We start from the raw sequence: 57,671 nt of genomic DNA on the forward strand, positions 1-57,671 counted from the left end.
GTTTAAAACCCTCTCCACCGTTCCTTTTTTATTTCCTCGCACTGCCGTCGCTGCCATGCGGGCATTATTTTCTCCAGCTCCTTCAGCTTCCATCCTTTCATGAAGCGTATCTCGTCCTTTTCCTGTCCGGTGCACAGGCTGATGCGCAGCAGTTCGGGGTAGAGCACCTGTACATGGAAGAGCTTGGCCCTCCACAGCAGCATGGACATCTGCCAGGGGGTGAGGGCATGGATGCGGTCCAGGGTGAGCAGCATTTCCAGATAATGACGGTAGAAAGTTTTGTCCACGGTCATGAGTTGATTGATCAGATAGTTCATTTTCATTCTTTTTTTTTAATTGAGTGTCAAATATTCCTTCACAGCATCAAAACAAGGGCACGGCTTCATGGGATTCAGGTCATGATGGCCCACGATCAGCGCTTGGGGGAACAGGAGGTGCAGCTCGCGCAGCAGTGCCAGCATGCTTCCTTTCTGCATCAGTGTGCGGGTGTCGGCAGGGGTGCCGTCCGCCGAGAGTCCGCCTTCATAGCAGATGCCTACAGAGTGGCGGTTATGGTTCTTGCAGTGCGCTCCCATTTTCTCCAGGGGGCGTCCGCGGTAGATCTCTCCGTCGCGGGTGATGTAGAAATGGTATCCTATGTCCGTGAAACCACGGTGGCGGATGTGATCCTGCCGGCAGGTCTCAAAATCCAGGCTCCGCCCCTCGGGGGTGGCGGAGCAGTGGATGATAATCAGGGTGATGGTTCTCATGGTCATCCTATACAGGCGTTCAGTCCCAGCGCGCCGGCAAGGGCGGTGGCTACGGTGATGATCACTTTCAGAATCAGTGTCCAGGTAGTTTTCTTTGTTCTTTCGTTCATAGATTTTTCTTTGGTTTTAGTAAGTTGATAATAAATGAATTGCGAAGGGTATTCAAGGAAATGTGCCCGAATGAGAACGGTGGGTCATAGGGGCACATTCATCCTTTTAGCGTTGTGTTTCAGTCTTCGGTTCTGTTTCAGTCCTCGGTTCCGTTTCAGTCCTCGGTTCCGTTTCAGTCCTTGGTTTCATCTCAGACCTTGGTCCCGTCTCAGGCCTGTTCTCCGTTTTCCGGTTCTTTTTCCTCTCCGGTAAGATCCACATTGGTCTTGCCGGCTTTCAGTGCCTTCACCACCAGACGGGCTGCCTTGCGTGTGGCCACCAGATTGAACACGGCGTCCTCCAGCAGGTTCCGGAAGCGTGGTCCGGCACTCCAGTTCACGTTCAGTTTTCTGACGTGGACAACGGGGTTGTACTCGGCAGCGGATTCCGCACCCAGACTGTTGATGCCCACGGAGAAGTCGCCCAAGTCGCCCAGCTGTATCTTCTGTCCTGCCAGAAGCTGCTCGCGCATGCAGTCCACTGCCATGGTGAGGATGGCCACGATGTCCGCACGTTTGTACACACAGCCGTGGCTGGCGATGTGCTCGGCAAAGCGGTTGATGTCCATCACTTCCGAATACTGTGCACTGGCGTATGCCTTCTTGGCGGCGTCCGCATCCATCGGATTGCCACGCATAACGATACTGTAATTTACCATAGTTTTTAAAAATTAAAAGTTGATCATTGAAAATTTAAAAAATCACTGTTGCCGGAAGATGAAGCCACTTGACTGCTAACCCTGCTGACCGTTACTACTAACCGCTAACCACTAACCGTTAACCACTAACCGTTAACCACTCAAAAAGATTTATATCTTTCACGTGTAAGATGCTATATCTTACGGCTGTAAGATTATAAATCTTTCGCCTTCATCGTTCCGACATTACAAAGATACGATGGGTGGATTCAGGAAAGTTGATTGTGGTTGATTGTAGTTGATTGTAGTTGATAACAGTTGATTCTAGTTGATTATTGTTGGAAAAACATTCTTTCCTCTCGTCCGTTTTTTGTACTTTTATGGAAGTAAATGAAACGTATGAAAAGTATGGAGAATTTTGAGATACGCACGTATGGCCGCACCGAGCTGGCCCTGTGTTATTTCCCGGATTTGAATCCGCAGGTAGCTTACCGTAAGTTGCAGTATTGGATTGACTATTATCCTCACCTCAGGGAGGATCTGGAGGCGATGGGCAGTGGTTTGAGGTGCCGTACGTATATGCCGGCACAGGTGTTGCTCATTGTGGGGGCGATAGGGGAGCCGTGAGGCACCAATCTTCTTGATTGAGCAAAGAGTCTGGCTACTTTTTTCGAGTAGTTCTTTAACTCGAATACAAAGGTACGAAAGTTTTTAGAGTAGCAAAATAAATGTTGCTACTCCCTTTCTGAATCTGTATTTTCTTCAATAGAATTAATCTCTTGAATTAGTAATGCTTGAAGTTCGTCTTTAGGTAACAGTAGTTGATATTCAGCTACCCCGATAGGCTTGTTTATATCTTGCAAAGCGATTTCTACATCTAAATGATCCTTGTCGGCGCAAAGAATGATACCAATTGATGGGTTTTCATTCTCTCCTTTTTCCAATCGGTCAAGCAACGAAAGGTAGAGATTCATTTTGCCAACATATTCTGCCTTAAAAGCACCGATCTTCAATTCGATAGCAACGAGCGAGCGCAAGCCCCTATGAAAGAAGAGCATATCCACCGCATATTCCTTGTTGTTATACTCCAGACGGTATTGGTTACCAATAAAAGAAAATCCCTTGCCTAATTCTTATGCCAACAAATTTATTATGCAAAGTGACTTAAACTAAATCGCAGCTACAAAAGTAATTATAAAAATATAATCATTTATTTCTTTACATAAGAATTTCATTAATTTAAGTGCGGTGATATTGCCACAACTTAAATTAATGACGTATGAATGATCACTCAACAACTTTTGAAGCAGTCACATCCTCTATGCTGAAAATCTTAAAAGAGGATTTTTCTCGTACAGATAGTACATTGGAAGGCTATGCATGGAAATGGAATCAATTAAGGCAGTTCATGGAGAACAATGATTTGCATTCCCTCACCCCTAAAGTCTGCGATGATTTTTTATCTTCTCTTTATGGTTCTAAAGATTTAACTTCATTAAAATCTGGTGACAAGAAATTTTTATCCGCTATCTTACTCCTGAAAAATTACCTCATTACAGGCCAAGTTATTCCAAGAAAAGTTCCGGTAGAATTGAAAGGAGAGATTGGCAGTTTGATGATGCAATATATATTATCTCGAAGTCAAGAACGCTTGTCCGGACACACTATCTACAATCACAAACAAATATTCCATCGTTTCCTTGATTTTCTAACATCTGCAAAAGTAGCCTCCATAGAACAAGTTGAGATTACCCACATCATTAAATATCTTAATACCATTGGTACTAAATATAAATCTGTAGCAAGTATATCCATCCATATTCTACGTAACTTTTTCCGATATCTATATGAACACAAAATTATAGATATGGATTTAGCGGCATTTATTCCAAAAGATAATTATAAGAAACAGCCTAAGCTACCGTCAGCTTACACTTCTGAAGAAATAAAAAAGATAGTGTCTTCTGTGGATAGAAGTACGACTACAGGAAAACGTAATTACTCAATTATTCTATTAGCCACAATGCTTGGTTTGAGGGCTTCTGATATAGCAAATTTAAAGTTTGAAAATATATTGTGGGAGGATAATGCCATACGTTTAATCCAGCATAAAACAAATAAGGAATTAGAACTGCCACTTCTACCGGAAATAGGCAATGCTATTATTGAATATCTACGGTATGGACGTCCAAAGTCCCAGTCATCATATATATTTCTCTTGGCACGTTCTCCCTATACTCACATAAACCAACCGGTCATATCCCAGATAGCCAAGAAATATTTTCTTAAAGCCAACGTAAATATAAAGAACAAGCATCATGGCGCACATGCCCTTCGACATTCCTTAGCGACACTTCTTTTAGAAGAGCAGGTAAAGCTCCCTGTTATAAGCGAAGTTTTAGGGCATGAGAACACGGAATCAACAAGTTATTATCTAAGAATAGATATCCAATCACTGAAAAAATGCTCCCTTGATGTATCACCTGTATGTGAAAACTTTTATACCCAGAAAGGAGGCTATTTTTATGAATAGAAATTTTAAAGGCATTTACGCCTCATTGATAAGAGAGTTTGTGAGCTTGAAGCGCAGTATGGGATTTAAGTATATTGGGGGAGAGTTTGTCCTGACTTTATTTGATAGATTTACTATTGAAAGAAATGAGACTGCAATAGGTATTACCAAGGAGTTGTCAGATGCATGGTGCAAGGAACGTGACAATGAATCCAATAGTTACCATTATCGTAGGTGCTATATTTTAGGTGCTTTCTCTTCGTTTCTTAACAAAAAAGGAATCCGCTCATATATACCAAGAACCCCGTCATTGAGAAATACCTTTATCCCTCATATCTTTTCATCAAAAGAGATAGAACGAATTTTTACGACATGTGATAATATGCAAAGTGGAAATAATGATATGAGATCCTCTTTTTTTATAATGCCTTCACTGCTTCGCATGTTATACGGAACAGGAATACGCATAGGTGAAGCCTTGTCTCTGCTCAATGAAGATATTAATCTTGAGGAAGAATACTTCATTTTACGAGATACAAAAAACGGCAAAGACAGGATTGTCCCATTTTCCACTTCTTTAGCAGAGGTTCTTAAAGATTATGTTGTACATAGAAACAGATTACCCGTAAAGATATCAGATACTACTCCCTTTTTTATCACACTTAAAGGAAGGGCTTGTGACAGGGATAGCATATATCGTCGATTTTGCAAAATACTCATTCAAGCAAACATTCCCAAAGACCGCATACGTCTGCATGACTTGAGACATACATTTGCCGTTCACTCTCTTGCTAAAATGGCTGAAGAAGGTATGGATTTATATTGTTCTTTGCCGATCCTATCAACTTACCTTGGACATCAATCTTTGCGGGCGACGAATAACTATGTTCGGCTTACGTCAGAGATGTATCCCGAATTAATTAGAAAAATAGATATCATTGGTTTTGATATTTTCCCTAAAATGTGACATTTATGAAACCTACAAATTTTTCAAAATATCTAACAGACTTCCTTCTCCGGTATTTGCCCCATGAAAGAGGAGCAAGTACTAATACGATCCATTCATACAGGGACACATTTACCTTATATCTGGTATACATGGAAAGTAAAGGTGTAAAAGCTGAAAAACTGACAATGGAAAGTATAACAAAAGAGAATATCTTGTCCTTCCTTGATTGGTTGGAAACAAAAAGAAGTTGCTGTACATCAACACGTAATCTTCGCCTTGCTGCCATACAATCATTTTTTAAGTACCTCCAATATCAGAGTTCAGACCATCTATACGAATATCAAGAAATAATGGCTATAAATAATAAAAAGAGTGTCAAGCCTATTATGAACTATCTAACGGTAGAAGAGATGAAGATTCTTCTGCAACAACCAGATACGACCAAACCTAAAGGTCGTAGGGATCTGGCGTTATTGTCACTTATGTATGATACAGCGTGTAGAGTGTCAGAAGTAATAAGCCTAACTCCGCAATGTGTTCGATTAGATGAACCATATACTGTAATAATCACGGGAAAAGGGAATAAAAATAGAGTTGTACCAATGCTTGAAGAACAGTTGGATATACTGAAAATATATATGAAAGAGAATGGATTGTTGAGATCAGAATGTCTACAACATCCGCTATTTACAAACTGTTGGGGCGAAAAGCTGACAAGAGCAGGGGTGGCGAATATACTGGATAGATACATCAAAAAGGCAAAGCTACTTCATCCCACGTTAATGAAGGGGAAAATAAGCTGTCATAGTCTTAGGCATAGTAAGGCAATGCATCTGTTACAAGCTGGGGTTAACTTAGTTTATATTAGAGATATTTTGGGGCACGTGAATGTGCAAACTACAGAAATTTATGCAAGAGCGGACTCAAAAGTGAAACGGGAGGCTATAGAAAAAGCTTATATTAAAGTTGTTCAGGAGGTGGATACTAAACCTATGTGGCAAGGAAATGAAAAGTTAATGGATTTTTTAAAGTCTTTCTGATGAAAATATTATGCAAAGTGATGGAGATAAATCTTTTTATAATTACTTTTGTAGCTGTGATTTAGTTTAAGTCACTTTGCATAATAAATTTGTTGGCATAAGAAATGTTATGCAAACCTTTACATAATAGTTCCAGTATAAACGATCTGATTTTAGCAACCAACCGCTTCTCCAATTCCAATTCTTTAACAGGTTCTGTTATTCCAAGAAATCCTAAGTTATATGAGCTTTTAAAGACCTCATTCGCATAGTTGGCTTGTGCCACAGGTAAGACTAAATCAAAATTATTCGTTTTGATTTGTGTCTGACGAGCTGCATAGGTATTCATCTTTATTGCATTGAGCAGCATATCTCTCGACCAACCTTTTTGTAAGCACTCTTCAGCGTAGAATAAGGCTTCATTAGCTGACAATGACTTATCCAACAGTAGTAAATTATGTCCCCAAGGTAAAACTGCTACAGCTTGTAGCAGTTTTGTATCTTCTTGATAATAACGCTCGTATAGTCGTTTCATATTCCAAAGGTTACGAGGAGACAATCCCATATCCGGAAACTGTTCTTTCAAGTCCACTGACAATCGCTTAACCACGCCACTACCATATCCACTCTCTAAATTTCTATCAAAGAGCAACTTCCCAATATTCCAATATACAGAATTGACGGTAGTGTTTACTTGCCTGGCAACGGTAGTGCGAGCAGTCTGAATCTCAGAAACCGCCTGCTGCAATATTTGAGCGTACTCGCTATCATTTATTCTTATTTCTTTTGTCATATCATGAATCCTTTCTCAGTAAATAACATCGGTAATGGAACACTTGCATATCGGACATTCTCACGCCTCGACACCCTTTGGGTACGGTGCAAGTGTCCGAGTGCAGTGTATGCAATCCGACGAGCGTAAAATTACAACAATTTAAACCTATCTCCAAATTTTATCGCCAGTTGTTGTGCAATGGCTCCCCAATTAGCCAGTGGCATGGTCCATTTCTTACGTATATTGCGGTAAGCGAGGTAAACCGGTTTTTCAAGGGCGGTGTCTCTTGGCTTTTCATTGGCATTTGATGGCTCTGCAACATCTTGGCTAACATTGTTAAATCGCTAACAGACAACATTCTTTCCTCGTTTCGCACTCACTTTCGTTTCTTTGTTGTATCTTTGCGGCAACTTGGAAAAAAGAGTTATAGAGACAATTTTAATGTTGATACTATGTTTGGAAAAAAGAAAGACACATTGGAGGGTTCCGTTGCGGTATCCGAACCCCTGAAGCTGACCACCATAGCTGTTGGAACCGTATTGAAGGGAACTGTCGAGGTAGACGGAAGTCTGCGGGTAGACGGAACGATAGAGGGAGAGGTGACTTGCCATAAGACCATGGTGCTGGGACCTCAAGGGCTGATTAAAGGGAATGTGAATTCCCATTCGGCCATTTTGCAAGGCACATTGAAAGGGGACATACACATCAAGGACGAACTGGTATTGAAAGCCGGATGCGACATGCAGGGTGATATTTATACCGGCAAGCTGGAGGTGGAACCTAAAGCCCGGTTCAACGGCACGTGTAACACGGTAGTGGAAGAGAGCAACCCCCAGCCCAAACCGGCGGCACAGCCGCAGCAGCCTCAGAATAAGGGGAAATGAGGGGAACAGGGGCAACCCCTATTCCCGTATCTCCCCCTTATGCACCAGCATTTTCACCAGCGCCCGTTTGGAACTGTGCGTGTCCGAAACCCATAACACAGAGTCGTTTTGCGCATAGATGCGGGCAGGCTGGGAAAAGGCGTACCCTTTTATGGACTTTATTTGCTTGCTCCATTCGTTGGGCTGGCGTTCGTATATGTTGATGGCGTCATTGTCGCCGGTGGCATACCAGCGTTCGCCACACAACGCCAGTGTCTTGGGCTTGAAGCCGGGCGACAGGGAAAGGTCGTCCAGGTCGATGGAAGCGTCGTTCGCCAGATCATCGTTCACCAAGGCCGGATCGAGCACCCGTATTTTCTTTCCTTCATAATCCGTGAGCAGCAGATGCCCTTCCGCGTCGGGCTGCATAAAGTGGCAGGCAAAGCTGTTGTTGCCCGGACTGCCGTTGCCGGACGCCCGGCGGTAGCGGTTCACCTTCTGGTAGTTTTCCGGGGTGGCGTCCTCCTCTTTATAAATGCTGACCATTCCGTTCTTGTCGCGTGCGAAAATCAGTCCGTCCTTTACCGTCATGGCCTGTGCCTGGAACACGGGGCCGCTCCATTGCCCGTTGCCTATGCAGGTGAGGTAGGACAGTTCCGGCAACCGGAATACATGGATGCGCGACTGGCGTTCGGCCACATACAGCCGGTTGCCCGACGGAACGATGGCCTCTATCGGACTTCCGAAACTCTTCTCCCCGCCGTCGTGCTGCCAGGTCTGCAAGGTGCCCAGCCGTTCACCTTTCTTTATACTGAACAGCAGCAGGCTGTTGCCTGCATTTCCGATGTTGGCGATGAAAAGAGTATCTCCCAGATGGGCGACGGTGTAAGGGGTGAAATCCTCGGCTGTTTCCATGCCCAGGGTTTGCGCGTCAATCAGTTGCGCCGCCTCATACGAGTAATACCAGTAACTGTTATAATCTCCGTTGTTTTCTCCGCCGGGAGCGGAGGGGTGGCCGCAGATTTCTTCCAGGGTGACTTTGCTGCATTGTGCCGTCAGGACTCCGGACAGCACTATCAGGATATAAACGTATATTTTCATGTGATTCTTTCTATATTATAATAAGGTATATATTTATTTCAGTTCGCTCATGGGGATGGCGTAGACGCATGCTCCGTTTTTCACGCGGTCGGTGATGAACAGCGTGTGGCGGCGGATGCAGAACTTCTCGGGTGCCTGCAGGGTGATGCCGCCGAGGGTGGTGTGATCTTTGATGATCTCTCCCGTCCGGGGGTTGACCTCGCAGAACTTCTCGGTGCCGTTGGAGCTTACAAACATCCTTCCTTCGTAGAAATCCAGGGCGTAGGGTACATTTTTATAAGCCAGTTGCCCGGTGCGTTTGGGGGAGACTCCTTCCCGTATCCCGTCGGGGGCGAACAGGTCTATGCGTTTGGCGGGGTGGGTGGAGTAGAGCAGGCCGGTCTGCTCGTCCACCGCCATGCCGTAGGTGCCGTTTGTCTCGCCCAGATGTTCGGAACGTACATAAATCCGCGGAGTCACTCCGGACTGTATAGCCTGTTCTTCTACAAAGTTGACGTAGCGTTTGTCGTGTATCATGACCAGTCCTTTGTAGAGCAGTACGTCGAAGGCATGTACGGTCTGCGAGGGGCCCGTTCCCCAGCTTCCATTGCCTATGCAGGTAATGAACTGATGGCTCTTCGCATCAAAAATCTCGGTACGGCTGCCTTCGTGGGTGACATAGATCTTGTCGTTGGCACGGGTGACGCCGTTCGGGCGTCCGCCGAAATTCTCGGTCACGTCTCCGTGTTTCCATTCCTTGATACTTCCCAAATGCTTCTTGCCGCCGCCGGCAAGGCCGAACACCTCTACGCTGTACTGGTTGTCCGCATCGTTCACGGCATACAAGGTGTCTCCGTACACATATACATCCTTGGGGCGGAAGGTGGTTTCCGTAGCGCCGGGCAGGTCGGTATAGTCCAGCTTGAACGCCACCGGCTCCCCGTCGTCTCCTCCCCGGTCGGTTTCTCCGTGCAGGGGGGACAGGCCGCCGTCCAGCGCATCGAGTTCCGGGTCTTCGATAATGTGTTTCGAAGCCACGTATATGTCATCGAAATAGCGGTTCTTGCTCCAGCGGGTGTGCAGGAAGCGGCGGGAGTAGACGGGCAGCTCCTTGTCCAGCGACAGGGCCACGTATACGTTGTTGCACAGGGTGACCCATCCCGGTCCCGTCTGTTCGTAGGTCATGTTTCCCGCATGGCCGTAGCCCACACAGTGGGCAAACTCGTGGAAGATGGTTTCGGTGATGCTTTTGTCGTCGGCATAGTGTTCCAGATAGCACACCTCATGCATGCCGAAGGTGGTTCCTCCGCCCAGTCCCATCACGCCTGTGGTGTAGCCGAAAAGCAGTCCGCGGTGGTTGAGCACTCTGGTGAGCAGGGCGGTCTTGTCTATTTCCGTCTTGTCGTTGTTGCTGTGCAGCGGGCCGAATTCGTGCAGGGCGGTCTTGAACCGTTCCGACGAGAACATATACGCCATGTTCAGCGCGATGGCCACCGCCTCACGCGTGTGCGAAGCTTTCATCTTATACTTCCAGCTTGCCTGGGTGTCGCTGTATCTGCCGAAGGCGATGTACCATTTGCAACGGATGGATTGCAGCCTTGCCCAGTAGGGGTCGTCGCACTCTACGGTGAAGGTCAGGTTTTCCTTCATCAGGTAGGGGTTTGCCATGATCCGTATTTTCTTTCCGCTACGGGTGTAGGCGGTCAGGTCCTGGGTGGCGAACGGCAGGTGTACCCGGAGTTGCTGGAAAGGCAGGATCTTTTCCAGTGTCATGAACTTGAATTCTTCTTCGTAACCGTCTATCCTGGCCCAGAAAGTCACGTTTTTCAGGGCTCTGGGACTATAGAAACGGAGCTGGAAAAAGTGCTCGTCGTCCATGCCGAACTGTAGGGGCTGGCTGACGTAGAAGCTGCGCTGGCCGGAGTCGAAATAAACATCCTGGGATTCATTGTCGTTCAGCAGATAATACGTGTTGTCCGGGTTATAATCCGTTTCGGCCAGCCGGACGGGCAATTCATGGCTTGCTGTGCCATTCTCTCCGGGAAGCGGGAGTTCGTCTTCTTTGCAGCCGGTCAGTAGCAAAAGTGTACTTGCTAAAATCAACAGGCTGGTAGAAAAATGTTTTTTCATCGTCTGTCTTTATTAGAATTGCAATTCTGTTTTTACTCATCGCTCTTTTGAAAAAAGCGTGCAAAAATAAATGTTTTGGATCAGATGAACAAAGAACCGTCTCAAAAAAATAACTCCTATATTGTTGCCCCATGTTTTGTTCATCGGAAAATATGCTGTATTTTTGTTATCCGAAATAAAGATGAAGATATGGCACAACCTTTAGCAGAACGTTTGCGTCCGAAGACATTGGACGATTATATAGGTCAGAAACACCTGGTGGGGCCGGGGGCTGTCTTGCGCAAGATGATTGACGCGGGACGCATCTCCTCCTTTATCCTCTGGGGGCCTCCGGGGGTGGGGAAGACCACGCTGGCGCAGATCATAGCCAACAAGCTGGAAACTCCTTTTTATACACTGAGCGCGGTCACTTCCGGTGTGAAGGATGTGCGCGAGGTGATAGAGAAGGCGAGAAGCAACCGTTTTTTCTCGCAGGCCAGCCCCATCCTGTTCATTGATGAAATCCACCGGTTCAGCAAGTCCCAGCAGGATTCCCTGTTGGGGGCGGTGGAGACGGGAGTGGTGACCCTGATAGGCGCTACCACCGAGAATCCCTCGTTTGAGGTGATCCGTCCCTTGCTCTCCCGCTGCCAGCTGTATGTGTTGAAATCATTGGAGAAGGAGGATTTGCTGGAACTGCTGCATAATGCCATCGCAAAGGATGTGGTACTGAAGGAGAAACAGATAGAGCTGAAGGAGACGGATGCCATGCTCCGCTTTTCGGGAGGCGATGCCCGCAAGTTGCTGAACATACTGGAACTGGTGGTGGAGGCGGATGCGGATGCCGGCCCCGTGGTGATTACGGATGAGAAGGTGACCGAGCGTTTGCAGCAGAATCCGTTGGCGTACGACAAGGATGGCGAGATGCATTATGATATCATTTCCGCCTTTATCAAGTCCATCCGCGGAAGTGATCCGGACGGGGCGCTCTACTGGCTGGCGCGTATGGTGGAGGCCGGAGAGGACCCGGCTTTCATAGCCCGCAGGCTGGTCATCTCGGCAGCCGAGGATATCGGTCTGGCCAATCCCAACGCATTGCTTCTGGCGAATGCCGCTTTTGACGCCGTGATGAAGATAGGATGGCCCGAAGGGCGTATCCCGCTGGCGGAAGCTACGGTGTATCTGGCCACCAGCCCTAAGAGCAACTCGGCATACGAGGGGATCAACAGCGCCCTGGAACTGGTGCGGCAGACGGGCAACCTGCCTGTTCCCCTGCATCTGCGCAACGCACCCACCAAGCTGATGAAACAGTTGGGCTATGGCAAGGATTACAAGTATGCACATGCCTATCAGGGCAATTTCGTGCAGCAGCAGTTCCTGCCGGACGAGGTGAAGAACAGCCGCATCTGGCATCCGCAGCACAATGCGCAGGAGGCGAAGATAAAGGAACGGATGCAGAGCCTCTGGGGGGAACGGTTCAAGGAATGAAAAGATGAAATTTAATTTTTGAGTATATGAAAATAGTAGTTTTAGATGGTTACGGACTGAATCCCGGAGATTTGTCATGGGAGGAGATGCAGGCATTGGGCGAGCTGACGGTGTACGACCGCACGGCCCCTGCCGAGTTGTTGGAGCGTGCTGCCGGAGCGGAAGTGCTGATTACAAATAAAACGGTGATTGCGGCGGAGGATATGGCCGCTCTGCCCGCCTTGAAATACATCGGTGTGCTGGCTACAGGATATAACATTGTGGACATACAGGCGGCAAAAGCGCGGGGCGTCATTGTCACCAACATACCTGCCTACAGCACCGCCTCCGTTGCCCAGATGGTCTTTGCGCATCTCTTGAACATCACCCAGCGGGTAGGCCATTACGCCTACGCCAACCGTCACGGGCGATGGGCGGACAATCCCGACTTCTGCTATTGGGATACCGACCTGGTGGAACTGGACGGGAAGAAGATCGGAATCATCGGCTTGGGAAACACCGGACAGGCGACGGCGCGCATCGCTGCCGCTTTCGGAATGCAGGTATGCGCCTATACTTCCAAGCCGCAGGCGCAGCTTCCCGAAGGAATCCGGAAAATGGAGCTGGAGGAGCTGTTCCGCGAATGTGATGTGGTGAGCCTGCACTGCCCCCTTACCCCCGATACCCGGGAACTGGTCAATGCCGCGCGCCTGGCCCTCATGAAACCGACGGCCGTTCTGATAAATACCGGCCGCGGTCCCTTGGTGAACGAGCAAGACCTGGCCGACGCACTGAACAAGGGGGTGATAGCGGCTGCCGGACTGGACGTGCTCTCTTCCGAGCCTCCCCACTATACCAACCCCCTGCTGACGGCGAAGAACTGCTTCATTACGCCGCATATCGCCTGGGCCACGAAAGAAGCCCGTGTCCGGCTGATGCGGATTGCGGTGGGGAACTTGAAAGGATTTATCGAGGGTGAGATTGTAAATAATGTGGCGGAATGAGAACAAAGGAAAAAGACAGGAAGAAAAGAAGGAGGTAAGAAAAATGGAGGAAGACAAGAATACGTTGGATTTGCATCCGGAAGTGATGGCGGAAGACAGGGTGGCAAGGGCCGTGGCCTTGTTCCGGGAAGGATATAACTGCTCCCAGTCCGTAGTGACGGCTTTTGCCGATCTGTATGGTTTCACCCGTGAACAGGCCCTGCACATGTCCGCCTCTTTCGGCGGCGGCATAGGGCGGATGCGTGAGACCTGCGGTGCCGCCTGCGGCATGTTCCTGCTGGCCGGGCTGGAGAAGTGCGCCATTGAGGGGAAAGACCGTGAGAGCAAGGCGGCGAATTATGCTCTGGTGCAGGAACTGGCCGGGGAGTTCAAGAAGCGGAACGGCGCCCTGCGGTGTGCCGATTTGCTGGGATTGTCCAAAAAAGAGCCGGTAGTATCCACGCCGGAAGCACGGACGGAGCAGTATTATGCCAAGCGTCCTTGTGCAAGAATGGTGGAGGAAGCGGCCCGAATCTGGAGCGAACACCTCGAAAAAACAAAAAAATAGGTTGAAAAATCGCTTTTTCTTATAGAAATACAAACTTTCTTGGTGCAAAAGTGTTGAATAACATAATTTTGTGTATCTTTGCAAGCGATAAGAAACACAAACATTCACATGGAAGTGTGTGGATGCGGTTAACGTTTAACTAAAAGCAAATTGAAAATGTTGAAAGAAAAAGCAGGTGCTTTGGCCGGACAGATCTGGGAAGCATTGAATGGAACTGAAGGTTTGACACAAAAACAAATCAAGAAAGCAGCCAAATTGAAAGCTGACAAGGATTTCTTCCTGGGCTTGGGCTGGTTGCTGAGAGAAGATAAGGTCGCTACTTCTGAAGTGGAAGGCGAACTCTTTGTAAAATTAGTGTAAGAAGAAGATTCTAAACTCATAAAAAAATGCGTTGGCACATCATTTTGTATGTGGTCAACGCATTTTTTTGTATATTTGCGCGAAATTTAAATGACGAAGATGAAGAATATCCGTAACTTTTGTATTATAGCACATATAGACCACGGGAAATCGACCTTGGCCGACCGTTTGTTGGAGTTTACAAAAACCATCCAGGTAACCGAAGGGCAGATGCTTGACGATATGGACCTGGAAAAGGAGAGAGGTATTACGATCAAGAGCCATGCCATCCAGATGGAGTACGAGTATGGAGGAGAGAAGTATGTACTGAATCTGATTGACACTCCGGGACACGTGGACTTTTCATACGAGGTATCCCGCTCCATCGCCGCCTGTGAAGGGGCGCTGCTCATTGTGGACGCTTCGCAGGGAGTGCAGGCGCAGACCATCTCGAATCTGTACATGGCGTTGGAGCATGACCTGGAGATTATTCCCGTGATGAACAAATGTGACATGGCGAGCGCCATGCCCGATGAGGTGGAAGATGAAATCATCGACCTGCTGGGCTGCAAACGTGAGGATATTATCCGTGCCTCGGGCAAGACCGGAATGGGTGTGGAGGAGATATTGAAGGCGGTGGTGGAACGCATCCCTCACCCGACGGGTGACGAGAAGGCACCGCTGCAAGCTTTGATTTTCGACTCGGTATTCAATTCCTTCCGCGGAATCATCGCTTATTTTAAAATAGAGAACGGCGTGATCCGCAAAGGGGACAAAGTGAAATTCTTCAATACCGGCAAGGAGTACGATGCAGATGAGATCGGTGTGCTGAAGATGGACATGATTCCCCGCACGGAACTGCGCACCGGAGACGTGGGGTATATCATTTCGGGTATCAAGACCTCGCGCGAGGTGAAGGTGGGGGATACCATCACCCACATCGCCCGTCCGTGTGACAAGGCGATTGCCGGATTCGAGGAAGTGAAGCCGATGGTGTTTGCCGGGGTCTATCCCATCGAGGCGGAAGATTACGAGAACCTCCGCGCCTCGCTGGAGAAACTTCAGCTGAATGACGCCTCGCTGACTTTCCAGCCGGAGTCCTCGCTGGCTCTGGGTTTCGGATTCCGTTGCGGTTTCCTGGGATTGCTCCACATGGAAATCGTTCAGGAACGTCTGGACCGCGAGTTTGATATGAATGTGATTACGACCGTGCCCAACGTGTCGTACATGGTGTATGACAAACAGGGACATGCCAACGAGGTGCATAATCCCGGCGGTATGCCCGATCCGACGCTGATTGACCACATCGAGGAACCTTTCATTGACGCCACGATCATTACCGCCACCGATTACATCGGCCCCATCATGACACTGTGTCTGGGCAAGCGCGGCGAACTGGTGCGGCAGAATTATGTGTCGGGCAACCGGGTGGAGATTCACTACAAGATGCCGCTGGGTGAAATCGTGATTGATTTTTATGACAAACTGAAGAGTATCTCGAAAGGATACGCTTCCTTTGACTACCATCAGTCGGGTTTCCGTCCTTCCAAACTGATCAAGCTGGATATCTTGTTGAACGGTGAGCCGGTGGATGCGCTTTCTACTTTGACGCATGTGGACAATGCCTATAACCTGGGCAAGCGTATGTGCGAGAAACTGAAAGAGCTGATTCCGCGCCAGCAGTTCGATATTGCCATCCAGGCGGCTATCGGCGCCAAGATTATCTCGAGGGAAACCATCAAGGCGGTGCGCAAGGATGTGACCGCGAAGTGTTATGGCGGTGACGTGAGCCGTAAGCGCAAATTGTTGGAAAAACAAAAGAGGGGTAAGAAACGAATGAAACAGATCGGTAACGTGGAAGTGCCGCAAAAGGCGTTCCTGGCTGTTCTGAAGCTGGATTAATAAAAAAGAGAGGAATGATTGTCGTCAGTCTGCAGAACTTCCAAGGCAGTCATTCCGTTCATAAAAAAAGAAAAAATAAATGAGAAAAGTTCTGTCTTTTTCGGTCTTCTTGATGATAGGCCTGTTGGTATCCCAGTTCCTTCCAGGAGTGGTGGGCGACGGATACGTTGCCATAAAAAGTGTGTCGAACGTGTTCCTTTACATTTGTCTGGGATTCATCATGATTAATGTGGGGCGTGAGTTTGAAGTGGACAAGACCCGGTGGCGCAGTTATGCGGAGGATTATTTTATAGCGATGGCTACTGCCGCCATGCCGTGGTTTCTGATTGCAATCTATTATGTGTTCGTGTTGTTGCCGCCCGAGTTCTGGAACAGTTGGGAGGCGTGGAAGGAGAATCTGCTGCTGAGCCGTTTCGCGGCTCCTACTTCGGCGGGTATCCTGTTCACCATGCTGGCGGCCATCGGGCTGAAGTCCAGTTGGATTTACAAGAAAATCCAGGTGCTGGCCATCTTTGACGATTTGGATACCATCCTGCTGATGATTCCTTTGCAGATTATGATGGTGGGCCTTCGCTGGCAGTTGATCATCATTGTCCTTGTGGTGTTTCTGATGCTGATGTTCGGATGGAGACAGTTGGGCAGGTATCATTGGCGGCAGGATTGGAAAGCGATCATCCTGTATTCCATGCTTGTTTTCGGAATAACCCAGTTGGTTTATGTGGTGAGCAAGAGCCTGTATGGCGAGGCGGGGAGCATACATATAGAGGTGCTGCTGCCGGCGTTTGTCGTGGGCATGGTGATGAAGCATAAGGAAATAGACACGCCGGTGGAGCATAAGGTGTCTACGGGGGTATCTTTCTTTTTTATGTTGCTGGTGGGGATGAGTATGCCTCAGTTTGTCGGGGTTGATTTCTCGGAGTCGCATGCGGGAACTCATTCCGTGACCGGGTCGCAGGAGATGATGTCGTGGGGGATGATTTTCTTTCATGTGCTGATGGTCTCCCTGTTGTCGAATATAGGAAAATTGTTCCCTCTGTTTTTCTACAGAGACCGTATGGTGAGCGAGCGGCTGGCATTGTCCGTGGGCATGTTCACCCGTGGAGAAGTGGGGGCGGGAGTCATATTTATAGCCTTGGGCTATAATCTGGGAGGCCCTGCCTTGTTGATTTCCGTGCTGACCATAGTGCTGAATTTGATATTAACCAGTATCTTTGTGCTGTGGGTGAAGAATCTGGCGTTACGCAGTTACGGCAGGTAGCGGGCAGCCGTGAATGAATGCCCCTGTTGATGAAAATTGAGACAGCCCCTTCAGACGGGCGTTGAAAATATAAACAATAAACGAGTCCTTTCTGTTAGTTGGAAGTAAAACGTCAATAACAGGAAGGGCTTGTGTTTTTATGGCAATTTATCACAAACCCTTAAATTTCGAATAATATGGAAAAACTGAAAATTCTGAACATGAACTTTTCCTTCCAGCGGGCGGCACACTATCACATCAATGGAGGGATGTTGCTGATGGGGGTAGTCTTGCTGGCCATGCTCCTGGCCAATTCCCCGTGGGGCGATGCGTATGCTTCCTTTTGGAACTACGAAGTCCATCTTCAGATAGGAGAGTTTAATTTTTTCAGTCACAACGGGCATCACATGACTTTGATGACCTTTATCAACGATGCCCTGATGGCTGTCTTTTTCTTCAGTGTGGGGCTGGAGATCAAGCGTGAGATACTGGTGGGCGAGTTGTCCAGTTTCCGGCAGGCGCTTTTGCCCATCGTGGCGGCGTGCGGCGGTATGCTGGCTCCGGTGCTGATCTATTATTTCATGACGGCGGGAACTCCGGCACAAAGCGGTCTGGCCATACCGATGGCTACGGATATAGCCTTCTCGCTGGGAGTGCTCAGCCTGTTCGGCAAGCGGGTTCCGCTGAGCTTGAAAGTCTTTCTGACTGCTTTTGCCGTGGTCGATGATATCGGCGGCATTCTGGTCATTGCTCTTTTTTATTCCTCCCATCTGGCGGTGGACTATCTGATTGTTTCGGTGGGTATCCTGCTGATACTCTGCGGGGGGAATTTCTTCCAGGTGCGCAATCGTTGGTTTTATATTTTCTGGGGAGTGATTCTGTGGTATCTGTTTTTGCAGAGCGGCATCCATGCTACCATTGCGGGAGTTGTCGCGGCCTTCACAGTTCCTGCCACTCCTCATTATAAGATAGGTAAGTACATCAACCGCATCCGGGAGAACATTGCGGTTTTTCCTGCCAGTGACAAGGAAAGCATTGTTTTAAGCAAGATGCAGATCAATGTGCTGAAAAGCATCGAGTCTTCCTCGGATCGTGTCATATCTCCCTTGCAGTCATTGGAGGACAGTCTGCACGGAATGGTGAATTATATTATTCTTCCCTTGTTCGCCTTTGCCAATGCGGGTATCTCGCTGACGGCGGATCACGGCGGTATAGAGGTGGGCGCTCCTACCTGGGCAGTGATGACGGGCTTGCTGGTGGGCAAGTTTGCCGGCATTTATTTTTTTACCTGGCTGGTGATAAAGACGGGATTCGCCGGGCTGCTGAAAGGCATGACTTGGGTGAATCTGACAGGTATCTGCCTTTTGGGCGGTATCGGCTTTACGGTTTCCTTGTTTATAGCCAACCTGTCTTTCGGGGACTCGCCGGTGTTGCTGACGCAGGCAAAGATGGGGGTCATACTGGGAACGGTGCTGGCGGGCACACTGGCGTATCTGGTCTTGCAGTTCGCATTGCCCAAAGAGCCTGTACAGGAATAAGGCCACAGGCGGGGCGGTACGCTGGTGAAACGGCCGCCTTGGTTTATCTGGGATTTCATTGTGATGCTTTTACAGGAGAATGGTCGGAAGAGGAAGGAAAGTATGACCGGAATTTCCGGAGAGACCGGATCGGAGGAAAACAACAATTCCGGTTTCTTGAAAAACGTGAGGAGGGTTTTTCAAGAAACCGGAATTGCCTGTATAAAAGATGTGGGTCCGGTATAAGAAATGCCTTGTTTTACAAGGGCTTCTGTCCGTGTTCCATTTCGTCCGTTTCCTTATGCTGCTCCGGGGCCGGGGTCTGTGCCGTTGTGGCCTGTACTTCCCAGTGGAACGGTTCGAATTGCGTGTTCTTGTCTACCCATGACGGCTTGCGCGATGCATAGATCATGAACGGAGCTGCGACTACCACGATGCAGCCGATAATCAAAACGGCAAACCATACGGTGTTACTGCCTACCGCAATCTGGCTGGGCGGGATGAAGCTGAGTACGAATGCCAGCAGCGAACCGCAGAAGCCGAGACCGCCGATGAGCCACATCAGTCCGTTGCCTTTGCTGCCGATGCGGAACGGGCGCGGAACCTTTTTCATGTTGTAACGCAGATAGATGGCACCGCTGAACATCAGCAGATACATGATGAGGTAAAGCAATACGGTGAGCTGTGACAGGATTTGGTAGAAACTCTGCACGGAAGGCATCACAACGAACAGCAGGCTGAGCAAGGTTACGGCAAGCCCCTGGACCAGCAGGATATTTTTCTGTACGCCGTTGGCATTGGTCTTCTGGAAGAAGGGAGGCAGATAACCTGCTTTGCCCACTGCGAAGATACCTTTTGACGGACCTGCCACCCAGGTCAATACGCCTGCCAGCACACCGAATGCCAAAGCCACGGCGATAACAGGTGACAACCAGGAAGCGTGAACGTATTTGAAGTAATTATCAAAGCCTACCAGCAGGCTCTGGGTCAGGTTGATATCCTTCTCGGGAATGATGATCCCCAGTGCGAAGGTGCCGAGCACGAAGATGATCACGGTGATAGCTGCACCGATGAATACGGCTTTCGGATAGTTCTTGGCAGGATTTTCCATGTCTTTTACATGGATACCGCCCATTTCCATACCGGCATAGAACAGGAAGATGCTGGAAGCCAGCACCAGATTGTCGAAGTTGCTGAAGTCGGGGAAGAAGCTGCCGTCAAAGTTCATCTGGCTCTGCCCGCCGGAAGCAAGGTAGATCACGGCCAATACCATCAGCAGGCCGGCCGGAATAATCGTACCTATCATACCGCCTGCTTTGGCCACTTTGCCTACCCAGCCCATGCCTTTCAGAGAAATGAAGGTGGCCAGCCAGTAGATAAGCAGTACCACTGCCAGTGAGTAATAACGGTTGGATGCCAAAGCCATATCATGGGCGTCACTCGTGCCGGTAAATGCCAGTGCCACGGCTCCGAAGGTCAGGACGGTGGGATACCAGATGGTGCTTTCCACCCATTGCAGGAAGATGGCGAGGAAGCCGAACTTCTTTCCGTAGGCTTCACCCACCCATCGGAATACACCGCCTTGCTTGTCCTGGAACATGGCCGCCAGTTCCGCCGCTACCAGCGAGGTAGGTATCAGGAAGACGATGGCCGCGAATAAATAATAAAATGCCGAACTCAGTCCGTATTCGGCTTCGGCAGGCAGTCCGCGCAGGGATACTACCGCAGTCACGTTCATAATAGCGAGGGTGAAGACCCCTAGCTTGACTGATTTACTAATGTTTGCCATAAAGTTTAGGTTTTAAAAAATGTATGTTTTTTGTTTACGGAGTCTATAACAACTCCTTAGAAATGATGTTTGTCCGTTTAGGTTTATTAACCCGGAAGGTATCCGGAATGAAACATTTATACCCGGAAGGGTGTTTCTGGGAAAAAGAATATAATCAGTATCGTTTATGAAGCAACAATCGGAGCCGGCGGATACTAAATAATAGCTTGAACTTCGTCAAAAATAAGAAAAAAGTCTTATCTTCGTAGCCAATAACAAATTGCTAACCTAAATAAACAACAAGATGAAATTATTGGCTTTGTGTGCGGCGGGGATAGGCTTGATGCTGTGTGCCTCGTGTACAAACAACAAACATTTAATCAGTGATGAGGCTGAACGCGCCGCTGTTCAGCAGGATTTTGAGGCACGGCGTGACACGCTGGCCCAAGGCGGCCTCTTCCAGGTATTCGAACAACCCATGAGCGATGAACAGAAGGAGGCGATGACTTTTCTTTACGCCTATATGCCCTTGGCGGATATTGCGGATCATCCCGGTGAATTCTATCTGGAAAACGTGGACTACGCTTTCAAGGCGCGTGAGGAGATGCCGTGGGGAAAAGTGGTTCCCGAACGCGAGTTCCGCCACTTTGTACTGCCCATCCGCGTAAACAATGAAAATCTGGACAACAGCCGTCAGGTATTTTACGAGGAACTGAAGGATAGAGTGAAAAACCTGTCTCTATATGATGCGGTGCTGGAAGTAAACCACTGGTGTCATGAGAAGGTGGTTTATACGCCGTCGGATGCCCGTACCAGTAGTCCGCTGGCTTCCGTAAAGACAGCCTACGGACGTTGTGGCGAGGAGTCCACGTTTACGGTAGCCGCCTTGCGTTCGGTCGGCATCCCTGCCCGCCAGGTATATACGCCGCGTTGGGCGCATACCGATGATAATCATGCCTGGGTGGAAGCCTGGGTGGATGGCAAGTGGTATTTCCTGGGTGCCTGCGAACCCGAACCGGTACTGAATCTGGGTTGGTTCAACGCTCCTGCTTCGCGGGGTATGCTGATGCACACCAAGGTGTTCGGACGTTATAACGGACCGGAAGAAGTGATGTACCGTACTCCCCGTTATACGGAAATCAATGTGATTGACAATTATGCTCCGACGGCAAAAGCCGATGTGACCATCGTGGATGCGGACGGCAAACCGGTGGCTGATGCCAAAGTGGAATTCAAGGTGTATAACTATGCCGAATTTTATACCGTAGCTTCCAAACAGACGGATGCGGACGGTAAGACGTTCCTGACTGCCGGAAAAGGGGATATGCTGGTATGGGCTTCCAAAGATGGACAATTCGGTTACTCCAAACTGTCTTTCGGAAAAGACAATGCCTTGACCGTGAAACTGGACAAGACTGCCGGCGAGGCTTATACACTGGACATGGATATCATTCCTCCGGTGGAAGGTGCCAATATGCCTGAGGTGACTCCCGGACAACGTGCGGAGAACAACCGCCGCATGGCCTTGGAGGACTCTATCCGCAATGCATACGTGGCTACATTCATGACGGATGAATCGGCCCGTCATTTCGCTAAAGAGTATCAGTTGGACGAGGATGCCGTTGCCAAATTGCTGGTGGCATCACGTGGTAATCACGAAACCATCCGTGACTTTATGGCCCGTCTCCGTTCGGACAAGTCAAAGAAGGGTGGCATTGACCTGCTTCAGCGGATCTCCGCCAAAGACCTTCGCGATGTAAGTTCTGAAGTGTTGATAGACCACATGATGAATTCACATCTGTGTGCCAATGCCGATTATTTCCGCAGATTTGTGCGTAATCCGCGTGTGAGCAACGAAATGATTACTCCGTACAAGGGATTCTTTGAGAAGGCAGTGCCCGAACAAGACCGTGAGGCTTACCTTGCCGATCCGATGAAGCTGGTTGCATGGGTTGCCGAAAATATCCGTGTGGACAAGGATTGCAACCTGGGCGGCTCTCCGATTTCTCCGGAAGGGGTGTGGAAGGCCCGTACAGCCGATGCGCACAGCCGTGACATCTTCTTTGTTTCCATGGCACGCAGCATGGGTATTCCTGCCCGTATAGACGAAGTGACCGGAAAAGTGCAGCTGATAGGTGATGAGGGGGCTGTTGATGTGAACTTTGAGGCGATGGAACAGGCCAGTGCGCCTACCGGCAAGTTTATTGCCAGATATACGCCGGTCAAGTCTTTGGCCGATCCGAAGTATTATGCTCATTTCTCTATTTCCAGACTGACTCCTGCCGGAACCTTGAAATTGCTGAATTATGATGAAGGTGATATTGATATGGGTGGCGGTGCAACTTGGGCTAACTTGCTGAAGAACGGAACGGCACTGGATGCCGGTAACTATGTGATGGTGACCGGTACCCGTCTGGCCAACGGCGGCGTATTGTCACAGTTGACTTTCTTTACCATCAAGCCGGGAGAAACTACTACGGTGGACTTGGTGATGCGTGAAGCGAAGGATGACATTCAGGTAATCGGTAACTTTAACTCGGAATCTACTTATAAACCGATTGATAGCAATGAGCTGAAGTCCATTCTTGCCACTACAGGGCGCGGGTATTACATTGTGGCCGTACTGGGCGTCGGACAAGAACCTACGAACCATGCCTTGCGTGATATCGCGGCATTGGGTAAGGAGTTTGATGAATGGGGCAGAGGAATCGTGCTGTTGTTCCCCAACGAGGAGCAGTACAAGAAGTTCCGTCCGCAGGAGTTCCCCGGATTACCGGCTACCATAACTTATGGTATTGATGTGGACGGTTCCATCCAGAAGCAGATTGCAGAAGGCATGAAGTTGCCCAACAAGACTATCCTGCCTATGTTTATCATTGGAGATACCTTTAACCGGGTGGTATTCGTGTCGCAAGGATATACCATCGGGCTGGGTGAACAGTTGATGAAGGTGATACATAAGCTGTAGGATTCAATAAACAAAAAGTAACGCGGATATTCAAGTTTGCAAACTGAATATCCGCGTTAAATATGATAGCGTTTATGCTTACTTATTTATTTGTCTCCTCTTTATTTGTCATCTTCCAAGTCATCGTCCTCATCGTCCCAATCATCCTCTTTCTTTGATCTCTTGGGGTTAAGGCTTTTGTTTTTCTTTTCCAGCGCTTTGTCGTTTTCATCTTTCAATGCCAGTTCGGCCAAGGCGGCTTTTACTTTGTCCGGATCGGTGACGTCCTTCAGGTATTCTTCTATTTTTACAGTGCCTCCCATGGATACCTTTGAGTTGCGATAAATCATGCCGCTGTCCACGCTGCTCCGTCCGGAGAAATGAAATTCCGAAGTTCCGGTTTCCTCGGCAATCTTACGGATATTACCGGCATTTATGCCACATCCCGGCATGATGATGATCCGTCCGTCGGCTTGTTCCACCAATTCTTTCAGAAGAGGGATTCCCTTTTCGGCGGTAGTTTCCTGTCCGGAAGTAAGAACCCGGTCGATGCCCAGTCCGATAATCTGTTCCAAGGCTTCTTTGGGATTGCTGCACATATCAAAAGCGCGGTGGAAGGTGACACTCATCTCGCCTACAGCATTCATCAGTTTCTGCATCAGAGGCACATCAACATAACCTTCTGCGGTAAGACATCCGAATACCACACCGTCCGCACCCAGCTGACGTGCCACTTTGATATCATGCAGCATGATTTCTTGTTCAATGGGAGAATATAGGAAATCTCCGCCACGGGGACGGATGATGACATGCAGTTTTGTTTGGTTCAATAATTGGCGTGCCATACGGATTTCGCCAAAAGACGGGGTAGTTCCGCCTTCCGGAATACCTGCACATAGTTCTACACGATAAGCACCGGCTTGTTGTGCCTTCACAGCACTTTCCACGGAGTTGGCGCAAATCTCGATTTTTGATTTGTTACTCATAAAGTTATTTAATAGTTAATTCAATTCCATAATCAATGTCATCGGGCGCTTTGGGCTGTTTCGGCATTTTTCTTTCAATTTCTCTGCCAGGAGGACCTTAAATGGTTTCTTTGCATGAGTTTATCCATTGGCTCAGTTCTTTACGGATGACTTTGTTCTTCATAATATTATGTCTGTGCAAAGATAGACATAATGTAAGAGTGTGAGAAATTTTAGCGGAGTTTTTTTTTAGTTAAAAAGCCGGTATTTCTCTCGGAGTGAGAGAAATATCAGCTTTTCTATGGGAACGAAATGGATTATTGCACGTGGATGCGATGACCATTGAATACGTTCATGCCCAGTTTGTTCATTATATATTGGATGGCAAGCTGTGCTTTCACGGAGTTGCCGGCGTCATCCAGAGGAGGCGCGAAGGCCGCAATTCCCATGACACCCGGCATTACGCCCATGACACCGCCTCCTACGCCTGTCTTGGCAGGAATCCCCGAGGTGTAAAGCCAGTCGCCTGTGTGCTGATAGAAACCTACGGTGGCTATCATGGAGGTGATTTTCGGGGAGAGGGATTTGTCGAACACTTGTTTGCCGGTGTTCGGGTTCAAGCCTTCGTTGGCGATGGTGGCTCCGCAGATGGACAACTGTTCCGCAGTGATGCCCATGGAGCACTGACGGGTGTAGAGGTCGAGCGACATATCGGGGTCATCATAGATACGGTTATAATTTTTCAATAACCAGGCGATGGAACGGTTGTTGAAATTTGTCGCCGACTCTGACTGGTACAGTTCGTCAATCAGTTGCGGGGTGCTTCCGCATAGTTCGGTCATATTGTCTACAATGGCTTTCCACTTGGCATCGCTGTTTCCTACGGGCTGGACCATACTGTTGGCCGAGATGGCGCCGGCGTTTACCAACGGGGTGGACGGATGGTCGTTTTCCAACAAGATGGCCATGATGGAGTTGAACGGCAGTCCGGTAGCATCGGCGCCAATCATTTCGAGTACCTTGGGAGCACCGTACTGGCGGAGTACCAGAATGGCGGTCAGCACCTTGGAAACAGACTCGATACCGAAACGGTATTGAGAGTCGCCCAACTGGATGATTTCTCCGCTCATCAGACAGATACTGATCCCGAACAGTTTGGGGTCAATATTTGCCAGATAAGGGATGTAGTCAGCGTTCTTGCCGTCTGTATTGTCCTTGTACAGGTGGTAGGCCTCCTGGGCGACATCCTTTATTTGCTGGGTAGTTATAGTTCTTTCCATAAATTAATTTGATTGAAGTAACCATCCACCTTAATGGCGGATGGTTGCATTATTGTTATCTATGCTTATTTTTTAGCGGCGTTGCTATGGGCATTGTGAGTAAACACAGTACCCTTTACAGGAATGTTCTTGTCTTGGGCGATGCGGGTAGGAGTGGGATATTCCAGTTTCTCGAACTCGCTGATGGCATTCTTGATATCGTTCAGCAACATATCCGCCATGTCACGGCTGAATCCCTGACGTACTACAACACGCATCACTATGTAATTCTGAATGTTCTCCGGCAGAGTATATGCAGGAACCATCCAGCCGCTTTGCTGCAATTTAGCCTGCAAATCGTACAGAGTCCATTTGGCGTTCTTTGCATATTCGGGCTTCATGTACCAGATGAACAATGGATTCACCACCTTGTCGCTGTAATTTACGAACGGAGCCATCTTGGCTATTTCGCTGTGAATGTACTTGGTGATTTCCATGGAATTGTATTGGATGGCTTTGTATCCTTGGAATCCCAGACGGATAAATTGGTAGTACTGCCCTAAAATCTGTGCGGCGGGACGGCTGAAGTTCAAGCCAACCTGCGTAATGTTGGCACCTAAATAATTTACACTGAACGACATGGCATCCGGAAGGTATTTCTTGTCTTTCCATACTACCCATCCCAGACCCGGATAAACCAGTCCGAACTTGTGACCGGAAGTGCTGATAGAAAGAACCCATTTCAAGCGGAAATCCCATTTCGTGTCGGGATTGAGGAACGGCAGGATGAAACCACCGGTCGCCGCATCTACATGGATAGGAATATCATAGCCGGTCTTGGCGTTGTAGGCGTCCAGTGCTTTGTCCAAGGCTTCCACGTCATCGTTCAAACCTGTCCATGTCACCCCTTGGATGGGGACGATGCAGATGGTGTTCTCGTCACACATCTTCAGCGCTTCTTCGGGGTCCAGAGTGGTTTTGTCCAAGGTGAGAGGCACTTGGCGCATTTCAATCTGCCAAAGTTGGGCGAATTTCTCCCAAACAACCTGGAAACCGCTTGAAATGACAAAGTTAGGCTTGTCGGTCGGCTTTCCCTGGGCTTTACGTCTGTCTTTCCAGCGTAACCAGGCGGCTACTCCTCCCAGCATACAAGCCTCACTGGATCCGATAGCCAGTGCTCCGGTTTTCCATTTTGCCTGTTCGGGTGAATTCCACAAATTAGCCATGATATTGATACATTTGGCATTCATCACTGCGATACGAGGATATTCTGTCTCATCAATATAGTTGATGCTGATGGCTTCGTTCATCAGTTTAGTGGCATAGTCGTCCATGTAGGTGGTAACGAAAGTGGCCAGGTTAAGGCGGGGCTGGGTTTGGGCGAATGTTTCGTCTTTAACCATTTGATAAGCAATTTGTGGGGTGGTAGGTTCCATAGGGATGGTATCTGCCGGGGCGGGTTGTAGCATTTCGTTTGAACCAAACACGGCTGTCTTTGCGTCACCGTCTCTCAAATCACAATTACATTCTTTCATTTTACTTAAAGTTTAGGTTAATAATACAATGAAAAATGGGAGTTTCCCATGTTTGTCTCCCTCAACAGGAGGCTCGGGGAAAAGTTTCTTGATTTTATGTTTTTTAATTGATGGCTGATAATGTGCTAATGGGGCAATACGCCAATATGCCATGCGGAACATAACGCAGCCGGTTGGTGCATTAGCATATATCCAACTGTTTGTATTGAGTCGTGTTATCGGCCGCGGCATGGCGAAATCGGGACGTATCTATGTGGTGACTTTGGATTTGATAGACAAACCGGGGCAGTTGTTGGGGGGCAGCAAAATTGTCGCAGAGCAGGGAGGGAATGTGATTTCTGTACATCACGAGCGAAATAGTGAGAGTGCGGATGTCACCGGATGTGCCCTTCGTATCGTTATGGAAACCAGAAACGAGGAACATATAGCATCTATTCGCCAAAAACTGTTGGATGCGGGCTATGTGATAATGAAATAAATTATATACTTTACAAGTGGAAAGGAAGAAATTCAGAATTTCCCTCTCTTTCTTGCTTCTGATTTTAATTTCTCTACACAAAAAATCGATTTTTATAGTGAAAATATCATTTTATACTTCTTAGAATCCAATTAAAGTCGTACATTTGCTGCAGTTTTGTAATGTAGAGTTTGCAAAAATGACCGATATAATCAAACATCGTGGTATTGTGGAAAACATTGAAGGTTCTCACGTGCAAGTGAGAATCGTACAAACTTCTGCCTGTTCGGCTTGCAGTGTGAAAGGACATTGCAATGCATCTGAAAGCAAAGAGAAACTGATTGATGTTTTTGACATGAAGGCATCTTCTTACCGCATAGGTGAGGAGGTGATGATTTATGGTACTACTTCTATGGGGATGCAAGCCGTGTGGTTGGCTTTTGGTATCCCTTTTTTGGTATTGCTGATTACTTTATTTATTTCTATGCGTCTTACGGGGGGGGATGAGTTAAGGTCGGCGCTTGTTGCCTTGTCAGCCTTGCTCCCTTATTACCTTATTATATATGTATGCAGGAATAAGTTGAGCAAGAAGTTTTCATTTACGCTTGAACCAATAAAAAATAATTAATAAATAACTAACTAAAATTTATGGATTTAATTCTGGTTGCAGTAATTTCGTTGGGAGCGATTGGCTTGATTGCCGCGGTGATCTTGTATGCCGCTTCTAAGAAGTTTGCTGTGTATGAAGACCCGCGGATTGCCAAGGTGAGCGAAGTGCTTCCTCAGGCAAATTGCGGTGGATGTGGTTATCCCGGTTGCTCCGGTTTTGCCGGTGCCTGTGTGAAGGCTGCCGATGCTGGTTCGCTGGAGGGTAAGTTATGTCCGGTTGGTGGTGCTCCGGTAATGGAAAAAGTAGCTGCCATTTTGGGATTGGAGGCCGTTGCTGCTGAACCGAAAGTTGCGGTGGTAAGATGTAACGGTAGTTGTGAAAATCGCCCTCGTACTGCACAGTATGACGGAGCCAAGTCGTGTGCTATCGCTCATGCTACTTCAGGTGGTGAGACGGGTTGTACATTTGGTTGTCTGGGTTGCGGTGATTGTGTGGAAGTGTGTCAGTTTGATGCTATTCACATGAATCCTGAGACCGGTCTTCCGGAAGTGGACGAAGAAAAATGTACGGCTTGTGGGGCTTGTAGCAAAGCTTGTCCGCGCAAGATCATTGAAATTCGTCCGAAAGGAAAGAACAACCGCCGCGTTGTGGTGATGTGTGTGAACAAGGATAAGGGAGCTGTTGCCAATAAGGCTTGTAAGGCTAGTTGTATCGGTTGCGGCAAGTGTGTGAAAGTTTGTCCGTTCGAAGCCATCACGTTGGAGAACAATCTGGCATACATTGATCCGGCCAAGTGTAAGTCTTGCCGCAAGTGTGAATCGGAATGCCCGAAAGGAGCTATCCAGGCTATCAATTTCCCGCCACGCAAACCGAAAGTGGAAGCGCCGGCTGGTGAGGCTGCTGCAAAACCTGCTGCAAAAGCAGAGGCTTCAAAGGTGGAAACTCCGAAAGTGGAAGCGGTGAAAACTGAGACTCCGAAGGCAGAAGCATAATCAAAATTCAAAGTAAGTAAAAATTAAAAAGATATAACAGTGAAGACATTTAGAATTGGTGGAGTACATCCAGCAGAAAATAAATTGTCAGCAGGCAAAGCCATTGAACCCCTTGCACTTCCTAAGCAGGCGGTATTTCCTTTGTCACAGCATATTGGTGCTCCTGCTACTGCCATCGTGAAAAAAGGCGATGTGGTGAAGGTAGGTACGAAGATTGCTGAGGCGGGTGGCTTTGTTTCAGCAGCCATCTTCTCGTCTGTATCCGGTAAAGTGAACAAGGTGGATGCCGTGATCGATGCAAGCGGTTACCGCAAGCCGGCTATCTTTATCGATGTGGATGGTGACGAATGGGAAGAATCAATAGACCGCAGTTCGACATTGGTGAAAGAGTGTGCTCTCACTCCCGAAGAAATCGTTGCAAAAGTGAAAAATGCAGGTGTAGTAGGTATGGGCGGTGCTTGTTTCCCTACTCATGTGAAACTTTCTCCTCCTCCGGGCTGCAAGGCGGAATGTGTCATCATCAACGCCGTGGAGTGTGAACCTTACCTCACAGCCGACCATCGTTTGATGTTGGAAAAGGCGGACGAAGTGCTGGTGGGGGTGAGCATCCTGATGAAGGCTGCAAAAGTAACTAAGGGATACATCGGTATTGAGAATAACAAGCCGGATGCTATCAAGCTGATGACTGAGAAGGCGTCTCAATATCCCGGTATCGAAGTGGTTCCTTTGCAAGTGAAATATCCGCAAGGTGGTGAAAAGCAACTGATTGATGCTGTAATCAGCCGTCAGGTTCCTGCTCCTCCCGCCATTCCTATCAATGTAGGTGCGGTGGTTCAGAATGTGGGTACTGCATTTGCCGTTTATGAAGCCGTGCAGAAAAACAAGCCTTTGTTTGAGCGCATCGTGACAGTTACCGGTAAGTCTGTCAAGAACCCGTCCAACTTCCTCACCCGTATGGGTACTCCGATGAGCCAGCTGATTGATGCGGCAGGCGGTTTGCCCGAAGATACCGGAAAGGTGATCGGCGGTGGTCCGATGATGGGTAAGGCGCTGGTTAATACAGAAGTCCCTATTTGTAAAGGTAGTTCGGGTGTGCTGATTATGAATGATAAGGAAGCTGCCCGTGCCGAAGCCCAGCCCTGTATCCGCTGTGCCAAGTGCGTCAGCGTGTGTCCTATGGGACTGGAACCTTTCTTATTGGCGACACTTTCGGCTCACAAGGACTGGGAGAGAGTAGAAAAAGAAGATGTAATGTCGTGCATCGAGTGCGGTTCGTGTCAGTTTACATGTCCGTCTCATCGTTATTTGCTGGACTATATCCGTTTGGGTAAGGGCACAGTAGGCGGTATCATCCGTGCACGTAATGCTAAAAAATAATTCGACAAAGTAGTATGGCTAATAAATTAATAGTATCATTATCGCCCCACGTCCATAGCGGTGACAGCGTACAGAAAAATATGTACGGTGTGCTCATCGCGTTGATACCTGCGTTGCTGGTATCATTTTATATGTTCGGACTGGGCGCTGTGGTGGTGACCCTGACCTCGGTTGCCGCCTGTGTATTCTTCGAATGGGCGATTACCAAGTTTATTCTGAAGAGAGAACGCTCTACCATCTGTGATGGTTCGGCTGTTATAACCGGTGTGTTGCTGGCATTCAATCTGCCTTCCAACTTGCCGCTTTGGATTATTATCATCGGTGCGTTGGTGGCAATCGGTGTGGGTAAGATGACTTTCGGCGGACTGGGGTGTAATCCCTTCAATCCTGCGTTGGTAGGTCGTATCTTCCTGCTGATTTCTTTCCCTGTGCAGATGACTTCATGGCCTGTTGTTCAGCAGTGGGCCAGCTATACCGATGCTGAAACCGGTGCTACTCCGCTGGCTTTGATGAAGATGGCGGTAAAGGGTGATGCGAATGCTTTGGCTCAGCTGCCCGATACATTAAGCCTGTTTCTGGGTAATAATCCGGGTTCACTGGGTGAGGTGAGTGCATTGGCACTGTTGCTTGGTTTAGGCTATATGCTGTGGAAGAAGATTATTTCCTGGCATATTCCTGTATCTATCCTGGTGACTGTATTTGTATGTGCCGGACTGATGCATCTGGTTGACCCGGTTGCTTACGCATCTCCGTTGGCTCATTTGTTTACAGGTGGTTTGATGCTGGGTGCTATTTTCATGGCAACTGACTATGTTACTTCGCCGATGACTCATAAAGGTATGATCATATACGGTGTGGCTATCGGTTTCCTGACTGTGGTAATCCGTTTGTTCGGTGCATATCCCGAAGGTATGTCTTTCGCTATATTCATCATGAACGCATTCACTCCGTTGATCAATACTTATTGCAAACCTAAAAGATTCGGGGAGGTAGTGAAGAAATGAAAAAGCTAGAATCATCTTTGAAAAACATGGTTATCGTGCTGACAGGCGTAACCGTGGTGGCCGGAGCATTGCTGGGCTATGTGAATGAGCTGACAAAGGAACCCATCGCACAGGCTAATGCCAAGGCTTTGAGTGATGCCATCGCTATCGTAGTTCCGGGATTCGACAATAATCCTGCCGAAGCTCCTGAGACAATAGAATTGGAAGGTGTTACCTATAAGATCTATAAAGCGACCAAAGGCGGGGAATTTATCGGTGCGGCCGTAGAATCTTCTGCAAATGGCTTTGGGGGTGCGCTGAATGTATTGGTAGGTTTCGATAAGGAGGGCAATATTATTGATTACTCTTTGTTGAGCCATGCGGAAACTCCGGGATTGGGATCAAAAGCTGCCGATTGGTTCAAGAAAGGCGGCAAAGGCGATATCACCGGCATGAATCCGGGGCAGAAAGCCTTGACAGTGAGTAAGGACGGCGGGCAGGTGGATGCTATTACCGCTTCTACCATCACTTCGCGTGCATTCCTGCAGGCAGTGAATAATGCATACGCTGCTTATAGCGGCCAGCAGGCGGACGGTGCCAGTGGGGCTACTCAGCAAGCGTCTGCAACTGCGGAAAAGAATACAACAGCTTGTAGCGGAACTCCGTGTAAGGAAGGGCAGGCCTGTGATGCAAAATGCGATTCATGCAAGGTGGCTTGTGGTGAAAAATGCGATCCTGCCAATTGCGACAAAGCCGACTGTAAGAAAGCCAATTGTGATAAAGCCAATTGTGACAAGGCAAACTGCAAGAAAGCGGAATGTCCCAATCAAGATTGTAAAAACAAAAAATAAGGAAGGAGCAGACTATGAATAATTTTAAAGTATTGATGAACGGGATTGTAAAAGAGAATCCTACGTTTGTACTCCTTTTGGGTATGTGTCCTACATTGGGAACCACTTCCTCGGCCATCAACGGTATGGGTATGGGACTGGCGACTATGTTTGTGTTGATTTGTTCGAATGTGGTGATTTCGTCTATCAAGAATCTGATTCCTGATATGGTGCGTATCCCCGCGTTCATTGTGGTTATAGCATCATTCGTAACCTTGTTGCAGATGATTATGCAGGCATACGTACCGGCACTGTATGCTACATTGGGATTGTTCATCCCGTTGATTGTAGTAAACTGTATCTTGCTGGGGCGTGCCGAAGCGTTTGCAGCAAAGAACGGTCCTGTCCCCTCATTCTTTGACGGACTGGGTATGGGACTCGGATTTACTCTTGCATTGACTATCCTTGGTGGTGTACGTGAGTTCCTTGGCACAGGCAAACTGTTTGATATCGCCATTCTGCCGGAGCAATACGGAATGTTGATTTTCGTTCTCGCACCGGGGGCCTTCATCGCTTTGGGCTACCTCATTGCGATTGTGAATAAACTGAAGAAAGCATAACCCGTAAAAAGTAAGAATATGGAATATATATTGATATTTATCACCGCTATATTTGTGAACAACATTGTGTTGTCACAATTCTTGGGCATCTGTCCGTTCCTCGGTGTATCCAAGAAAGTTGAGACAGCTACGGGTATGGGAGCGGCTGTTGCATTCGTGCTTACCATCGCTACCATTGTTACCTATCTTATCCAGAAGTTCGTGCTTGATGCTTTCGGACTGGAATATTTGCAGACCATCGCATTTATCCTGGTCATTGCGGCATTGGTGCAGATGGTGGAAATCATTCTGAAAAAAGTGTCTCCCGCCCTTTATCAGGCATTGGGGGTATTTCTTCCGTTGATTACTACAAACTGCTGTATCCTGGGTGTGGCTATATTGGTAATTCAGAAAGACTTTGATTTGCTGACCGGTGTGGTTTATGCTTTCTCTACAGCTCTTGGTTTTGCTTTGGCAATGGTGCTGTTTGCCGGTATCCGTGAACAGCTGAGTCTGGTGAATATTCCGAAAGGAATGCAGGGAATGGCTATCGCGCTGGTTACTGCAGGTCTGCTGGCAATGGCATTCATGGGATTTTCCGGTGTGGATAAAGGTTTGGGTGTCTTGTTTGGCATAGAATAAATCATTTCATCGTTCAAATAAGCCGATTCAGAAGTCCGAAGCACTGCTTCGGACTTTTTTCTTAGAAATTAATCTGCTATTTCTACCCGTAATTTCATTTTTTATGCTTACTTTTGCATTGGAATTAATAGAGAGATTAAATGGCTATGACCTTGATTGTACTCGCGGCCACTATGGGGAATAAATATGGTGGATTGAAACAGCTGGAGGGAATAGGTCCTAATGGCGAAACAATATTAGATTTTTCCATATATGATGCCGTAAGAGTCGGATTTAATAAGATAGTATTTGTTATAAGCAGACATTTTGAACAAGAATTCAAAAAGTTGGTATCGGGCAAATATGAACATGTGGTGGAAGTGGAGTATGTTTATCAGGATGTGGAAACAATTCCTGAAGAAAAACGTAATCCGAAACGCAAAGCACTGTACGGCTCGGTAAGGGCTGTTTTGATGGGAGAAGAGTTGATTGATTCTTCATTTGGTGTGATAAATGCCGTGAACTTTTACCAAAGAGAAAGTTTTGAATTATTATATAATAATTTGGTGATGTTGAGAGAAGCCGACTACCATAGTTTCAATATTTGCTACAGGCTGAGAAATGTATTGGCGGAAAGCGGAGGGGTTACCCGTGGCATTTGTGAAGTGGATGAAAAGGGATATCTGTTATCTGTTACAGACCGTGTAGGGGTGGAGCGGATAAGTGGAAATCCGATGTATCCTGATGAATTACATAAATGGGTGGCTTTGGATGACAATAGCTTGGTTTCAATGAATATGTGGGGATTTACTCCGCAGGTGTTCGGTGAAATGAGGAAAGCGTTCGATAAGTTTATAGATGAGAACGGAATGGATATGAAAGCTCATTATTCTATCCCGGCTTTTATGAATGAACGTATCGCTGGCGGAGTCAGGGTGAAAGTGATTGAGACACCTGCCAGATGGATGGGATTGGTATCACATGATGACAAGATACAAGTACTGCTTCGTATCAATGACATGATACGGAAAGGAATTTACCCATCGAAGTTGTTTTGAACCTATTAAAAAACGACAGAATATTAAGTATTATGAAAGAAAGAATTTTAGTAACAGGAGGAACCGGCTACATCGGTTCTCATACGGTAGTAGAACTGCAAAATAGCGGTTACGACGTAGTGATTGTGGACAATTTGTCCAACTCAAGCGCCGATGTGGTAGATAATATTGAAAAGGTTTCAGGAGTCCGTCCTGCATTCGAAAAGTTGGATTGCTTGGATTTTGAGGGAATGGACAAACTGTTTACTAAATATCCGGGTATAAAAGGTATTATTCATTTTGCAGCCAGCAAAGCTGTGGGTGAGTCGGTACAAAAACCATTGTTGTATTATCGCAATAATTTGGTTTCATTGATTAACCTGTTGGAGTTGATGCCGAAACATGGAGTAGAAGGTATCATATTCTCATCATCATGTACGGTGTATGGTCAGCCGGATATCCTTCCTGTAACGGAAGAGGCTCCGATTAAGAAAGCTGAATCTCCATACGGTAATACAAAACAGATTAATGAAGAAATCATTCGTGATACAGTTGCTTCGGGTTCGCCCATCAATGCTATTATGTTGCGTTACTTTAATCCGATTGGCGCGCATCCCACTGCATTAATTGGTGAATTGCCCAATGGCGTTCCACAAAACCTGTTGCCGTACGTTACTCAGACTGCTATGGGTATCCGTGAGAAACTGAGCGTATTTGGTGATGATTATGACACACCGGATGGTTCTTGCATCCGTGACTATATATACGTTGTGGATTTGGCGAAAGCTCATGTTATCGCAATGGACCGTATCCTGAACAACAAGCAGAAGGAAAAGGTGGAAGTATTTAATATTGGTACCGGTAACGGAGTTTCTGTATTGGAATTGATCAGAACTTTTGAAAAAGCTACCGGCGTGAAACTTAATTATCAGATTGTGGGCCGCCGTGCCGGAGATATTGAAAAGGTATGGGCTAATCCGGACTTTGCTAATAAAGAGTTGGGATGGAAAGCAGAAGCCAATTTAGAAGATACTTTGCGTTCGGCATGGAACTGGCAGCTGAAATTGAGAGAAAGAGGTATTCAATAAAAATTAAGATATTTTCAGAAAGACCGATGAACAAAGGACGCTAGTGTGGCGTTTTATAGATGCAAATAACCTGAAACCCCTCTTGGATATGTGAATACCTGACTGGTGGTAGTTATGTTACTCAAAACATAGAGCAGGCTAAAAAATTGCATAGTAGTTTTGTCGTGTTTTATTTTGTGTTTGTGTTGTGGCTGTTCTCCGACGTGAGTCGGGGAACAGTTTTTTGTTACGCCTGTTTGATTATTGCTTAGCCTCAGTCTGAGAAAGAAAGCAATAGAAATTTAGGAGGCGTTCATGTCTTTCTTTAGATTAAGCATAATCCGTTGCTATTCAGCATCAGGCAACAGTTCCTCCTGTATATTTGTCATGCTTCCCCACAAACTATACCGTGCTTCAGGATTCAATTTCTCCAGAGAATGCAAAATATTTTTCATATCCGAACGATTCGACTGACTTTCATAAGGACAATTTTTGATCTGTTTGTGAAAACCTCGGATACGAGCCATTTCAATTAAATCCGCTTCATGAACCAAACACATCGGACGGATAATTGTCATATCAAATTTATGCATCACCAATTTAGGAGGCATCGCACTGAACGCCCCCTGAAAAGTAATATTCATCAACAAGGTTTCCAGGATATCATCCATGTGATGTCCTAAAGCGATTTTATTGCAACCCTGCTCCTTTGCTACCATAAACAAAGCTTTTCTCCGATTCCAAGAACAAAGAAAGCAGGGAGACTTCCGGGTGTCGGTACTCGGATCAAAAGACGTTTCATAATGCACAAACGGCACTTCCAGGCTTTCTGAATAGCTTTTCAGATATTCCAAATCTGATTGATAAGGAATATTCGTCATACCTACATGCACAGCTATCACTGTAAATTTCGGTTTTAAAATACGTGAACGCCTTGCCAACAGCTCCAGCAGAGCCAAAGAGTCCTTCCCGCCGGAAAGACCGATCAAAATTTTATCACCATCCTCAATCAAGCGGTACTTTACTACCCCCTTGTTAAAGCGTTGTTCCAACCTGCGCATTATTTTCTCGTCTTCCGTAAATTGTGCCATACATCTTGTTTAAAATAAGGCACAAAAGTACATGAAAAGAATGATTTATGGAAGATTTAACAAAATAGAATTATGTAAAGCATGATAATTCCAATTAATCTTTGTATTTTTGAATCTAAATAATATGGATAATAGACTAACTATGTACAAAAAATATATCATTGGTTTATTTGTTTTATGCTGCGCGGGCAACACTGTGGCACAAAGCCTGGTGCAAGCCAAACAACTTTTCCAGAATGGAGAATTTGAACAAGCCAAACCTGTTTTCCAAAAGCTGGTAAAGCAAGCTCCTTCCAACGCCAGTTATAATTATTGGTATGGTGCATGTTGTTATGAGACTGGAGAAAAAAAAGAAGCACAGCCCTATCTTGAAAAAAGCGCCGCCCGCAAAGTTATTGACGCATACCGATACTTAGGAAAACTATATTATGACATCTATCGGTTCGATGATGCCGTAGATAACTACGAACAACATATAGAATGGCTGGAAAAGAAAAAACGTCCCACTGAAGCGGCAGAAGCGGAGTTGGAACAAATAAAGCAGGCGGCCCGTATGATAAAGGGAGTGGAAGACATTGCTGTAATAGACAGTTTTGTGGTCGATAAAAACGATTTTCTGAAAGCATATAAAATAAGTAAAGAATCAGGGGCACTCTATCATGATCCTGCCATATCCGGGACTGTTTATCAGACCGAAATGGGCAATAAGGTACTCTATGGGAACAAAAACGCAGACGGCAAAATGCAACTTTACTCCCGTATCCGTCTGTTGGACGGCTGGAGCGAGCCCGAACCCCTCATCTCTCTTAATGAACAGGGAAATGTAAACTATCCTTTCTTGATGTCAGATGGCATTACCTTGTATTATGCATCGGACGGAGAAGGTTCTTTGGGTGGTTATGATATTTTTGTAACCCGTTATGATTCGGATAACGGCAATTATCTTCGGCCCGACAATATAGGGATGCCATTCAATTCTCCCGCCAATGACTATATGTACGCCATTGATGACTTCAACAATATCGGCTGGTTCGCTTCAGACCGCTATCAGCCCGATGACAAAGTCTGCATCTACGTGTTTGTCCCGAACTCTTCAAAAGAAGTGTACAATTATGAAAGTACAGACGAACAGATCATTATAAATGCAGCCAGCCTGCGATCTATCCGCACTACTTGGAAAGATGAAGAGAAAGTACGGATCGGCAAGCAACGTCTAGCAGCGATAATGTATGCTAAAGAATCCGAAAGGCAACAAAAAGACTTCACTTTTATCATTGATGACTCTGCCGTTTACCATACATTGAAAGATTTCCGCTCTGCCGAGGCACGCAAACTTTACCAGCAAAGAATACAAAAGCAGAAAGATTATGACAATCTAAAGAAAGATCTGGATGCCAAACGCGGACAATATGTCCAAGGGAACAGTGCACGAAAGAAGAGTCTGACCCCCGCCATTTTAGAATTGGAAAAACGTACGGAACAACTTCTGAAAGAAATGGCCCAACTGGATATCAGCGTCCGCAACGAAGAAATAAAGAAGTTGAAACATTAATACAAAGATATTATGGAAGTATTTATTATCTTAGCGCTCATCTTAGCAGGACTACTTCTCTTTATTGTAGAAGTTTTCCTTATTCCCGGCATTAGCATAGCTGGGATAGCATCGGCCATCTGCCTGCTATATGCCAACTATTATGCTTTTGACACATTAGGACCGGTGGCAGGATTCATTACTTTGATAGCATCTGCCCTAAGTTGCGTAGTCATCATCGTCTGGTTTATGCGTTCAAAAACCATGGACAAGCTTTCTTTGAAGAAAACACTGGATTATAAGATCGACCCCCTAAAAGGAATCCGTATCCGCATCGGAGACAAAGGTACAACAATTACCCGTCTTGCATTGATTGGCAATGCAAACATTAACGGAAACATTATCGAAGTGCGCTCCGCCGATGGCTTAATTGATGAGAATACTCCCGTTTATGTAGAAAGAGTGGTTGGAGGGACGGTGATTGTACGCACATTCGACCAATGGTAGGAAAACGGCCTGTTTCAATATGAATTATCAGGTTTCTTGATTAATTTTCCCATTCAAGTATACCCTGAACAATAGTGAAAACAGCAGAAAACTAATGTTGAGCTGTTCAAAAATAAATATTTACTCTTAAACAACAGATTATTATGATCGAACCCAACTATCTTCCGTTCATCCTTATAGGAGGTGGAATTATTTTCGTGGTACTATTCTTTCATTATGTACCATTTTTCCTCTGGCTGTCTGCCAAAGTTTCGGGTGTACGCATCTCATTGGTGCAATTATTTTTAATGCGCATCCGTAATGTCCCCCCTTATGTCATTGTTCCGGCAATGATTGAGGCACACAAAGCCGGCCTGAGCAACATAACCCGTGATGAATTGGAGGCTCATTATATGGCAGGCGGGCATGTAGAAAAAGTAGTACATGCATTAGTGTCTGCATCCAAAGCCAACATCGAACTGTCTTTCCAAATGGCAACCGGTATTGACCTGGCCGGCCGTGACGTATTCGAAGCCGTGCAAATGTCAGTAAACCCTAAAGTAATCGATACTCCTCCCGTTACAGCCGTAGCTAAAGACGGCATACAGCTTATAGCCAAGGCCCGCGTCACCGTACGTGCCAATATCCGCCAATTAGTAGGAGGTGCCGGAGAAGATACGATTCTAGCACGTGTGGGTGAAGGTATCGTATCCTCCATCGGATCGTCCGAAAATCACAAGTCCGTATTAGAAAATCCTGATTCTATCTCTAAGTTGGTACTCCGTAAGGGCTTGGATGCCGGTACAGCCTTCGAAATTCTGTCCATTGATATAGCTGATATTGATATAGGTAGAAATATTGGCGCTGCTTTGCAGATAGACCAAGCCAACGCCGATAAAAACATTGCACAAGCCAAAGCAGAAGAACGCCGTGCGATGGCCGTCGCCTTGGAACAGGAAATGAAAGCTAAAGCAGAAGAGGCACGCGCGAATGTGATCCAGGCGGAAGCCGAAGTTCCCAAGGCCATGGCGGAAGCATTTCGTAGCGGGAACTTGGGCATTATGGACTATTACCGCATGAAGAATATACAAGCGGATACTTCCATGCGTGAAAATATCGCGAAACCCGAGACAACTCTCGGTAGTGAGCCGTTGAGTAAATAAATAAAATCAGCGTTCAAGCGATTGATGGATTTCTCTTAGATATGGATGAAACAGTTTTTCTCTTGATTATGTAAATATCAATGATTTGTGACATCTGTCTCTAAGAGATGATTTGTTTGTGTTCCGATTAAAAAGGCAAGAAATATAACCATTAATCGTGCTGACCATTAACCACTAAAAAAAGATTATGAAAAAATATTATGCGGAATCTGAGTTGATTATCAATCCCGACGGTTCTATCTTTCATCTCCATGTCAAACCGGAACAGCTGGCAGACAAAATAATTCTAGTAGGTGATCCAGGACGTGTAGCATTAGTAGCTTCTCATTTCGATACTAAAGAATGTGAAATAGAAAGCCGTGAGTTCAAGACCATCACTGGTACTTATAAAGGAAAACGTATCACCGTGGTTTCCACCGGTATAGGTTGCGACAATATAGACATTGTGATGAACGAATTAGACGCTTTGGCTAATATTGATTTCAATACCCGTTGTGAAAAAAACTACTTACACCAATTGGAATTAGTGCGCATCGGCACATGCGGTGGATTACAACCTTATACTCCTGTTGGTACTTATATTTGTTCTGAAAAGTCTATCGGTTTTGACGGACTACTCAACTTCTACGCCGGACGCAATGAGGTTTGCGATCTGAAATTCGAACAAGCTTTTGTGGATTACATGGGGTGGGAGGGCAATGTGTGCATCACTCATCCATACGTTATAGATGCCGACCGGGAATTAATCGGACGCATCGCGCAAAATGATATGGTCTGTGGCGTAACTATCGCCGCAGGAGGTTTCTTTGGTCCGCAAGGACGGGAGCTCCGTATCCCTTTGGCGGATCCTGAACAGAATGAAAAGATTGAGAAATTTGAATACAATGATTATCGCATCACTAACTTTGAGATGGAAAGTTCCGCCCTTGCCGGACTGGCACGCCTGATGGGACACAAAGCCATGACCGTATGTATGGTGATTGCCAATCGATTAATAAAGGAAGCCAATACTGGCTATAAAAATTCTATTGACGGTTTGATAGGAAAAGTACTGGAAAGAATATAATTCCTGATTTAGCCGCCTATATAATAGGGACAAGATTCACCGGATTTTCTATCAGTACTTTATTACCATCTAGGAGAAGATTGCCATAAACGGAATTGTTTACGGAATAAATCAAATCTTTTTACCAAACAGGGGTGTCACTTATTGAAAGTCAACATTCTTCATAGAAGAGAAATGACAAGCCCCCCATAAAACAGATAAAAAAATGGAAACCAGTTTCAAACAAACAACTAATAACAAAGCGGAACGTTACCGTCTTTTCCTCCCCCAGTTTGAGCTTTTAATCTCAGATGAAAAAGAAGAAATAAGTGTTCTGGCTAATACAGCCGCTGCTCTTCGGGAAGCCTTCGGATTTTTTTGGGTAGGTTTCTATCTAGTGAAAGACGGACAACTCATTTTGGGCCCTTTTCAGGGAAGCACCGCCTGTTATCGTATTCATAAAGGAAAGGGAGTATGCGGGACCTCATGGGTGGAAGCCCGAACCTTGATAGTACCTGATGTAGAACAATTCCCCGGGCATATAGCTTGCAGTTCTCTCTCCCGCTCCGAAATTGTAGTTCCTATTCTTGTCGGCGGACAGGTAAAGGGAGTATTGGATATTGACAGTGATCAATTAAATTCCTTTGATGATACAGACCGCCGTTATTTAGAAGAAGTAACAGCCATCATAGCTAAAACATTGTATTATTAACCAAATGAAAATGATAAACCAAGATACGATCTGTGCCATTGCCACCGCCCAGGGGGGAGCCATTGGAATAATCCGTGTATCCGGTCCAAAAGCAATTGAAATAACGTCACGCATATTTATACCCGCCAAAGGCAAACCATTGACCGAACGAGAACCATATACTCTTACTTTCGGAAAGATTTGTGCTAAAAAGCGGGAGATCAATAATACACTTTCCCGAAAAGCAAGTGAAATCTCGCAAGGAAAAAGTGATACGTCACAAAAAGAAGAATCAATTGCACCTCTTGTAGAAGAAGTAATAGACGAAGTCTTGATTTCCTTGTTCCGCGCCCCCCATTCTTATACTGGTGAAGACAGTACGGAAATCATGTGTCACGGTTCATCCTATATCCTGCAACAAGTAATGCAACTCCTTATCTATAACGGATGCCGTGCTGCCCTACCGGGTGAATACACCCAACGTGCTTTTCTGAACGGAAAAATGGACTTGAGTCAAGCCGAGGCTGTGGCCGATCTAATAGCTTCATCGTCTGCTGCCACTCATCGCTTGGCGATGAGTCAGATGCGCGGAGGATTCAGTAAAGAACTTTCCGGCCTGCGTAACCAATTGCTTCATTTTACTTCGTTGATGGAACTGGAACTGGACTTCAGTGACCATGAAGAACTAGAATTCGCCAATCGTGACGAACTGAGCAGTCTGGCTACCCACATCGAACAAGTAATTGCCCGGCTGGCTCATTCTTTCAACGTAGGAAACGCAATCAAGAATGGTATTCCTGTGGCAATTATCGGAGAAACGAATGCTGGAAAATCCACCTTACTGAATGTGTTGCTGAATGAGGAAAAAGCCATTGTCAGTGATATCCATGGGACTACCCGTGACGTGATAGAAGATACGATCAATTTGCAAGGTATCACCTTCCGATTCATCGATACAGCCGGAATCCGTCAAACAACCGATACGATAGAAAGTCTGGGTATAGAACGTACTTTTCAAAAGATGGACCAAGCACATGTCATTTTATGGATGATAGACTCTACAGAGGCCCAAAGAAGGTTTGAAGAATTAAAGGCTGAAGTTCTTCCACACTGTGAAGGAAAAAAGGTAATTATTTTATTCAATAAGTCAGATCTGCTACTAGCAACACAAAAAGAAGAGTTGTCAGCCATATTTACTGACATGAAAGTAGAAAAACTATTTATCTCAGCAAAAAAAAGGGAAAATATAACGATTCTGGAAAAGAAGTTGGTACAGGCAGCTGCCTTACCGGAAATCAACCAAAACGATATTATCATTACAAATGTACGCCATTTCGAGGCATTAACACGAGCATTGGATTCAATTCATAGAGTACAGGAAGGATTGCAATTGGGATTATCAGGAGATTTGGTGAGTGAGGATTTAAGACAATGTATCTACGAACTAAGTGAGATTGTTGCAGAAGGAGGTATAACCTCGGAAGAGACTTTGCAAAATATATTTCAAAACTTTTGTATCGGCAAATGATGGCTTGGAAACAGCCATAAGCAATCATAACCATTTAGAATAAAGTCGCTGTATTTCAGTGACTTTTCTATTTTAACACTTTCCAGTCCGTATTTGGAGGTAACGGATTTTATCCATATTTTTCTATCATATTTCTACCGTGACGGAAATTCACGGTTAGCCCGAATATCACAGTGACGCATTAGTTGACGTGTGTTGACAGTGGTTTACATGTGTGGACAAAAAGGGAAATTAAAAAACGTAGAAAATGACTCGAAAATATGGAAGTAAAGAGGATTTGTCAATGGTGTGGTAAACCGTTCATCGCACAGAAAACAACAACTTGTTATTGTAGCCCTCAATGCTCGAAGCGAGGTTACAAACATCGTATCAAAGAGCGCAAAATGGAATTGCGCCACATGCAAGAAATGCAGGAGCTGCGCTCCAGTCTGGAGAAGCAGGAGTATTTCACATTCTCTCAGGCTGCCCGATTGATGGGCGTGAGCCGTCAATACATTTATAAGTTAGTCAAAGAGGACAAACTTAGGGCATCCCGAATTAGCGGAAGGATGTCATTGGTCAGACGTGCCGACATAGAACTAATGCTCAAAAGCAAACCATACGAGCGATTAGTAGCTAAAAGTGATTTCGACATCTCCGAATATTACACTGCCGAAGAGATTGCAGAGAAGTACAAGGTCAATGCCAAATGGGTATGGACTTATACACGGCAACACAAAGTGCCAAAGGTGAGGATACGCCAATTCAACTATTACAGCAAGAAGCATATCGATGCCGCCTTTGCCAAATACGAGGTAGATTCCGACCTGACCGAATGGTACACTCCCGAAGAAATTCAGGAAAAGTACGGAATGACACGTGTCGCCATCCGTTCGCAAGTGTATCGAAATAATATCCCATCCAAGAAAGAGCATGGACAGATATATTACTCCAAACTGCATTTCGACCTGTCGAAGACATCGGAACAAGAAAGTAAGGCGGAATACTATACCGTCAAGGAGGCGATGGAGAAATTCAAGTTGTCCCGTGATTCGGTCTATGGTATTCTGCAATTCCATCAGATTAATCGTGAGAAGAACGGAAGGTTCGTCAGATTCCTGAAAGTGGAGTTTGACCGGGTGATGGGTATCCGCAAATAGCCCTATTTATGACTATCCGTAAATTATTTCAAAATTAATCTCTGCTGAAAATCATCTGCATGACTACATGAAAGAGTTTTGCCAGCGAATTAGTAACAATTAAAATATAGTATTATGCATGAGTGCAAAACAGTAACATTGAGGACACGTCCGCTAAAAGGCAGGATGATGTCTTTTTATCTGGATTATTATCCGGGGTATCGAGACAAGGAAACGATGAAAGTTATCCGTCATGAATCGCTTGGTATTTATATCTATGCCAATCCAAGGAACAAACGTGAACAGAATTTCAACGAGGTAATGACCGAGAAAGCCGAAGCTATCCGTTGCCGCCGATTTGAATCTGTCGTCAATGAACGGTATGATTTCTTCGATAAGTACAAACTCAAAGCGGATTTCTTGGAGTACTACCGCAAGCAACTCCGCAAACACGACCAGAAATGGGAGTTCGTCTATCTCCATTTCAGCAACTTCGTGCATGGCAAATGCACCTTTGAGGAGATTGACATCGACCTATGTAACAAATTTCGGGAATACCTGCTGAGTGCCAAGAAACTAAGGCGCAACGGACATATCACACGAAACTCCGCATCGGGATATTGGTCTACTTTCAGGGGATTCTTGAAAATACTCTATCGCAATGGGATGATAAAGACCAATGTCAACGACTTCTTGGAAAAGATTGAGACAGAAGACACGATGAAAGAAGCCTTGTCCGTCGAAGAGTTGTACCTGTTAGCTGAAACGCCGTGTAAAAAGCCCATTGTGAAAATCGCATCGCTATTTTCCTGTATGACCAGCTTACGCATTAGTGATATTCTCGCCCTATGTTGGGAAGACATCGTGGACTATTCTGCCGGCGGGAAATGCGTACACATCATTACGCAAAAGAACAAAGCGGAAGACATCATTCCCATCAGTGAGGAGGCGTTAGGACTGATAGGATACAGTTCGGAGAAGAAAGGTCTGGTATTCAAGGAGCTTATGCGCAGTTGGACACAAGCACCCATGAAAGAGTGGATCCGTTCTGCCGGAATTACCAAGAACATAACATTCCATTCATATCGGAGAACATTCGCAACCCTTCAAGGAGCTGCCGGTACGGACATCCGTACCATACAAAGCATAATGGCGCACAAAAGCATCACCACTACAATGCGTTACATGAAAGTCGTGGACAGCAACAAGCGTGAAGCCAGCAACAAAATCACTTTGATAAGGAAAGACTGACAACGGTTTTTGTTCCCCATTTATACGGATATAGTATGATTTTCAGTCCGAAATCGTACTATATCCGTTATTTTTTATCAATATCGAACGATTTATTATCGCCAATTATAAGTGTCTGGAATACGGCACATAACTTTGTTGCATAATCATTCCAAACACTTACAGTATATGATAAATAAAACTCAAATTCGTACTAAAAGGATAAGTTTCGTTCTTGCGCTGTCGGTAATCGCCTATACAGCGACAGACACTTATCTTTCCGCCTATCACAACATCGATGTCATGAAGATAATGACTCCGGTAATACTCGGACTTGTGGCAACAATTATATTATGCGGTCAGTTACAACGCTCTTTCTATAAATGGATAACAAAGTATTCAATCAATTTGTCTTTTGCCCGGCAATCTCCGATTGTTCTTGGAGCAGCTACTGAGACAAAAGCCGATTGTACAAATGAAATTCAAGTTCTTGAGGAGCCATCAGCCTTAGACAATTACGATGCGATATTGGAGAACGTCAAAAAGAAGGAGGCCGAAAGACAAGTGAAAATAATGGATGCCATTCGGGAATATGTGACAATCAAAGCTGCCCCTTACCTCTCTAAAGAAGCTATCGCCACACTGATTGCTAATATAGAATATATGGCTTGCAACCAATCTGACTTATATAAGCCGATTCGCTCCAATATAGACAATCCGCTGAGGTCGCCGGGACTTCGCCATCTGGCGTGGAATGTCGGAGAACGCTTGAATGTGCCTTTGGTAAAAAGAGCGGAATTCATAAAGGCTTCGTTTCCACATGAACTCGTAAATGCCACCACAGAATACCTCAGGCTTAATTTACGAGACACTGTTACAAGCCAAATTTCTATTGATGTACCCGACAAGGGAGATTTTCGTTTCCATCTGGATACAGACTATGATGACTCACAATAAAAAACGTATGCAGACGAAATAATTAATCTGGTCTGTATTGTTCTGCAAGATTTCATTGAGTTGGTTCGCAGCATGTTGAACGATTAAAAGAGTTTTAATATGGAAAAAGACCAACTGACTTTCAATGACCTGCCGACTGTGGTAGGAGAACTGTGCGACCGAATCGCAAGTATGGAAAATCTTCTGACGGAGAAACTTTCCCGGCAGAACGAAGTCAAAGAGAATACGCACGTTCCGATGACCGTGCAGGAGGCTTGCGCTTATCTGAAAATGCCGTTATCGACCTTTTATTACAAGGTTAAGAAGGATGACATTCCGGTTATAAAGCAAGGCAAGCATCTCTACATCTATCGGGATGAATTGGACAAATGGCTGGAATCTTCACGAAAAACTCCGGCTCCGCAAAGCTTCGAGGATGAGAATGAAGCCATGCTCGCTTCCCATCGCCGTAAGCCGAACCCTAAAAACTGGTAGGCTATGGAAAAGACGAATATCAATGCGCCAGCTGCTGAGGAACTGGCAATATGCATGGAGGAGTCTGCCGTGAGCGTAACAAGTGCATACGGACACTCACCTGTGGTGCTAATGGTAGATGATGCAACAATCGGAACATTGGGCAACTTCAGTGCTTCCATCGGGAAGGCTAAAAGCAAGAAAACGTTCAATGTCTCGGCCATTGTCGCATCGGCATTAACCAACGGCACAATTCTTCATTACCGGTCTATATTCCCCAAGGACAAACGGAAAGTATTATACGTTGACACGGAGCAAGGACGGTATCATTGTCAGAACGTGTTAAAGCGCATTTTGCGTTTGGCGGACTTATCGGAAGACAAAGAACCGGAAAATCTGGTTATGTTGGCTTTGCGTAAGTATTCACCTAAAATGCGCTTGGCAATAGTCGAATATGCAATCGGCACAATTCCCGATTTGGGATTGGTGGTCATAGATGGTATTCGGGATTTCCTTTATGATATCAATTCGCCCGGCGAATCCACCGATATTATTTCAAAACTCATGCAGTGGACGGATGACAGGCAAATTCATATCCATACCATCCTTCACCAGAACAAGAATGATGAAAATGCACGTGGACACATCGGCACGGAACTCAACAACAAAGCGGAAACCATCATGCAGGTCGAAGTGGACAAAGACGATAAATCCATAAGCGTGGTTGAAGCTGTGCATATCCGTGACCGGGAATTTGAACCCTTCGCTTTTCGCATCAACGAAGATGCCTTACCTGAATTGGTAGATTCCTACTTGCCCAAAGCGAAAGTTGTCGGCCGACCAGCCAAAGAACCGTTCGATCCGTACAAGGAAATTTCGGAGAGTGTACATCGGGCTGCGTTGGATGCCATTTTTGCCGATGGCAATATCGGCAGTTATGACGACTATCTGGAGCGGCTGAAAAAAGGATATGGAATGCTAGGCGTAAAGCTCGGTCATAACAAGGCAGTCAAAGTCGCCACCTTTCTGGGCAACAAACGGATGGTGATAAAGGACGGCAAGGAATATCATTTCAACCCGGACTATCATTATTGAGATTGGCTTTACTTTATTGTCGGGGCGTATATATAGGAATAAAGCAAAGTAGGCAGGAGTACAGCATGAAGTATTCATTCTCTCCCCTCTTTTAGAATTACTGTTTTCATCCGTCTGCCGCTTCTATGTGTACACCCGAAATGGCTTGTCAGGCAGCAACAACAGGTATCTGTTGCAAGATATGCCAAGGTATAACCTCACTGCGTTGTGGTTGTACATTGGCGCTCTTGCCTGCTCAGATACTTCGCCGGTGCGATACTCGCAAGCTCGCACCTATTCACTATTATAAAAACGATTCACATGAAAGAAGATATTGAAAATTCATCGACAACCACCAGTGAGACAAGAAGCGTCTTCATCGGAGCGAAAGTCACTCCCAGTCAAAAGGAGTATATAAAATCACAAGCTGCACAATGCGGTATGACGGTAAGCGATTACTTGCTTGCCCGTGCATACAATTATCACCCCAAAGCAAGGCTTACAAAAGAGGAAGCTATGCTGTTGCAAAATCTGGACGATTGCCGGTCTGACCTTGTAAAATACACTTCCGCACTTCACGGGATGTCCACAAAACAGCGTGTGGCAATGTTCAATCAGATTCCGTTCATGGTCGGCTGGCTCAAAGAACTTGGCAATGTAGCCGAAAGCGTCTGCCTGTTCCTGAATGCCGTAAAAGAACAGAATAAGATTCCGTCCAACGATAAATCCGAAGAAATATGATTGCAAAAGCGAAAGCAATATCGCACGGCATAAACGCCATCCGTTACATTACCGGCGAATCGCAGAACAAAAAGCACCCGGAGAAAATCCATCGGATATTGGACAATCTGCTGCCATCGCAACCGGACACGATGGGGATATGGAACTCCATGCAACTGACCTTATCACGCTTCCGACCGATAAAAAACTCAGTTATCAGAATTGAACTAAGTCCATCCGCTGAACACACCAGATTCTTTAACGTCGAAGACTGGCAAAAGCTCTGGCAGGATTTCGTTGCGGAGTTTGACAAACAATTGATTATTGGCAAGGATGGAAAAGTCCGCTCTTGTCCGACTCATTTGGCTAACAGCAAATACACGGTTTGGTTGCATACGGAATCCGAAGGCGGTGTTCCACATCTTCATGCTGCGGTTTGCCGTATGGATGAAGATGGTAACATCAACAACGATCATAACATTCATCTTCGTGCGCAACATGCAGCCGAACGAGTGGCAAAGAAACGAGGCTGGACAACGGCAGCGCAAGTCAGAAATTCCAATATTCACCAAGTGAACCGTGACTGCATGGATGCGCTGAAATCAATGCAATCGTGGTCATGGGAAGCGTACAAAAATACTCTTGTTAGGAAAGGTTATGCTGTACATGAAAGAAAAGATGGAAACGGTATTCTCCGAGGCTATGCACTTGTGAATGGGAACACCAAATACAAAGCATCTGAATTAGGAGTCGGCAGGAACCTAATGATCTCAAAACTGCCTAAAACATGGGAGAAACTGCATCATAAGCCGCAAGTTTGCGCTTCGAGCAATCAGTCTAAGGAAACTCGAACAGAGCAAACTCCTAAACCTCCGGTATCCGCTAATTATACCCAATATGATACATACCGTTCGGGAACGGTTTCTTATACACTTAATCATGAAAATCAGAATCTCCATTTCTATATTCCTGAAAAAGTGCTTGATTGTTTCAACGACGAATTTGATTATAGACATACCGCCAACAGTCGGGAACTTACCGATATGGCAGTAGCTATTTTTGTCGGACTACTTGAAACGCCCAATGTTGCAACCGGAGGCGGTGGTGGAGGTGGAGGTTCGCAAAGCGATTTGCCGTGGAGAGATAAAGACGAAGACGATTTGCAATGGGCTCGCAGATGCGCCCGTGCTGCCAGCCGCCTATTGGGAAAGAAACCGAAAACCGGATTAAAACGATAAGCGCATGAAGAAGAAATTTGATTTTTCCGCAGAAATGAATGAAGCGGAACCCATAAAATCCAATCCCAAGAATGAATATCTGGAGGGAGAAAATCGGCTGCTCGCTCTGAATATAAAAGAACTTGCCAGCCTGAACGACAATGTGCATGAGATGAGTGTAAATCTGGAAAATTCACTCAAATTTCTACAAGAATATAGATTGACTATAGCCAAAGATACGCAGGAACAAGCCGAAAAATTCGGGCAGACAGTCCTGGCTAAGTTCCTTCAACAGATTCAAGACAAATGTAATGAAACAGAACAGAAAATCCGCAAGGCGAACAGATATATTTCAATGCCTTATACAGCGTTCTATATCTTGATTATCATATTGGTAGCACTATCTTCTTTTTTCGTTAGCATAATTGTAGCAAATACTGAAATATTACATTCAAGGTTGATTTGGAAAGCTGTTGCCTATTGTACCCTTATTCCTGTTATAGGAATTGCCATGGCGATAGCCGTGCCGAAAATCCTAGATAAGTAAAATGGAAGAGTCTCAACCGAATAAGCTATCATCGGTTGAGACTATACTTGGGGTATCATCGTTAATTATTCAAAACTACACTCACCAGTAAAATGTTATTTGCCAAGCGACTTCAACATCTTGGCGATGCAACGCTTTTTCTGTTCCATATTAGGATGGACATAGAGATTGAGCGTGGTGCTAATATTTGAATGCCCCAGCAATACACTGACTGTTTTATAGTCACAATTGCTTTCTATACAGCGTGTAGCAAAGCTATGGCGCAGCCCATGAAATTTCAATTTGGGAATACCTAGTTGCTCCATCAACCGTTTGTAATAATTACGGTATGTGCGTGGTTCTGTGGGCGATGGTTCATTAGTGAGTATGTAGTAATCTGCATTTACCACCTTTTTCAGAGGTTTTACCAAAGCAAGCAATTCCTTGCTCATTGGAATTTCACGGCAGGAGTTTTTGGTCTTAGGCGTATTGATAACCAATTCGGTATATCTCTTTTCTCCCTCTATTATATAGATACGCTCTATGGTACGCTGAACGCTGATAGTTCCGTTATCTATATCAATGTCACTCCAACGCAGGGCGCAAACTTCGCCAATACGAAGCCCTGTACTTAGACTTATGTAGATGCCCAAATTACGGAATGTGAAATTTTGGCGAATGTAATCCAATATTTTCTTGTGGTGGGTGACAGTCAACACCTCCAGCTCCTTGTTCTTTTCGGTTGTAGGATATTTTATGTCCCATTCTGAATAGTTCATCCATTCGTGTTTTACTCCGAACTTCATCACCATTTTAAGCACAATAAGAATATCCTTTACCGATTTTACACTCATGCCTCCATTGAGCTTTTGTAGCACAAATGCTTGTACCGCTTTCTCGCTTAACGCATCATTCTCACCAAAATATGGTAAAAGATGGTTCTCTAAAATCAACATATAGGCAGCAAATGTTGATTGCTTCACATACGGACGCTTGTCTTCTCGCCAAGCCGTCGCAATTTCTCTAATTGGTTTCTTTGTCATAATTACTTTTTTAGGATTTCTTATAATTAGAGAAAAATAGTTGGTAAATTTTCGATTGAGCGAGAGAAGAGCAATTTTGCTTGCTCTTCCGAAAGTTTGAGATAAAAGAATCAAAGAACCTTAATGTTCCAAATCTGAGATTCCCAGAGTTTACAGGGGAGTGGAAGAAAATAAAAGTTTCAGAACTCTTGGATTTCTATTCTACCAATTCTCTGTCATGGGAACAATTAGACTATAGTAACGGTAAAATCAAGAATTTGCATTATGGTTTAATTCATAAAGGAGTGCCTACCATGGTAGATGTCGCTTGTGATGCTCTTCCGTATATCAAAGAGGAATCTATGCCCAAATCATTTACCATATTCAAAGAAGGAGATGTAACATTTGCAGACGCTTCTGAGGATACAAACGATGTGGCTAAAGCTATTGAAGTAATTAATTGTGATAACCAGCAAATTGTTTCTGGCTTACACACAATACATGGACGTGATAATTCAGAGCAGACTGTTATTGGCTATAAAGGTTATGCTTTTGCTTCTGATTCATTCCACAAGCAGATTAGAAGAATTGCTCAAGGCACAAAGGTGTTTTCTATAAGTACTCGTAATTTTGATGAAGTATATATCGGAATCCCTTCAAAAGAAGAACAAACCAAAATTGCAAAATTGTTAATAGCCATAGATAAGCGGATTGCTACCCAAAACAAAATCATTGAGGATTTGAAAAAACTAAAGTCTGCGATTAGTAAACATTTGTTTACACGAAACGATTTACTAGAAACTACAATATGTTTGTCAGATATTGCGACATTGAAAAATGGTTACGTATTCCAAAGTAGTAAGTACAATACACTAGGAAAATGGAGAATTCTTACAATCTCAAATGTGTCTGGCGAGCGATATATAAACGACAAAGATTGCAATTGCATAATCAACTTGCCGAACGATATACAAGACCACCAAGTATTAAAAGAAGGAAATATTTTAATATCTCTTACGGGTAATGTTGGACGTGTTTCTCTTTGTAAGGATGGGGACTATTTGCTCAACCAACGAGTTGGTTTATTACAACTTGCGAAAAATGTAAATCAAGAGTTTCTATATCAAATTTTATCTTCACGAAGATTTGAGAATAGTATGATAGCTTGTGGCCAAGGTGCTGCACAAATGAATATTGGCAAAGAGGATGTAGAAAGCTATGTATTACCGTATTCTTCAAATGTCAATAACATTCTTTTGGTCGCAAAAATATTATATTCATACGATGAGTGCATCATTAATGAGCAGCGAAGGCTAACCTTACTAACCATGCAGAAGCAATATCTTCTTACCCAAATGTTCATATAAACATCTGGGACAAAAGATAATTCTTTTGTCTATTGAACTGTTCAAGTACTGATAATTCATTGTCGATTTTCGCATCAATGCTTTGCAATGTTGACGCAATTTCCATATTGCAACTATGTCCATAAGTTGGAATCATTATTCCGCGAACAATATCAGCGTTGATATTGCTTTGTGTACCAGTTTCAAGATACTTGTGGATGTGGCGATACTTAAAGTATGACAAGTAGTAGTACAGATAATCTAATAAATCTTTGTCTTTGAGCTGCATCGCAAACATTGCCTGGCTTGTAGTAATAGGTATTTCATTTATAGTTACCAAGCCAACTGATGCGTACATTGACATTATTAAACTATACTTTGGAACTACCCATGCCGAAGAGTTTTCTAATCCACTTTGGCTCAAATGATTTTCTGTGTATCGGACATACTTACCTTGTTTTGTTATATCATTAATACTCAAGAATGGTATTTCTCCATTATAGTATTCTTTATTTGTGGAAGTCGGAGTACCACCAGCCTTGCCTTTTGAGTACAAAGTGTCTAATCTATTCCATCCATTAGGCTTTTGAGTAAATACCTGTTTACTAATCGCAGACATTACCGCACTACAATCCTTAATTAAAGGGCTTGCAGTTGCGCTAACAACCAAAGGAAAGCCTAACATTGCAATTTCTCAGCGTTTAGAGTGTCATAGCTCAACACTTCAAGAGAGTGAAGTGTTGTCGAATGGATTGTATAAAGTATTTGGAGCAAATGGCTTGGTTGGCTATATCAATACGGCGCAAATGAACGGTGATGCGATACTGGTAATCAAGGATGGTTCGGGTGTTGGTACAGTTTCCTACGCACAAGGCAAGTTTTCGGTAATTGGCACACTTAACTATCTTACAGCCATAGGTAATATTGATTTGCGGTATCTGTACTTTGCGCTGTCAGTGTTCAACTTTCAACCGTATAAAACTGGTATGGCGATACCACATATCTACTTCAAAGATTATGGTAAAGCGAAAATATATTGCCCTTCGATTACCGAACAAAAGAGTGTCGCAAATGTGCTTGACAAATTGGAGAGCAAACTCTTTGTTGAGCAAGGACTTCTTGCGTCATTCAATCAACAAAAACAGTATTTATTAGGACAGATGTTTATATGAACATCTGCCTCAATAGATACTGTTTTAGGTCTAAAATTCTTTCAAGCAAGGCTTCTTCAATGTCAAGTTTTGTTGTGTATCCTTGTATAGCAGCAACAATCTTGCCTTGTTCTTCTATGCTTGGAAGTTCAACAACCACATTTGCGATTTCATTATAATGTAGATGAATAATGGTTGTTCCTTTGGCATACTTAGACAAACGCTTGTTGGCAATATAATTGAAATAGTAGCTTAGGTAGACTGGATTATATTCTTGCGAGATTTTAATGGCAAACATATCACCTCCCAAGATTATATCTTTTTCCATCAAAGCCGATGGCGCAATTAGAGAAAGGGCATCAACGGTAGTTGATGCTGGAAACAATAAATCCCGTCCTCTGCTTAATGTTGACAAGCCCTTTTCAATATGTGTCCTACTCTTTACCTCATCTACAACACAACCATATATCGTGAATAGTTCGCCATAAAAGATACACGGATTCCCATTTGCCGTAAGTTGTTCTTTTGACATAGACATAGTTGAATATGCTTCTCCCAAATCACGGATTTTGGCTTTAATAGTATGAGGGTTCGTGGAATAATGAGTAACCACAAGCCCTTTAATTAAGGATTGTAGCTTGTCAATGATTTTGTTTTGGGTTGCTATACGATCATCAAGCAACGATAGTAATTTGGCGATTTTTTGTTGTTCTTGCAAACAAGGGTTATAGGTGGAAATTGCTTTTAGGTGTTCGCCATAAAGGTGAACAACGGAAACACCTTGTGCCACTTTTGCAATATCGTATTTACGTTTACCATTCAATTGGTAGCTCATAAAAGCTCCATCATACTGATATAAACTAATGATATTCAAATCACCACCTAACAGAATATTGTCAAAAGGAACACAACGAGCTGTCGCTATATCTACCGCAGTTTCACCAGAGCAAGGAATAATTACATCATTTGCCTTGCTCCTTTTAAGTTTTGAATTATCAATATTTGTCCTGCTACTAATCTCTTTAATAATCTCTGATTTATACTTGGTATATAATTCGCCGTACAAAATACACAGTTCACCATCATTAGATACTTGTTCTTTCGATATACCTATTCCTTTTGACAGAGTAGCTATTTCGTCCAATCGTTCCACCTTCCACTCCCCTGTAAACTCCGGGAATCTCAGATTTGGAACATTGAGGATTTTATTTTCGTTATTATTTGCCATAATCGTTATTCTTTATCAGGGTTAATGTCAAACGGCAACAATTTGTCACCATTATTAAACCGGTCGAAATCAGAGATAAAAGAACGGTCTTGAATCACGTTATATTTTTCGTACTCACCATACGCCTTCTCTCGTGCAGCTTCTTGTGAAACCTTACCGGCAGTATCTTGTGCCTTATAGTCCATAGTGCCAAGAAACTGTTCAAGTCGTTGTTTCCAGTCTTCCATCGTTGTGATGATGTGACGTTGGGCACGAAGCTCTGCAAATTCAAGAAATGCATTAGTTACACCATTGAGTTCGGAAACCTCTTTGTCTGACAAGTAGTTCTTTGCCACAATCGTATCGGACTTTTGTACTCTGCCATCAGGTGCCTTCTTCCAAGTGGTCAATCCCATGTGTGGCATTTCAGAGTCGGCACGCTCATATACTATTTCGGCAGCGGTACGATGAGTTACAGCCAAGTGCATTATATTTTGCACCATTTTGAAGAACAATTTGGTAGAATCCGATTTCGGGTCATAGTCGGCACTGCATTCCGCATAGATGTCTGTTATCTTCTGGTAGTAGCGGCGTTCCGATGTGCGTATCTCACGAATACGCTCCAGCAAGTCATCAAAATAATCTTTGCCAAAGTGCTTTCCCTGTTTTAGACGTTCATCATCAAGTGCATACCCCTTAATGACAAATTCCTTCAAGACAGACGTAGCCCAAATACGGAACTGAGTGGCCTGATAGCTATTGACACGATAACCTACCGCTATGATAGCATCCAAATTATAGAACAATGGAGTACGTTCCACATCACGTCCTCCCTCTGATTGAACTATCCCAATTTTTCGGATAGTTGCCTCTTTGGTAAGTTCGCCAGACTCGTAAATCTGCCCAAGATGATAGTTGATCGTCCGTACATCCACCCCGAACAAGTCCGCCATGCGCTTTTGCGACATCCAAAATGTTTCACTATTGAATATTACCTCTACTCGAACTTCACCTTGTGCGGTTTTATAGAGTAACAAATTGGAACTAAACGAATTTAGCACCAATTCGTTGGTAGATATGGTTTGAGAAAAATAATCTCTTGCCTGTTGTACCAATACTTTTTTTGCATCGGCATTTTCAGCAATAATCATACACGCCATACGTGACAAGCGGAAGATACCGACTTTACGGAACGAACCGCTCCCTATCTTTACCATGTCAACCGCTTGGTTGAAATGCTCGTCAATCTTCATCCCTTTTATGCCTGCAACTTTGATTGCCTTATCTATGACTTTTTGGAATTTCCAATAAGCCGAATATCCCATAGCAGCGCATAGGTCACGTGAACTCCAATATTCATTCTCGTTCTCATCGTGACGACGGATATTGTCGAATGAAGGACGCATTTCAGGTATGTTGTCTATCTCTGCCATAACACTACTATTCAACTAGTCCCAATTCTTTCAGATAGCCTTCAATCTCTTTATCAAGGTCAGCACGTTTAGCTTCGAGTTCTTTAATCTCTGCCATTACCGCCTTGATGTCAATTGGTTCTTCTTCCTCAAAGGTATCGACATAACGAGGGATATTCAGATTATAGTCATTGTCTGCTATCTCTTGCAGTGTGGCAAGATGACTGTACTTCTCTATTTCCTTACGGTCACGATAGGTTTCTACAATCTTATCGATATGCTCTTTACGCAGTTTATTTTGAGTCTTGACTTTCTCAAACTCCTTGCTTGCATCTATGAAAAGGATATTATCATCTTCCTTACGGCATTTCTTCATCACAAGGATACAAGTCGGAATACTTGTACCATAGAATATATTAGCCGGTAAACCGATAATGGCATCGATATAGTTTTTCTTTTCTATCAGGAAACGGCGTATTACCCCTTCTGCATTACCACGGAACAAAACACCATGTGGAGCGACACAAGCCATCGTACCACCTTCGTTCAAGTGATAAATCATGTGCAGAATAAAAGCATAATCTGCTGTCTTCTTTGGCGCAAGTCGCCCTGCTTTGCTGAAACGGTCATCGGTATTGAATTTGTCGGCAGCGCTCCATTCGGCAGAGAATGGAGGATTTGCAACTACCGCATCAAACTGAGTGTCGCCAAAGGCATCCCATTCAAGCGTATCTCCGTTTTCAATCTTGAAGTTACTGAATCTGATACCGTGAAGCAACATATTCATTCGGGCAAGGTTG

At 45.2% G+C, this 57,671-nt stretch carries 56 protein-coding genes and 3 pseudogenes (1 of these 59 only partly in view); 39 read left to right on the plus strand and 20 right to left on the minus strand.

The genetic code is table 11. The annotated features are described in order from the left end of the window. Positions 1-2: 2 nt before the first annotated feature. The 4 genes from ACYQ0C_RS08935 to ACYQ0C_RS08950 all read right to left on the minus strand — a co-directional run bounded on the left by ACYQ0C_RS08935 (position 3) and on the right by ACYQ0C_RS08950 (position 1,557). Positions 3-317, minus strand: coding sequence for a hypothetical protein (locus ACYQ0C_RS08935; RefSeq protein ID WP_025077278.1), 315 nt, complete (start codon positions 315-317; stop codon positions 3-5). A gap of 15 nt (positions 318-332) precedes the next feature. Beyond that, positions 333-755 (minus strand): N-acetylmuramoyl-L-alanine amidase, encoded by a 423-nt coding sequence (locus tag ACYQ0C_RS08940; RefSeq protein ID WP_016276445.1) that lies wholly within the window; start codon positions 753-755, stop codon positions 333-335. After that, positions 752-859, minus strand: a complete 108-nt coding sequence (locus tag ACYQ0C_RS08945) for a smalltalk protein (protein ID WP_016276446.1) — start codon at positions 857-859, stop codon at positions 752-754. Before ACYQ0C_RS08945 ends, ACYQ0C_RS08940 begins: the two co-directional genes overlap by 4 nt. A 209-nt stretch (positions 860-1,068) precedes the next feature. Then, complete coding sequence (locus ACYQ0C_RS08950) at positions 1,069-1,557, minus strand: HU family DNA-binding protein (protein WP_016276447.1); 489 nt, start codon at positions 1,555-1,557, stop codon at positions 1,069-1,071. Between the two features lie 387 nt (positions 1,558-1,944). Here ACYQ0C_RS08950 and ACYQ0C_RS08955 point away from each other — a divergent pair, with 387 nt between their 5' ends. After that, positions 1,945-2,163, plus strand: coding sequence for a DUF4248 domain-containing protein (locus tag ACYQ0C_RS08955; RefSeq protein WP_025018758.1), 219 nt, complete (start codon positions 1,945-1,947; stop codon positions 2,161-2,163). A 107-nt stretch (positions 2,164-2,270) separates the two neighbouring features. On the opposite strand, the pseudogene ACYQ0C_RS08960 reads toward ACYQ0C_RS08955, so the two are convergent. Next, positions 2,271-2,669 (minus strand): annotated as a pseudogene (locus ACYQ0C_RS08960) (PDDEXK nuclease domain-containing protein); the annotation flags it as partial. 146 nt (positions 2,670-2,815) lie between these two features. Between ACYQ0C_RS08960 and ACYQ0C_RS08965 the strand changes: the two are divergent. The 3 genes from ACYQ0C_RS08965 to ACYQ0C_RS08975 are packed head-to-tail and all read left to right on the plus strand — an operon-like array spanning position 2,816 to position 6,037. Further along, complete coding sequence (locus tag ACYQ0C_RS08965) at positions 2,816-4,069, plus strand: site-specific integrase (protein WP_008024682.1); 1,254 nt, start codon at positions 2,816-2,818, stop codon at positions 4,067-4,069. Continuing rightward, complete coding sequence (locus tag ACYQ0C_RS08970; protein WP_229091420.1) at positions 4,062-5,015, plus strand: tyrosine-type recombinase/integrase; 954 nt, start codon at positions 4,062-4,064, stop codon at positions 5,013-5,015. The genes ACYQ0C_RS08965 and ACYQ0C_RS08970 overlap by 8 nt, the downstream gene beginning before the upstream one ends. A gap of 5 nt (positions 5,016-5,020) precedes the next feature. Continuing rightward, a complete protein-coding gene (locus ACYQ0C_RS08975; RefSeq protein ID WP_008024684.1) occupies positions 5,021-6,037 on the plus strand; it encodes a site-specific integrase in 1,017 nt (338 codons plus the stop codon). Positions 6,038-6,098: 61 nt separating this feature from the next. Here ACYQ0C_RS08975 and ACYQ0C_RS08980 read toward each other — a convergent pair whose 3' ends face one another. The 3 genes and pseudogenes from ACYQ0C_RS08980 to ACYQ0C_RS08990 form a co-directional block, all read right to left on the minus strand. Next, positions 6,099-6,809 (minus strand): DUF1016 N-terminal domain-containing protein, encoded by a 711-nt coding sequence (locus tag ACYQ0C_RS08980; RefSeq protein ID WP_016276450.1) that lies wholly within the window; start codon positions 6,807-6,809, stop codon positions 6,099-6,101. Positions 6,810-6,814: 5 nt separating this feature from the next. Further along, positions 6,815-6,937: pseudogene (locus ACYQ0C_RS08985) on the minus strand (exonuclease); the annotation flags it as partial. 3 nt (positions 6,938-6,940) lie between these two features. Next, positions 6,941-7,081: pseudogene (locus ACYQ0C_RS08990) on the minus strand (IS256 family transposase); the annotation flags it as partial. 162 nt (positions 7,082-7,243) lie between these two features. On the opposite strand from ACYQ0C_RS08990, the gene ACYQ0C_RS08995 reads away from it, so the two are divergent. Continuing rightward, positions 7,244-7,675, plus strand: a complete 432-nt coding sequence (locus ACYQ0C_RS08995) for a bactofilin family protein (protein ID WP_016276451.1) — start codon at positions 7,244-7,246, stop codon at positions 7,673-7,675. Positions 7,676-7,693: 18 nt separating this feature from the next. Here the strand turns inward: ACYQ0C_RS08995 and ACYQ0C_RS09000 are convergent, their stop codons facing one another. Both ACYQ0C_RS09000 and ACYQ0C_RS09005 read right to left on the minus strand, forming a co-directional pair. After that, a complete protein-coding gene (locus ACYQ0C_RS09000; RefSeq protein WP_016276452.1) occupies positions 7,694-8,755 on the minus strand; it encodes an NHL repeat-containing protein in 1,062 nt (353 codons plus the stop codon). Between the two features lie 33 nt (positions 8,756-8,788). Further along, positions 8,789-10,864: a YncE family protein gene (locus ACYQ0C_RS09005; protein WP_016276453.1), complete on the minus strand. Its 2,076-nt coding sequence runs from the start codon at positions 10,862-10,864 to the stop codon at positions 8,789-8,791. A gap of 189 nt (positions 10,865-11,053) precedes the next feature. Between ACYQ0C_RS09005 and ACYQ0C_RS09010 the strand changes: the two genes are divergently transcribed. The 7 genes from ACYQ0C_RS09010 to nhaA all read left to right on the plus strand — a co-directional run bounded on the left by ACYQ0C_RS09010 (position 11,054) and on the right by nhaA (position 18,877). Continuing rightward, positions 11,054-12,331, plus strand: a complete 1,278-nt coding sequence (locus tag ACYQ0C_RS09010) for a replication-associated recombination protein A (RefSeq protein WP_016276454.1) — start codon at positions 11,054-11,056, stop codon at positions 12,329-12,331. A gap of 26 nt (positions 12,332-12,357) precedes the next feature. Next, positions 12,358-13,314, plus strand: coding sequence for a D-2-hydroxyacid dehydrogenase (locus ACYQ0C_RS09015; RefSeq protein WP_016276455.1), 957 nt, complete (start codon positions 12,358-12,360; stop codon positions 13,312-13,314). Between the two features lie 43 nt (positions 13,315-13,357). Beyond that, on the plus strand, positions 13,358-13,861 hold the full coding sequence (locus ACYQ0C_RS09020; RefSeq protein WP_051572445.1) for a C-GCAxxG-C-C family protein: 504 nt from the start codon (positions 13,358-13,360) through the stop codon (positions 13,859-13,861). Between the two features lie 156 nt (positions 13,862-14,017). Next, positions 14,018-14,221 carry a winged helix-turn-helix domain-containing protein gene (locus tag ACYQ0C_RS09025; RefSeq protein WP_016276457.1) on the plus strand — a complete coding sequence of 68 codons (204 nt, stop codon included), beginning with the start codon at positions 14,018-14,020 and terminating at the stop codon, positions 14,219-14,221. Between the two features lie 99 nt (positions 14,222-14,320). Continuing rightward, the gene (gene lepA, locus ACYQ0C_RS09030) at positions 14,321-16,102 is read left to right on the plus strand and encodes a translation elongation factor 4 (protein ID WP_016276459.1); all 1,782 of its coding nucleotides are present in this window, start codon (positions 14,321-14,323) and stop codon (positions 16,100-16,102) included. A gap of 79 nt (positions 16,103-16,181) precedes the next feature. Beyond that, the gene (locus ACYQ0C_RS09035) at positions 16,182-17,360 is read left to right on the plus strand and encodes a cation:proton antiporter (protein WP_016276460.1); all 1,179 of its coding nucleotides are present in this window, start codon (positions 16,182-16,184) and stop codon (positions 17,358-17,360) included. 176 nt (positions 17,361-17,536) lie between these two features. Beyond that, positions 17,537-18,877, plus strand: coding sequence for a Na+/H+ antiporter NhaA (gene nhaA, locus ACYQ0C_RS09040; protein WP_016276461.1), 1,341 nt, complete (start codon positions 17,537-17,539; stop codon positions 18,875-18,877). Between the two features lie 238 nt (positions 18,878-19,115). Here the strand turns inward: nhaA and gadC are convergent, their stop codons facing one another. Beyond that, positions 19,116-20,645: a glutamine/gamma-aminobutyrate antiporter GadC gene (gene gadC / locus ACYQ0C_RS09045; RefSeq protein WP_016276462.1), complete on the minus strand. Its 1,530-nt coding sequence runs from the start codon at positions 20,643-20,645 to the stop codon at positions 19,116-19,118. 283 nt (positions 20,646-20,928) lie between these two features. Between gadC and ACYQ0C_RS09050 the strand changes: the two genes are divergently transcribed. Further along, entirely contained in the window at positions 20,929-23,592 is a 2,664-nt protein-coding gene (locus tag ACYQ0C_RS09050) for a transglutaminase family protein (RefSeq protein ID WP_016276464.1), read from the plus strand. A 101-nt stretch (positions 23,593-23,693) separates the two neighbouring features. On the opposite strand, the gene ACYQ0C_RS09055 is transcribed toward ACYQ0C_RS09050, so the two are convergent. From ACYQ0C_RS09055 to gad, 3 genes are all read right to left on the minus strand, one after another. After that, positions 23,694-24,557 (minus strand): copper homeostasis protein CutC, encoded by an 864-nt coding sequence (locus ACYQ0C_RS09055; RefSeq protein ID WP_016276465.1) that lies wholly within the window; start codon positions 24,555-24,557, stop codon positions 23,694-23,696. Positions 24,558-24,853: 296 nt separating this feature from the next. Then, positions 24,854-25,816 (minus strand): glutaminase A, encoded by a 963-nt coding sequence (gene glsA / locus ACYQ0C_RS09060; protein WP_016276466.1) that lies wholly within the window; start codon positions 25,814-25,816, stop codon positions 24,854-24,856. A 65-nt stretch (positions 25,817-25,881) separates the two neighbouring features. Continuing rightward, on the minus strand, positions 25,882-27,330 hold the full coding sequence (gene gad / locus ACYQ0C_RS09065; RefSeq protein ID WP_016276467.1) for a glutamate decarboxylase: 1,449 nt from the start codon (positions 27,328-27,330) through the stop codon (positions 25,882-25,884). A gap of 151 nt (positions 27,331-27,481) precedes the next feature. Between gad and ACYQ0C_RS09070 the strand changes: the two genes are divergently transcribed. The 10 genes from ACYQ0C_RS09070 to galE all read left to right on the plus strand — a co-directional run bounded on the left by ACYQ0C_RS09070 (position 27,482) and on the right by galE (position 35,924). After that, positions 27,482-27,808, plus strand: a complete 327-nt coding sequence (locus ACYQ0C_RS09070) for a threonine dehydratase (protein ID WP_016276468.1) — start codon at positions 27,482-27,484, stop codon at positions 27,806-27,808. Between the two features lie 178 nt (positions 27,809-27,986). Continuing rightward, positions 27,987-28,415 carry a SoxR reducing system RseC family protein gene (locus ACYQ0C_RS09075; protein ID WP_032941786.1) on the plus strand — a complete coding sequence of 143 codons (429 nt, stop codon included), beginning with the start codon at positions 27,987-27,989 and terminating at the stop codon, positions 28,413-28,415. A gap of 20 nt (positions 28,416-28,435) precedes the next feature. Beyond that, positions 28,436-29,389: a Fe-S cluster domain-containing protein gene (locus ACYQ0C_RS09080; protein ID WP_016276470.1), complete on the plus strand. Its 954-nt coding sequence runs from the start codon at positions 28,436-28,438 to the stop codon at positions 29,387-29,389. Between the two features lie 39 nt (positions 29,390-29,428). Next, positions 29,429-30,766 (plus strand): electron transport complex subunit RsxC, encoded by a 1,338-nt coding sequence (gene rsxC, locus ACYQ0C_RS09085; RefSeq protein ID WP_016276471.1) that lies wholly within the window; start codon positions 29,429-29,431, stop codon positions 30,764-30,766. A gap of 14 nt (positions 30,767-30,780) precedes the next feature. Continuing rightward, a complete protein-coding gene (locus tag ACYQ0C_RS09090) occupies positions 30,781-31,770 on the plus strand; it encodes an RnfABCDGE type electron transport complex subunit D (protein WP_016276472.1) in 990 nt (329 codons plus the stop codon). After that, positions 31,767-32,600: an RnfABCDGE type electron transport complex subunit G gene (locus ACYQ0C_RS09095; RefSeq protein ID WP_016276473.1), complete on the plus strand. Its 834-nt coding sequence runs from the start codon at positions 31,767-31,769 to the stop codon at positions 32,598-32,600. The genes ACYQ0C_RS09090 and ACYQ0C_RS09095 overlap by 4 nt, the downstream gene beginning before the upstream one ends. Positions 32,601-32,614: 14 nt before the next feature. Continuing rightward, on the plus strand, positions 32,615-33,199 hold the full coding sequence (locus ACYQ0C_RS09100; RefSeq protein WP_016276474.1) for an RnfABCDGE type electron transport complex subunit E: 585 nt from the start codon (positions 32,615-32,617) through the stop codon (positions 33,197-33,199). Positions 33,200-33,217: 18 nt separating this feature from the next. Beyond that, on the plus strand, positions 33,218-33,820 hold the full coding sequence (gene rsxA / locus ACYQ0C_RS09105) for an electron transport complex subunit RsxA (RefSeq protein WP_005841506.1): 603 nt from the start codon (positions 33,218-33,220) through the stop codon (positions 33,818-33,820). Between the two features lie 140 nt (positions 33,821-33,960). After that, positions 33,961-34,857 (plus strand): hypothetical protein, encoded by an 897-nt coding sequence (locus tag ACYQ0C_RS09110; RefSeq protein WP_016276475.1) that lies wholly within the window; start codon positions 33,961-33,963, stop codon positions 34,855-34,857. Between the two features lie 32 nt (positions 34,858-34,889). Next, on the plus strand, positions 34,890-35,924 hold the full coding sequence (galE, locus tag ACYQ0C_RS09115; protein ID WP_016276476.1) for a UDP-glucose 4-epimerase GalE: 1,035 nt from the start codon (positions 34,890-34,892) through the stop codon (positions 35,922-35,924). Positions 35,925-36,250: 326 nt separating this feature from the next. Here galE and ACYQ0C_RS09120 read toward each other — a convergent pair whose 3' ends face one another. Continuing rightward, complete coding sequence (locus ACYQ0C_RS09120) at positions 36,251-36,994, minus strand: PP-loop family protein (RefSeq protein WP_016276477.1); 744 nt, start codon at positions 36,992-36,994, stop codon at positions 36,251-36,253. 142 nt (positions 36,995-37,136) lie between these two features. Here ACYQ0C_RS09120 and ACYQ0C_RS09125 point away from each other — a divergent pair, with 142 nt between their 5' ends. The 14 genes from ACYQ0C_RS09125 to ACYQ0C_RS09190 all read left to right on the plus strand — a co-directional run bounded on the left by ACYQ0C_RS09125 (position 37,137) and on the right by ACYQ0C_RS09190 (position 50,754). Next, positions 37,137-38,546: a tetratricopeptide repeat protein gene (locus ACYQ0C_RS09125; RefSeq protein ID WP_025076996.1), complete on the plus strand. Its 1,410-nt coding sequence runs from the start codon at positions 37,137-37,139 to the stop codon at positions 38,544-38,546. 12 nt (positions 38,547-38,558) lie between these two features. Next, positions 38,559-39,032: an NfeD family protein gene (locus ACYQ0C_RS09130; RefSeq protein WP_016276479.1), complete on the plus strand. Its 474-nt coding sequence runs from the start codon at positions 38,559-38,561 to the stop codon at positions 39,030-39,032. 143 nt (positions 39,033-39,175) lie between these two features. After that, positions 39,176-40,174, plus strand: a complete 999-nt coding sequence (floA, locus tag ACYQ0C_RS09135; protein WP_016276480.1) for a flotillin-like protein FloA — start codon at positions 39,176-39,178, stop codon at positions 40,172-40,174. A 187-nt stretch (positions 40,175-40,361) separates the two neighbouring features. Continuing rightward, entirely contained in the window at positions 40,362-41,240 is an 879-nt protein-coding gene (locus ACYQ0C_RS09140) for a nucleoside phosphorylase (protein WP_016276481.1), read from the plus strand. A gap of 205 nt (positions 41,241-41,445) precedes the next feature. Then, positions 41,446-41,931: a GAF domain-containing protein gene (locus tag ACYQ0C_RS09145; RefSeq protein WP_016276482.1), complete on the plus strand. Its 486-nt coding sequence runs from the start codon at positions 41,446-41,448 to the stop codon at positions 41,929-41,931. 13 nt (positions 41,932-41,944) lie between these two features. Continuing rightward, on the plus strand, positions 41,945-43,438 hold the full coding sequence (mnmE, locus tag ACYQ0C_RS09150; protein ID WP_025018774.1) for a tRNA uridine-5-carboxymethylaminomethyl(34) synthesis GTPase MnmE: 1,494 nt from the start codon (positions 41,945-41,947) through the stop codon (positions 43,436-43,438). A 260-nt stretch (positions 43,439-43,698) separates the two neighbouring features. Beyond that, positions 43,699-44,577: a helix-turn-helix domain-containing protein gene (locus ACYQ0C_RS09155; RefSeq protein WP_016276484.1), complete on the plus strand. Its 879-nt coding sequence runs from the start codon at positions 43,699-43,701 to the stop codon at positions 44,575-44,577. A gap of 114 nt (positions 44,578-44,691) precedes the next feature. After that, positions 44,692-45,807, plus strand: coding sequence for a tyrosine-type recombinase/integrase (locus ACYQ0C_RS09160; RefSeq protein WP_016276485.1), 1,116 nt, complete (start codon positions 44,692-44,694; stop codon positions 45,805-45,807). Between the two features lie 168 nt (positions 45,808-45,975). Further along, the gene (locus tag ACYQ0C_RS09165; RefSeq protein ID WP_016276486.1) at positions 45,976-46,743 is read left to right on the plus strand and encodes a hypothetical protein; all 768 of its coding nucleotides are present in this window, start codon (positions 45,976-45,978) and stop codon (positions 46,741-46,743) included. 99 nt (positions 46,744-46,842) lie between these two features. Beyond that, entirely contained in the window at positions 46,843-47,217 is a 375-nt protein-coding gene (locus tag ACYQ0C_RS09170; protein ID WP_016276487.1) for a helix-turn-helix domain-containing protein, read from the plus strand. A 3-nt stretch (positions 47,218-47,220) separates the two neighbouring features. Continuing rightward, on the plus strand, positions 47,221-48,291 hold the full coding sequence (locus ACYQ0C_RS09175; protein ID WP_016276488.1) for an AAA family ATPase: 1,071 nt from the start codon (positions 47,221-47,223) through the stop codon (positions 48,289-48,291). A 300-nt stretch (positions 48,292-48,591) separates the two neighbouring features. Continuing rightward, on the plus strand, positions 48,592-49,011 hold the full coding sequence (locus tag ACYQ0C_RS09180) for a plasmid mobilization protein (RefSeq protein ID WP_016276489.1): 420 nt from the start codon (positions 48,592-48,594) through the stop codon (positions 49,009-49,011). Continuing rightward, positions 49,008-50,228: a hypothetical protein gene (locus tag ACYQ0C_RS09185; protein ID WP_016276490.1), complete on the plus strand. Its 1,221-nt coding sequence runs from the start codon at positions 49,008-49,010 to the stop codon at positions 50,226-50,228. Before ACYQ0C_RS09180 ends, ACYQ0C_RS09185 begins: the two co-directional genes overlap by 4 nt. Positions 50,229-50,232: 4 nt before the next feature. Beyond that, a complete protein-coding gene (locus tag ACYQ0C_RS09190; protein WP_257463435.1) occupies positions 50,233-50,754 on the plus strand; it encodes a hypothetical protein in 522 nt (173 codons plus the stop codon). Between the two features lie 95 nt (positions 50,755-50,849). On the opposite strand, the gene ACYQ0C_RS09195 is transcribed toward ACYQ0C_RS09190, so the two are convergent. Continuing rightward, a complete protein-coding gene (locus ACYQ0C_RS09195) occupies positions 50,850-51,776 on the minus strand; it encodes a tyrosine-type recombinase/integrase (RefSeq protein ID WP_016276492.1) in 927 nt (308 codons plus the stop codon). A 134-nt stretch (positions 51,777-51,910) separates the two neighbouring features. Here ACYQ0C_RS09195 and ACYQ0C_RS09200 point away from each other — a divergent pair, with 134 nt between their 5' ends. Continuing rightward, entirely contained in the window at positions 51,911-53,122 is a 1,212-nt protein-coding gene (locus ACYQ0C_RS09200; protein ID WP_128811987.1) for a restriction endonuclease subunit S, read from the plus strand. Here the strand turns inward: ACYQ0C_RS09200 and ACYQ0C_RS09205 are convergent. Then, positions 53,115-53,786 (minus strand): restriction endonuclease subunit S, encoded by a 672-nt coding sequence (locus tag ACYQ0C_RS09205; RefSeq protein ID WP_025076998.1) that lies wholly within the window; start codon positions 53,784-53,786, stop codon positions 53,115-53,117. The two genes, ACYQ0C_RS09200 and ACYQ0C_RS09205, sit on opposite strands and share 8 nt — an antisense overlap. A 4-nt stretch (positions 53,787-53,790) precedes the next feature. Here ACYQ0C_RS09205 and ACYQ0C_RS09210 point away from each other — a divergent pair, with 4 nt between their 5' ends. Next, positions 53,791-54,273, plus strand: a complete 483-nt coding sequence (locus ACYQ0C_RS09210; RefSeq protein ID WP_257463614.1) for a restriction endonuclease subunit S — start codon at positions 53,791-53,793, stop codon at positions 54,271-54,273. Here ACYQ0C_RS09210 and ACYQ0C_RS09215 read toward each other — a convergent pair. The 3 genes in view from ACYQ0C_RS09215 to ACYQ0C_RS09225 are tightly spaced (at most 7 nt apart) and all read right to left on the minus strand, a layout consistent with a single transcriptional unit that may run on beyond the window. Then, entirely contained in the window at positions 54,266-55,480 is a 1,215-nt protein-coding gene (locus ACYQ0C_RS09215; protein ID WP_257463441.1) for a restriction endonuclease subunit S, read from the minus strand. The genes ACYQ0C_RS09210 and ACYQ0C_RS09215 overlap by 8 nt on opposite strands. 5 nt (positions 55,481-55,485) lie before the next feature. Further along, complete coding sequence (locus tag ACYQ0C_RS09220; RefSeq protein ID WP_016276497.1) at positions 55,486-56,892, minus strand: virulence RhuM family protein; 1,407 nt, start codon at positions 56,890-56,892, stop codon at positions 55,486-55,488. A 7-nt stretch (positions 56,893-56,899) separates the two neighbouring features. Then, positions 56,900-57,671 carry the 3' end of a type I restriction-modification system subunit M gene (locus ACYQ0C_RS09225; RefSeq protein WP_016276498.1) on the minus strand. Its footprint extends 782 nt past the window's final position, so 772 of the gene's 1,554 nt are visible here — the last part of the coding sequence; the start codon falls outside the window, past its right edge; the stop codon is at positions 56,900-56,902.

Source organism: Phocaeicola sartorii JCM 17136 = DSM 21941 (assembly GCF_054653615.1).

Coding starts and splice junctions, on each gene's coding strand:
- ACYQ0C_RS08935 (WP_025077278.1), bottom strand. CDS start 317: ATGAACTATCTGATCAATCAACTCATGACCGTGGACAAAACTTTCTAC.
- ACYQ0C_RS08940 (WP_016276445.1), bottom strand. CDS start 755: ATGACCATGAGAACCATCACCCTGATTATCATCCACTGCTCCGCCACC.
- ACYQ0C_RS08945 (WP_016276446.1), bottom strand. CDS start 859: ATGAACGAAAGAACAAAGAAAACTACCTGGACACTGATTCTGAAAGTG.
- ACYQ0C_RS08950 (WP_016276447.1), bottom strand. CDS start 1,557: ATGGTAAATTACAGTATCGTTATGCGTGGCAATCCGATGGATGCGGAC.
- ACYQ0C_RS08955 (WP_025018758.1), top strand. CDS start 1,945: ATGGAGAATTTTGAGATACGCACGTATGGCCGCACCGAGCTGGCCCTG.
- ACYQ0C_RS08965 (WP_008024682.1), top strand. CDS start 2,816: ATGAATGATCACTCAACAACTTTTGAAGCAGTCACATCCTCTATGCTG.
- ACYQ0C_RS08970 (WP_229091420.1), top strand. CDS start 4,062: ATGAATAGAAATTTTAAAGGCATTTACGCCTCATTGATAAGAGAGTTT.
- ACYQ0C_RS08975 (WP_008024684.1), top strand. CDS start 5,021: ATGAAACCTACAAATTTTTCAAAATATCTAACAGACTTCCTTCTCCGG.
- ACYQ0C_RS08980 (WP_016276450.1), bottom strand. CDS start 6,809: ATGACAAAAGAAATAAGAATAAATGATAGCGAGTACGCTCAAATATTG.
- ACYQ0C_RS08995 (WP_016276451.1), top strand. CDS start 7,244: ATGTTTGGAAAAAAGAAAGACACATTGGAGGGTTCCGTTGCGGTATCC.
- ACYQ0C_RS09000 (WP_016276452.1), bottom strand. CDS start 8,755: ATGAAAATATACGTTTATATCCTGATAGTGCTGTCCGGAGTCCTGACG.
- ACYQ0C_RS09005 (WP_016276453.1), bottom strand. CDS start 10,864: ATGAAAAAACATTTTTCTACCAGCCTGTTGATTTTAGCAAGTACACTT.
- ACYQ0C_RS09010 (WP_016276454.1), top strand. CDS start 11,054: ATGGCACAACCTTTAGCAGAACGTTTGCGTCCGAAGACATTGGACGAT.
- ACYQ0C_RS09015 (WP_016276455.1), top strand. CDS start 12,358: ATGAAAATAGTAGTTTTAGATGGTTACGGACTGAATCCCGGAGATTTG.
- ACYQ0C_RS09020 (WP_051572445.1), top strand. CDS start 13,358: ATGGAGGAAGACAAGAATACGTTGGATTTGCATCCGGAAGTGATGGCG.
- ACYQ0C_RS09025 (WP_016276457.1), top strand. CDS start 14,018: ATGTTGAAAGAAAAAGCAGGTGCTTTGGCCGGACAGATCTGGGAAGCA.
- lepA (WP_016276459.1), top strand. CDS start 14,321: ATGAAGAATATCCGTAACTTTTGTATTATAGCACATATAGACCACGGG.
- ACYQ0C_RS09035 (WP_016276460.1), top strand. CDS start 16,182: ATGAGAAAAGTTCTGTCTTTTTCGGTCTTCTTGATGATAGGCCTGTTG.
- nhaA (WP_016276461.1), top strand. CDS start 17,537: ATGGAAAAACTGAAAATTCTGAACATGAACTTTTCCTTCCAGCGGGCG.
- gadC (WP_016276462.1), bottom strand. CDS start 20,645: ATGGCAAACATTAGTAAATCAGTCAAGCTAGGGGTCTTCACCCTCGCT.
- ACYQ0C_RS09050 (WP_016276464.1), top strand. CDS start 20,929: ATGAAATTATTGGCTTTGTGTGCGGCGGGGATAGGCTTGATGCTGTGT.
- ACYQ0C_RS09055 (WP_016276465.1), bottom strand. CDS start 24,557: ATGAGTAACAAATCAAAAATCGAGATTTGCGCCAACTCCGTGGAAAGT.
- glsA (WP_016276466.1), bottom strand. CDS start 25,816: ATGGAAAGAACTATAACTACCCAGCAAATAAAGGATGTCGCCCAGGAG.
- gad (WP_016276467.1), bottom strand. CDS start 27,330: ATGAAAGAATGTAATTGTGATTTGAGAGACGGTGACGCAAAGACAGCC.
- ACYQ0C_RS09070 (WP_016276468.1), top strand. CDS start 27,482: ATGCGGAACATAACGCAGCCGGTTGGTGCATTAGCATATATCCAACTG.
- ACYQ0C_RS09075 (WP_032941786.1), top strand. CDS start 27,987: ATGACCGATATAATCAAACATCGTGGTATTGTGGAAAACATTGAAGGT.
- ACYQ0C_RS09080 (WP_016276470.1), top strand. CDS start 28,436: ATGGATTTAATTCTGGTTGCAGTAATTTCGTTGGGAGCGATTGGCTTG.
- ACYQ0C_RS09090 (WP_016276472.1), top strand. CDS start 30,781: ATGGCTAATAAATTAATAGTATCATTATCGCCCCACGTCCATAGCGGT.
- ACYQ0C_RS09095 (WP_016276473.1), top strand. CDS start 31,767: ATGAAAAAGCTAGAATCATCTTTGAAAAACATGGTTATCGTGCTGACA.
- ACYQ0C_RS09100 (WP_016276474.1), top strand. CDS start 32,615: ATGAATAATTTTAAAGTATTGATGAACGGGATTGTAAAAGAGAATCCT.
- rsxA (WP_005841506.1), top strand. CDS start 33,218: ATGGAATATATATTGATATTTATCACCGCTATATTTGTGAACAACATT.
- ACYQ0C_RS09110 (WP_016276475.1), top strand. CDS start 33,961: ATGGCTATGACCTTGATTGTACTCGCGGCCACTATGGGGAATAAATAT.
- galE (WP_016276476.1), top strand. CDS start 34,890: ATGAAAGAAAGAATTTTAGTAACAGGAGGAACCGGCTACATCGGTTCT.
- ACYQ0C_RS09120 (WP_016276477.1), bottom strand. CDS start 36,994: ATGGCACAATTTACGGAAGACGAGAAAATAATGCGCAGGTTGGAACAA.
- ACYQ0C_RS09125 (WP_025076996.1), top strand. CDS start 37,137: ATGTACAAAAAATATATCATTGGTTTATTTGTTTTATGCTGCGCGGGC.
- ACYQ0C_RS09130 (WP_016276479.1), top strand. CDS start 38,559: ATGGAAGTATTTATTATCTTAGCGCTCATCTTAGCAGGACTACTTCTC.
- floA (WP_016276480.1), top strand. CDS start 39,176: ATGATCGAACCCAACTATCTTCCGTTCATCCTTATAGGAGGTGGAATT.
- ACYQ0C_RS09140 (WP_016276481.1), top strand. CDS start 40,362: ATGAAAAAATATTATGCGGAATCTGAGTTGATTATCAATCCCGACGGT.
- ACYQ0C_RS09145 (WP_016276482.1), top strand. CDS start 41,446: ATGGAAACCAGTTTCAAACAAACAACTAATAACAAAGCGGAACGTTAC.
- ACYQ0C_RS09155 (WP_016276484.1), top strand. CDS start 43,699: ATGGAAGTAAAGAGGATTTGTCAATGGTGTGGTAAACCGTTCATCGCA.
- ACYQ0C_RS09160 (WP_016276485.1), top strand. CDS start 44,692: ATGCATGAGTGCAAAACAGTAACATTGAGGACACGTCCGCTAAAAGGC.
- ACYQ0C_RS09165 (WP_016276486.1), top strand. CDS start 45,976: ATGATAAATAAAACTCAAATTCGTACTAAAAGGATAAGTTTCGTTCTT.
- ACYQ0C_RS09170 (WP_016276487.1), top strand. CDS start 46,843: ATGGAAAAAGACCAACTGACTTTCAATGACCTGCCGACTGTGGTAGGA.
- ACYQ0C_RS09175 (WP_016276488.1), top strand. CDS start 47,221: ATGGAAAAGACGAATATCAATGCGCCAGCTGCTGAGGAACTGGCAATA.
- ACYQ0C_RS09180 (WP_016276489.1), top strand. CDS start 48,592: ATGAAAGAAGATATTGAAAATTCATCGACAACCACCAGTGAGACAAGA.
- ACYQ0C_RS09185 (WP_016276490.1), top strand. CDS start 49,008: ATGATTGCAAAAGCGAAAGCAATATCGCACGGCATAAACGCCATCCGT.
- ACYQ0C_RS09190 (WP_257463435.1), top strand. CDS start 50,233: ATGAAGAAGAAATTTGATTTTTCCGCAGAAATGAATGAAGCGGAACCC.
- ACYQ0C_RS09195 (WP_016276492.1), bottom strand. CDS start 51,776: ATGACAAAGAAACCAATTAGAGAAATTGCGACGGCTTGGCGAGAAGAC.
- ACYQ0C_RS09205 (WP_025076998.1), bottom strand. CDS start 53,786: ATGTTAGGCTTTCCTTTGGTTGTTAGCGCAACTGCAAGCCCTTTAATT.
- ACYQ0C_RS09215 (WP_257463441.1), bottom strand. CDS start 55,480: ATGGCAAATAATAACGAAAATAAAATCCTCAATGTTCCAAATCTGAGA.
- ACYQ0C_RS09220 (WP_016276497.1), bottom strand. CDS start 56,892: ATGGCAGAGATAGACAACATACCTGAAATGCGTCCTTCATTCGACAAT.